Origin of the sequence: Paenibacillus caui (assembly GCF_019904135.1) — a bacterium.
GTDB classification, from domain to species: Bacteria; Bacillota; Bacilli; order Paenibacillales; family Paenibacillaceae; genus Fontibacillus; species Fontibacillus caui.
The window spans coordinates 57,672-115,342 of the sequence record NZ_JAIOGQ010000010.1 but is presented as its reverse complement, the minus strand read 5'-3'; the positions used below and the strand labels follow the sequence as shown (position 1 = coordinate 115,342).

The 57,671-nt window shown below is 49.7% G+C and carries 55 protein-coding genes, 2 pseudogenes and 2 riboswitches (2 of these 59 cut by a window edge); of the genes and pseudogenes, 45 read left to right on the top strand and 12 right to left on the bottom strand.

Annotation, left to right across the window (positions count from 1 at the left end; all coding sequences use genetic code 11):
* Window positions 1–5 carry the 3' portion of a hypothetical protein gene (locus tag K7397_RS08230; protein WP_223067460.1) on the top strand. 490 nt of this gene lie to the left of the window's left edge, so the window shows 5 of its 495 coding nt (coding positions 491–495); the start codon falls outside the window, past its left edge; its stop codon occupies window positions 3–5.
* A 124-nt stretch (window positions 6–129) separates the two neighbouring features.
* Here the strand turns inward: K7397_RS08230 and K7397_RS08225 are convergent, their stop codons facing one another.
* Window positions 130–639 (bottom strand): MogA/MoaB family molybdenum cofactor biosynthesis protein, encoded by a 510-nt coding sequence (locus K7397_RS08225; protein ID WP_223067480.1) that lies wholly within the window; start codon window positions 637–639, stop codon window positions 130–132.
* 159 nt (window positions 640–798) lie between these two features.
* Here K7397_RS08225 and K7397_RS08220 point away from each other — a divergent pair, with 159 nt between their 5' ends.
* From K7397_RS08220 to K7397_RS08210, 4 genes are all read left to right on the top strand, one after another.
* A complete protein-coding gene (locus K7397_RS08220) occupies window positions 799–1,902 on the top strand; it encodes a CobW family GTP-binding protein (RefSeq protein WP_237690767.1) in 1,104 nt (367 codons plus the stop codon).
* Window positions 1,903–2,045: 143 nt separating this feature from the next.
* Window positions 2,046–2,378 (top strand): four-helix bundle copper-binding protein, encoded by a 333-nt coding sequence (locus tag K7397_RS08215; protein WP_223067459.1) that lies wholly within the window; start codon window positions 2,046–2,048, stop codon window positions 2,376–2,378.
* A gap of 27 nt (window positions 2,379–2,405) precedes the next feature.
* The gene (locus K7397_RS21825) at window positions 2,406–2,540 is read left to right on the top strand and encodes a hypothetical protein (RefSeq protein ID WP_273545587.1); all 135 of its coding nucleotides are present in this window, start codon (window positions 2,406–2,408) and stop codon (window positions 2,538–2,540) included.
* Between the two features lie 10 nt (window positions 2,541–2,550).
* A complete protein-coding gene (locus tag K7397_RS08210; protein WP_223067458.1) occupies window positions 2,551–2,928 on the top strand; it encodes a hypothetical protein in 378 nt (125 codons plus the stop codon).
* A gap of 82 nt (window positions 2,929–3,010) precedes the next feature.
* Here the strand turns inward: K7397_RS08210 and K7397_RS08205 are convergent, their stop codons facing one another.
* Window positions 3,011–5,065 (bottom strand): ABC transporter ATP-binding protein, encoded by a 2,055-nt coding sequence (locus K7397_RS08205; RefSeq protein WP_223067457.1) that lies wholly within the window; start codon window positions 5,063–5,065, stop codon window positions 3,011–3,013.
* A gap of 23 nt (window positions 5,066–5,088) precedes the next feature.
* Complete coding sequence (locus tag K7397_RS08200; protein ID WP_223067456.1) at window positions 5,089–6,834, bottom strand: ABC transporter ATP-binding protein; 1,746 nt, start codon at window positions 6,832–6,834, stop codon at window positions 5,089–5,091.
* A 153-nt stretch (window positions 6,835–6,987) separates the two neighbouring features.
* On the opposite strand from K7397_RS08200, the gene K7397_RS08195 reads away from it, so the two are divergent.
* Together K7397_RS08195 and K7397_RS08190 are read left to right on the top strand one after the other, a co-directional pair.
* Window positions 6,988–7,134, top strand: a complete 147-nt coding sequence (locus tag K7397_RS08195; RefSeq protein WP_223067455.1) for a hypothetical protein — start codon at window positions 6,988–6,990, stop codon at window positions 7,132–7,134.
* A gap of 234 nt (window positions 7,135–7,368) precedes the next feature.
* Window positions 7,369–7,656 (top strand): HesB/YadR/YfhF family protein, encoded by a 288-nt coding sequence (locus K7397_RS08190; RefSeq protein ID WP_237690766.1) that lies wholly within the window; start codon window positions 7,369–7,371, stop codon window positions 7,654–7,656.
* A 105-nt stretch (window positions 7,657–7,761) separates the two neighbouring features.
* On the opposite strand, the gene K7397_RS08185 is transcribed toward K7397_RS08190, so the two are convergent.
* Complete coding sequence (locus K7397_RS08185) at window positions 7,762–8,268, bottom strand: ADP-heptose synthase (protein WP_223067454.1); 507 nt, start codon at window positions 8,266–8,268, stop codon at window positions 7,762–7,764.
* Between the two features lie 103 nt (window positions 8,269–8,371).
* Here K7397_RS08185 and K7397_RS08180 point away from each other — a divergent pair, with 103 nt between their 5' ends.
* The gene (locus K7397_RS08180; RefSeq protein WP_223067453.1) at window positions 8,372–10,171 is read left to right on the top strand and encodes an ABC transporter ATP-binding protein; all 1,800 of its coding nucleotides are present in this window, start codon (window positions 8,372–8,374) and stop codon (window positions 10,169–10,171) included.
* A gap of 101 nt (window positions 10,172–10,272) precedes the next feature.
* On the opposite strand, the gene K7397_RS08175 is transcribed toward K7397_RS08180, so the two are convergent.
* Window positions 10,273–10,725, bottom strand: coding sequence for a DUF441 domain-containing protein (locus tag K7397_RS08175; RefSeq protein WP_223067452.1), 453 nt, complete (start codon window positions 10,723–10,725; stop codon window positions 10,273–10,275).
* Window positions 10,712–11,743 (bottom strand): YpdA family putative bacillithiol disulfide reductase, encoded by a 1,032-nt coding sequence (locus tag K7397_RS08170; RefSeq protein ID WP_223067451.1) that lies wholly within the window; start codon window positions 11,741–11,743, stop codon window positions 10,712–10,714. Before K7397_RS08170 ends, K7397_RS08175 begins: the two co-directional genes overlap by 14 nt.
* Window positions 11,744–11,920: 177 nt before the next feature.
* On the opposite strand from K7397_RS08170, the gene K7397_RS08165 reads away from it, so the two are divergent.
* Window positions 11,921–12,529: a DUF2087 domain-containing protein gene (locus K7397_RS08165; RefSeq protein ID WP_223067450.1), complete on the top strand. Its 609-nt coding sequence runs from the start codon at window positions 11,921–11,923 to the stop codon at window positions 12,527–12,529.
* Window positions 12,530–12,652: 123 nt separating this feature from the next.
* Window positions 12,653–13,102, top strand: a complete 450-nt coding sequence (locus K7397_RS08160; RefSeq protein ID WP_223067449.1) for a DUF3939 domain-containing protein — start codon at window positions 12,653–12,655, stop codon at window positions 13,100–13,102.
* 247 nt (window positions 13,103–13,349) lie between these two features.
* On the opposite strand, the gene K7397_RS08155 is transcribed toward K7397_RS08160, so the two are convergent.
* Window positions 13,350–15,176, bottom strand: coding sequence for an APC family permease (locus tag K7397_RS08155; RefSeq protein ID WP_223067448.1), 1,827 nt, complete (start codon window positions 15,174–15,176; stop codon window positions 13,350–13,352).
* A 150-nt stretch (window positions 15,177–15,326) separates the two neighbouring features.
* Window positions 15,327–15,494, bottom strand: a riboswitch (cyclic di-AMP (ydaO/yuaA leader).
* Window positions 15,495–15,727: 233 nt separating this feature from the next.
* Here K7397_RS08155 and K7397_RS08150 point away from each other — a divergent pair.
* The 8 genes and pseudogenes from K7397_RS08150 to K7397_RS22180 all read left to right on the top strand — a co-directional run.
* A complete protein-coding gene (locus K7397_RS08150; protein ID WP_223067447.1) occupies window positions 15,728–16,936 on the top strand; it encodes an MFS transporter in 1,209 nt (402 codons plus the stop codon).
* Window positions 16,937–17,072: 136 nt separating this feature from the next.
* The gene (locus K7397_RS08145) at window positions 17,073–18,311 is read left to right on the top strand and encodes an aspartate aminotransferase family protein (protein WP_223067446.1); all 1,239 of its coding nucleotides are present in this window, start codon (window positions 17,073–17,075) and stop codon (window positions 18,309–18,311) included.
* A gap of 33 nt (window positions 18,312–18,344) precedes the next feature.
* Window positions 18,345–19,406 carry a zinc-dependent alcohol dehydrogenase gene (locus K7397_RS08140; protein ID WP_223067445.1) on the top strand — a complete coding sequence of 354 codons (1,062 nt, stop codon included), beginning with the start codon at window positions 18,345–18,347 and terminating at the stop codon, window positions 19,404–19,406.
* A gap of 11 nt (window positions 19,407–19,417) precedes the next feature.
* Window positions 19,418–20,173 carry an HAD family hydrolase gene (locus tag K7397_RS08135; protein WP_237690764.1) on the top strand — a complete coding sequence of 252 codons (756 nt, stop codon included), beginning with the start codon at window positions 19,418–19,420 and terminating at the stop codon, window positions 20,171–20,173.
* Window positions 20,174–20,758: 585 nt separating this feature from the next.
* Complete coding sequence (locus tag K7397_RS21405) at window positions 20,759–21,511, top strand: hypothetical protein (protein WP_237690763.1); 753 nt, start codon at window positions 20,759–20,761, stop codon at window positions 21,509–21,511.
* A gap of 695 nt (window positions 21,512–22,206) precedes the next feature.
* Window positions 22,207–22,896, top strand: coding sequence for an HAD family hydrolase (locus K7397_RS08125; RefSeq protein WP_223067444.1), 690 nt, complete (start codon window positions 22,207–22,209; stop codon window positions 22,894–22,896).
* Between the two features lie 101 nt (window positions 22,897–22,997).
* Window positions 22,998–23,789, top strand: coding sequence for a lipid II flippase Amj family protein (locus K7397_RS08120; RefSeq protein WP_223067443.1), 792 nt, complete (start codon window positions 22,998–23,000; stop codon window positions 23,787–23,789).
* A 111-nt stretch (window positions 23,790–23,900) separates the two neighbouring features.
* Window positions 23,901–24,026, top strand: a pseudogene (locus K7397_RS22180) (MFS transporter); the annotation flags it as partial.
* A 159-nt stretch (window positions 24,027–24,185) separates the two neighbouring features.
* Here K7397_RS22180 and K7397_RS08110 read toward each other — a convergent pair.
* Window positions 24,186–24,425 carry a hypothetical protein gene (locus K7397_RS08110; protein WP_223067442.1) on the bottom strand — a complete coding sequence of 80 codons (240 nt, stop codon included), beginning with the start codon at window positions 24,423–24,425 and terminating at the stop codon, window positions 24,186–24,188.
* Window positions 24,426–24,960: 535 nt separating this feature from the next.
* On the opposite strand from K7397_RS08110, the gene K7397_RS08105 reads away from it, so the two are divergent.
* From K7397_RS08105 to K7397_RS08065, 9 genes are all read left to right on the top strand, one after another.
* Window positions 24,961–25,281: a hypothetical protein gene (locus K7397_RS08105; protein ID WP_223067441.1), complete on the top strand. Its 321-nt coding sequence runs from the start codon at window positions 24,961–24,963 to the stop codon at window positions 25,279–25,281.
* A 13-nt stretch (window positions 25,282–25,294) separates the two neighbouring features.
* Window positions 25,295–29,269, top strand: a complete 3,975-nt coding sequence (essC, locus tag K7397_RS08100; RefSeq protein ID WP_223067440.1) for a type VII secretion protein EssC — start codon at window positions 25,295–25,297, stop codon at window positions 29,267–29,269.
* Window positions 29,270–29,283: 14 nt separating this feature from the next.
* Window positions 29,284–30,117: a hypothetical protein gene (locus tag K7397_RS08095; protein WP_223067439.1), complete on the top strand. Its 834-nt coding sequence runs from the start codon at window positions 29,284–29,286 to the stop codon at window positions 30,115–30,117.
* Between the two features lie 3 nt (window positions 30,118–30,120).
* On the top strand, window positions 30,121–30,753 hold the full coding sequence (locus tag K7397_RS08090; RefSeq protein WP_223067438.1) for a hypothetical protein: 633 nt from the start codon (window positions 30,121–30,123) through the stop codon (window positions 30,751–30,753).
* 118 nt (window positions 30,754–30,871) lie between these two features.
* Window positions 30,872–31,150, top strand: a complete 279-nt coding sequence (locus K7397_RS08085; RefSeq protein WP_223067437.1) for a WXG100 family type VII secretion target — start codon at window positions 30,872–30,874, stop codon at window positions 31,148–31,150.
* Between the two features lie 108 nt (window positions 31,151–31,258).
* Window positions 31,259–33,313, top strand: coding sequence for a protein kinase family protein (locus K7397_RS08080; protein WP_223067436.1), 2,055 nt, complete (start codon window positions 31,259–31,261; stop codon window positions 33,311–33,313).
* A 56-nt stretch (window positions 33,314–33,369) separates the two neighbouring features.
* Window positions 33,370–34,122: a vWA domain-containing protein gene (locus K7397_RS08075; protein ID WP_223067435.1), complete on the top strand. Its 753-nt coding sequence runs from the start codon at window positions 33,370–33,372 to the stop codon at window positions 34,120–34,122.
* A gap of 12 nt (window positions 34,123–34,134) precedes the next feature.
* Entirely contained in the window at window positions 34,135–34,974 is an 840-nt protein-coding gene (locus K7397_RS08070; protein ID WP_223067434.1) for a hypothetical protein, read from the top strand.
* A 237-nt stretch (window positions 34,975–35,211) separates the two neighbouring features.
* Window positions 35,212–36,021: an SDR family oxidoreductase gene (locus K7397_RS08065; RefSeq protein WP_223067433.1), complete on the top strand. Its 810-nt coding sequence runs from the start codon at window positions 35,212–35,214 to the stop codon at window positions 36,019–36,021.
* 53 nt (window positions 36,022–36,074) lie between these two features.
* Here the strand turns inward: K7397_RS08065 and gluQRS are convergent, their stop codons facing one another.
* Entirely contained in the window at window positions 36,075–37,037 is a 963-nt protein-coding gene (gluQRS, locus tag K7397_RS08060) for a tRNA glutamyl-Q(34) synthetase GluQRS (protein WP_223067432.1), read from the bottom strand.
* Between the two features lie 177 nt (window positions 37,038–37,214).
* Between gluQRS and hrpB the strand changes: the two genes are divergently transcribed.
* From hrpB to K7397_RS07995, 13 genes are all read left to right on the top strand, one after another.
* A complete protein-coding gene (gene hrpB / locus K7397_RS08055; RefSeq protein WP_223067431.1) occupies window positions 37,215–39,779 on the top strand; it encodes an ATP-dependent helicase HrpB in 2,565 nt (854 codons plus the stop codon).
* Window positions 39,780–40,041: 262 nt separating this feature from the next.
* Window positions 40,042–41,496: an N-acetylglucosamine-specific PTS transporter subunit IIBC gene (gene nagE, locus K7397_RS08050; RefSeq protein WP_223067430.1), complete on the top strand. Its 1,455-nt coding sequence runs from the start codon at window positions 40,042–40,044 to the stop codon at window positions 41,494–41,496.
* A gap of 137 nt (window positions 41,497–41,633) precedes the next feature.
* Window positions 41,634–42,272, top strand: a complete 639-nt coding sequence (locus K7397_RS08045; RefSeq protein WP_223067429.1) for a response regulator — start codon at window positions 41,634–41,636, stop codon at window positions 42,270–42,272.
* 299 nt (window positions 42,273–42,571) lie between these two features.
* A complete protein-coding gene (locus K7397_RS08040; RefSeq protein ID WP_223067428.1) occupies window positions 42,572–42,934 on the top strand; it encodes a helix-turn-helix transcriptional regulator in 363 nt (120 codons plus the stop codon).
* A gap of 72 nt (window positions 42,935–43,006) precedes the next feature.
* Window positions 43,007–43,204, top strand: a riboswitch (cobalamin riboswitch).
* A 151-nt stretch (window positions 43,205–43,355) separates the two neighbouring features.
* Window positions 43,356–45,656 (top strand): 5-methyltetrahydropteroyltriglutamate--homocysteine S-methyltransferase, encoded by a 2,301-nt coding sequence (metE, locus tag K7397_RS08035; RefSeq protein ID WP_223067427.1) that lies wholly within the window; start codon window positions 43,356–43,358, stop codon window positions 45,654–45,656.
* A 177-nt stretch (window positions 45,657–45,833) separates the two neighbouring features.
* Window positions 45,834–46,460, top strand: coding sequence for an FMN-dependent NADH-azoreductase (locus K7397_RS08030; RefSeq protein ID WP_223067426.1), 627 nt, complete (start codon window positions 45,834–45,836; stop codon window positions 46,458–46,460).
* Between the two features lie 878 nt (window positions 46,461–47,338).
* Complete coding sequence (locus tag K7397_RS08025) at window positions 47,339–47,512, top strand: tyrosine-type recombinase/integrase (RefSeq protein WP_223067425.1); 174 nt, start codon at window positions 47,339–47,341, stop codon at window positions 47,510–47,512.
* A 682-nt stretch (window positions 47,513–48,194) separates the two neighbouring features.
* A complete protein-coding gene (locus K7397_RS08020) occupies window positions 48,195–49,016 on the top strand; it encodes an aminoglycoside phosphotransferase family protein (RefSeq protein ID WP_237690762.1) in 822 nt (273 codons plus the stop codon).
* A gap of 214 nt (window positions 49,017–49,230) precedes the next feature.
* The gene (locus K7397_RS08015; RefSeq protein ID WP_223067424.1) at window positions 49,231–49,731 is read left to right on the top strand and encodes a hypothetical protein; all 501 of its coding nucleotides are present in this window, start codon (window positions 49,231–49,233) and stop codon (window positions 49,729–49,731) included.
* Between the two features lie 321 nt (window positions 49,732–50,052).
* Window positions 50,053–50,148: a putative holin-like toxin gene (locus K7397_RS08010; protein ID WP_223067423.1), complete on the top strand. Its 96-nt coding sequence runs from the start codon at window positions 50,053–50,055 to the stop codon at window positions 50,146–50,148.
* Window positions 50,149–50,609: 461 nt separating this feature from the next.
* On the top strand, window positions 50,610–51,062 hold the full coding sequence (locus K7397_RS08005; protein ID WP_223067422.1) for a hypothetical protein: 453 nt from the start codon (window positions 50,610–50,612) through the stop codon (window positions 51,060–51,062).
* Window positions 51,063–51,536: 474 nt separating this feature from the next.
* Window positions 51,537–51,851 (top strand): DUF5071 domain-containing protein, encoded by a 315-nt coding sequence (locus tag K7397_RS08000; protein WP_237690761.1) that lies wholly within the window; start codon window positions 51,537–51,539, stop codon window positions 51,849–51,851.
* Between the two features lie 356 nt (window positions 51,852–52,207).
* A complete protein-coding gene (locus K7397_RS07995; protein WP_223067476.1) occupies window positions 52,208–52,768 on the top strand; it encodes a DJ-1/PfpI family protein in 561 nt (186 codons plus the stop codon).
* Window positions 52,769–53,167: 399 nt separating this feature from the next.
* Here the strand turns inward: K7397_RS07995 and K7397_RS21820 are convergent, their stop codons facing one another.
* Window positions 53,168–53,251 (bottom strand): putative holin-like toxin, encoded by an 84-nt coding sequence (locus K7397_RS21820; protein ID WP_223067475.1) that lies wholly within the window; start codon window positions 53,249–53,251, stop codon window positions 53,168–53,170.
* Window positions 53,252–53,407: 156 nt separating this feature from the next.
* Here K7397_RS21820 and K7397_RS07985 point away from each other — a divergent pair, with 156 nt between their 5' ends.
* The 5 genes and pseudogenes from K7397_RS07985 to K7397_RS21390 all read left to right on the top strand — a co-directional run bounded on the left by K7397_RS07985 (window position 53,408) and on the right by K7397_RS21390 (window position 56,006).
* Window positions 53,408–53,935, top strand: a complete 528-nt coding sequence (locus K7397_RS07985) for a nucleotidyltransferase family protein (protein ID WP_223067421.1) — start codon at window positions 53,408–53,410, stop codon at window positions 53,933–53,935.
* A 39-nt stretch (window positions 53,936–53,974) separates the two neighbouring features.
* A complete protein-coding gene (locus K7397_RS07980) occupies window positions 53,975–54,499 on the top strand; it encodes an NUDIX domain-containing protein (RefSeq protein WP_223067420.1) in 525 nt (174 codons plus the stop codon).
* Window positions 54,500–54,564: 65 nt separating this feature from the next.
* On the top strand, window positions 54,565–55,272 hold the full coding sequence (locus tag K7397_RS07975; RefSeq protein ID WP_223067419.1) for an MgtC/SapB family protein: 708 nt from the start codon (window positions 54,565–54,567) through the stop codon (window positions 55,270–55,272).
* 229 nt (window positions 55,273–55,501) lie between these two features.
* A pseudogene (locus K7397_RS21395) lies at window positions 55,502–55,819 on the top strand (DODA-type extradiol aromatic ring-opening family dioxygenase); the annotation flags it as partial.
* Complete coding sequence (locus K7397_RS21390; protein ID WP_237690760.1) at window positions 55,809–56,006, top strand: hypothetical protein; 198 nt, start codon at window positions 55,809–55,811, stop codon at window positions 56,004–56,006. The pseudogene K7397_RS21395 and the gene K7397_RS21390, both read left to right, overlap by 11 nt.
* A 179-nt stretch (window positions 56,007–56,185) precedes the next feature.
* Here K7397_RS21390 and K7397_RS07965 read toward each other — a convergent pair whose 3' ends face one another.
* Window positions 56,186–57,487 carry a glycoside hydrolase family 26 protein gene (locus K7397_RS07965; protein WP_223067418.1) on the bottom strand — a complete coding sequence of 434 codons (1,302 nt, stop codon included), beginning with the start codon at window positions 57,485–57,487 and terminating at the stop codon, window positions 56,186–56,188.
* An 11-nt stretch (window positions 57,488–57,498) separates the two neighbouring features.
* Window positions 57,499–57,671, bottom strand: the final stretch of a protein-coding gene (locus K7397_RS07960; protein WP_223067417.1) for a DUF5693 family protein. Its footprint extends 1,765 nt past the window's final position; 173 of the gene's 1,938 nt are visible here — the last part of the coding sequence; the start codon falls outside the window, past its right edge; the stop codon is at window positions 57,499–57,501.

Genomic DNA, 57,671 nt, shown 5'->3' with positions numbered 1-57,671 from the left:
AATAGCGGTCCAGCGGTCCGGTAAAAGTAAACAAATCAAGCGAACGAAAAAGCGCCCGGGAACTGATTTTCCTAAAAGGCGCTTTTTGTTTTGGTTGGGAAGGCCGCGGGAACGGCCGCTGCGGAATCATCACTTGTAAATTTCGCGCATCACATGTCTGAGCTCCGGAAGAATGATGCGTTCCATGGCGAGCTTGACCGCACCGGTGGAGCCGGGCATGGAGAAGACGGCCGTTCTACCGATCACCCCGGCAACGGCTCTGCTGAGTATAGCTGCGGAACCGATATCTTCCGTAAAGCTCAAAAAGCGAAAAATTTCGCCAAAGCCGGGAAGCTCCTTGCTGAGCAAGCTAATGACGGCTTCATAGGTAGTGTCGCGCTGGGCAATTCCGGTGCCCCCGTTCAGGAGAACGGCTTCAATCCGGCTGTTCTCGGCCGATTCATGCAGCAAGTTGCGAAGCTCGTCATATTCGTCTTTTACGATACGGTAATCAATGACTTCATATCCGTGCGCTTTCAGCAGGCTTTCCATGAGCTTTCCACTTGTGTCATTATCGGCAGTCCGGGTATCCGAAACGGTAATGATCTGACAGGCTACGGACTTGGGAGCCTCGCTTTTGTGCTGATCTACGGATCTCATTGTTCTCATCCCCACTTCTTTCTTTTTGACAAAAGAATCATCTGAAAACCATTTTACCATACCGCAAAGGGATTGCCATTTGTTGCACATCATCCATCGTTATAGTACACTCGCTGTCATAATGGTGTTTTTGCTTTTTTTGAAAAGGGGGAACGATTCTTGCTTAATGCTGAGGAAAAGGCGATACCGGTCTACATATTGTCCGGATTTTTAGGCAGCGGGAAAACGACGCTATTAGGCCGAATGCTGAATTACTGGAAAAATAGAGGCGCGCGCCCTGCTGTCATTATGAATGAGCTTGGAGAGATCAATCTGGAAGGGCTGCTGATCCGGCAGGAAGTGCCGATGGCTGAAATGCTGGGCGGGTGCATTTGCTGCTCAATTCGGGGCGATCTGAGCACTCAGCTTGCCAACCTGATCACGAACGAGCACCCTGATGTTATCGTAATTGAAGCTACCGGGGCCGCCAATCCGTTGGAAATTTTGGATTCGGTGACCGAAGCGGCATTATATATGAAACTGGATATCAAACCTGTGATCACGGTTGTGGACTCCCCGTACCTGCTCGAACTGCTTAAGTCCCAGCAGGGGAAGACATTCCGGCTTATGCAGGAGCAAATCCGCTGCGCTTCGATCCTGATTATGAACAAGGTTGACCGCCTGGAAGGCGGAAAGGTTGAAGAACTGGTGCAGCTTCTCGAAAGATCCAATCCCTATGCCTTAAAGATTCCTGCCGTAAAATGTGATGTGAGCCTGGAAGTCATCCTATCTGCGGAAGGCGCAGACGCAGTGCCTGGTCCGGCTGGGGAAGACCAGCAGGGGCATCATGGCCGCGACGGGCAGAATCACGAGCATGAGCATGATCACGAACACGAGCATGGTCATTGCCACGGCCATAACCACGACCATGATCACGGCCCTCATTGCAGCTGCAACCACGAGCATTCCGGGCATATGCATGATTCGCATGAGCATGTGATGGCCTACACCCATTACTTGCAGGCCCCTGTTGACAGCGTCCAATTTGAACAATTGATTGCGGAGCTGCCGCGCGATGTCTACAGGGCCAAAGGGATACTTACCTTTTCCGATACCCGCAGCCGCTATCTGTTTCAATATGCTTTTAGGCAGCCTGATTTTATGAAAATAACGCCGCAGGGCGAAGTGCCGGACGTCGTTGTATTCATCGGCGAGCATTTTGACAAGCAGGCGCTTAAAGAGAAACTGCGCGTTTTGGAGACGCGCAGAAGCGGGGCGCTATAAGTTATAAGCTCAACTGGCCTGTACCGTTTGTAAAGGCTGTACTTTCATTTTGATTCAACGGGCCAAATGCATGGTAATTACATAATGCTGGATACCAGCGGTTCAATCACTACTGATATCGAGGCTTGTAGGAGGTAAACACCATGAATCAGAATCCATATCGGGAATGTATAGAAACTTGTCTGGAATGTATGAATGCCTGCAACTATTGTTATATATCCAGCCTGAAAGAATACGATTTGGCCATGCTAAGGGAATGCATTCGGTATGATCGCGAATGTGCGCAAATCTGCATGTTCACCGCTGAAGCGTTGTCGCGAGATACCCGGCTGGCCAGGGAAATTTGCGAGCTTTGCGCCAAAGCATGCGATAGGTGCGCCGAGGAATGCGTAAAGCATGAGCATAATCATTGCAAGCAATGCGCCGAAGCATGCCGCCATTGCGCCGAAGTATGCAGGCACATGTCTGCCGCATAAATATTTAAGAGAGATGGAGAGTGCGTAATGGTTCGTATTGACGATTTGTGGGACTATGATCATCCGGGTGAAACCGAACGAAAAATCGTAAAGCTGCTTGAAGAATACGAGCCTGCCGGAGATACGGGATACATAGCGGAATTATTGACACTACGCCGTTGATGCAGCGCATATGCTGGGGATTGCTGAATCCAAGCCGGACAAGCGGATGGAATGGAATCTGAAAGCACTTGCTTATGCCGAGGAAAAGCCTAAAGCCAAGCGGTGGTTGGGATCGCTATTTAATAACATCGGTTGGGCACAGGTTGAAGCCGGAAATCTGGAGGAGGCATTCGCGATTCAGCAGAAACTGCTGGCCGAAACGAAAGCAGACGGGGAGCCGAGCGGATATGTGTATGAGGAGCTGGCCGAATGCTTGCTGCAGCTGGACAGAAACGAGGAGGCGCGGCATTTTTTCTCCCGCTGTTATGATCGTTTTACGGAGGATACTTGGCTTATGTCCAACGAGCCGGAGCGAATGGCACGAATTAAGGATTTGGCGGGAAGGTAAGCGGATGAAGTGAAAGCAAAGAGCCGCCTCACCGGATCAATCCGGGAGGGCGGCTTTTTGTGTAAGAAGATCAAGATAGATTCTAAATGCCAGAGGCTTGCACCGGAGCGGCTGAAGACGGCGATTCGGCGGCTCCGCCCTGCAGACGGTACATTTGATAGTACCTTCCTCCCAAAGCCAACAGTTCATCGTGCGTACCGCGTTCTACGATTTCGCCGCGGTGCAGAACGAGAATCTGGTCGGCGCTGCGGATGGTAGAAAGGCGGTGCGCAATGATAAAAGTCGTGCGTCCTTTCTTCAGCACCTCGAGGGCGGATTGGATCAGCGCCTCGGTTTCCGTATCAATGTTCGCCGTTGCTTCGTCAAGAATCAGAATCGCCGGGTCAAAAGCCAGAGCTCGGGCGAATGAGATCAGCTGGCGTTCTCCGGCCGAAAGCGTGCTGCCCTTTTCGACGACGGGCTCGTCGAGACCGCCGGGCAAATGGGCGAGAATGCGGTCGGCGCCAACGTCTTTGAGCGCCTGTTCCACCTTCTCGCGGGAAATCCGTTCGTCGCCAAGACTGACATTGCTGGCGATCGTACCGGTGAACAGATACGGGTCCTGCAGCACGATGCCCATATGCTGGCGAATCCACTGTTTCGGCAAGTCCTTTACTTGCTGGCCATCAATGCTGATGGTGCCCTTTTGCGGGTCGTAGAAACGGAACAGCAGGTTGATGATCGAGCTTTTTCCGGAGCCGGTGTGACCGACAAGGGCCACGGTCTCGCCCTGCTTGGCTGAGAAGCTGATGTTTTTCAGCACATAATCTTTTTTGTACGCAAAGGATACGTCCTTGAACTCGACATTCCCTTTATAGCGGGGCATAGAGCCGTCAGTAACGGGTTCTCCCGGTTCATCCATCAGGTGGAATACGCGGCCGGCCGATACCATGGACGAATCCAGGGCAGCGAGCTGGTTGACCATGCCTGTCAGCGGCTGGAACAAACGGCTCAGCACGTCGACGAAGGCATAGAGCACACCGAGCGAGATAATGCCTGTTCCCGACAGATAGCTTCCTCCGAAGTACCACAGCACAATGGCAAAAGACAGGCTCCGCAGCACATTGACCAGATTGTGCGAGGTGAGCGCGTTCAGATTGAGCATTTTGTTCTGGTGCTTCATGTAGTCGTCGTTCAAGGCTTCAAATTCCGCGCTGGTCTGCTCCTGGCGGCGGAAGATCCGGATGATGGACATCCCCTGGATCGATTCATTGATCATCGCGTTGATCTCGCTCAGCCGGGACCGGATGACGGTATTGTATTTTGTTGCAAACTTCCGGTACAGCACCACCCACAAGAAAATGACCGGTATGATGAACAAACAGATCAGTCCTAGCCGGAAGTCAAGCAGGAAGAGGGCGACGAAGACGCCCAGCATATTGATGATCCCCGAGAAAAAATTGGAAAGTACTGCGATAAACAGGTCTTTTACCGCTTCCGTGTCATTGGTTACCCGGGAGACGACCTTGCCTGCCGGCAAATTGTCGAAGAAATTGACCGGTAGTCTCTGGATATGCGCATAGACATCGATGCGCAGCTTTTGGATAACTTTGTTGGCGGAGGACTGCAGCCAGTACGTCTTGCCGAATTCCATGACGATCGCTATGACCAGGAAGGCGAAGTACATCAAGATCAGCTTGGAAAGACCGGGAATTTCCGGTTTGTAAAAGGCGAATAGTTCTCCTGCCGACAGCTTCTCGGCAGGATATTGCATCGTTTGGCTGCCGCGTGTAATGGTAAGAATACCGTTCTCTATGCTGCGGGCGCCGGACGTATCCTGGACTGCAGCATTGACGAAATAAAACGGGCGGCCCACCTGAATAACGCGGACTTCGCTGCCCTTGGCTTCACCGGGAGCAAACCGGTCCTCCCGCTTGTAATAATGGCCGTTATAGCTGACGGCGTCTTTGGATGCCCGCGTGGTTTCAAAGAAAGGCCTTTCGATGGCGAGCATATGATTGTCGATCATGCTGCGCGCAATGAACGGGCCGGCCAAATCGGCGGCAACGCCGATCGCCAGCATGACTAGCGCCAAAATGAATGTGCTTTTGGCGGTTAAAGCATATTTGAACAGCGCTTTGCCTGTTTGGGTTTTCATGATTGGTACACCTCTTTATCTCTTTAGTCCGTCAGGTTGGATTCGACCTGCTGGCGTTCGTACTGCTCGCGGTACCAGCCCCCCTGCGCCAGCAGACTTTCGTGCGTTCCCTCTTCGATAATCCGCCCTTTCTCCAGCACGACGATATGATCGGCGTGCTGGATGGCGGAAAGGCGGTGCGTTGCGATGAGAGTCGTTTTGCCGGAGCGCTTGCTTCGGATATTCTCGATAATGCGCGCTTCGGTTCTTGCGTCGACGGCTGACAGCGCGTCGTCCAAGATCAAAATTTCCGGATCCGCGATAAAGGCTCTTGCCAGCGATACGCGCTGTTTTTGTCCGCCGGACAAGGCGACGCCTTTTTCGCCGACCAGCGTATCCAGCCCGTCAGACAGCGTGTGCAAGTCGTTCTCGAAGGCGGCTGTGCGGATGGCTTCCATAATGAGCGTATCATCTGCATTAGGACGTCCATACTGGATATTTTGCCGGACGGTTTTGGAGAACAGAATTTGTTCCTGCGGCACATAGCCCATCCAGGAGTGAAGCTCGTTCTTGGCGATCTCCCCGGCTGGAACGCCGGAGATGAGCAGCTCTCCTGTGCCGAATGGATATTCATGAAGCAGCTGCTTCAGCAGCGTGGACTTGCCAGCCCCGGTTCTTCCGACAACCCCCAGGGTTTCGCCGCGCGCCAGTCTCAAGCGGATATGCTCCAGATTGTTCATATTGGAGGTCGGATAGCGGAAGGTAACATCCTTGAATTCAATGCTGTCCGGCAAGCCGACTTTCACCGGCATGGCCGAATCCTGCACATCCGGCTCAACATTCAGCGTCTCGTTGACACGATCCAGAGAAGCGCCGCCACGCTGCATAATATTGATCAGTTCGCCGATGGCGAACATCGGCCAGATCATCATCCCGAGGTACATATTGAACGATACGAGACTTCCCAGGGTGAGCTCATTGTGAAACACCAGATACATGCCGTAAGTTAGGCTGATGACATAACTAAGCCCAACGCAAAGCCGGATGGTCGGCTCGAAGAAGGCATCCACTTTGGCTACGGCCAAATTTTTCTTGTACACATCGTTAGTAATTTGCTCGAACCGGCGCTCATCGTTCCGTTCCTGCACATAAGCGCGAATGACTCTGATTCCGGCTACCGATTCAAGCACCTGATCGTTCATGTCCCCGAACGCATCCTGGGCTACCGTATACCGCTCATGAATAATTTTGCCGTAAACTTTCATTGCCAGCGCGATGAACGGAAGCGGTATGATCGCGGCGAGGGTAAGCTTCCAGCTGATCAGCGAGGCCATCGCCACAAAAATCACCGCTAAAAAGACGGTAGAGTCGGTCAAGGTCAGCATGCCGAAGCCGACGGTCATCGCCACAGACCGCAAATCGTTTGTGGCCCGGGCCATCAGGTCCCCTGTACGGCTCCGTTCGAAGAAGGGAGGAGTCATGCGCAGGAGATGGTTCATAAAACGCGTACGCAGCAGACGCTCCACCAGATTGGAGCCTCCAAACAATTTGTGCATCCATACGTAGGTGATCAGATAGATCAGCACGAGCAGACCCGTGATGGACAGAATGTACATGGACAGCGAGCTCCACGTGATGGAACCAACCACAATTTCATCAATCGCGCTGCCAAGCAGCCTGGGTGGGGCCAATTCAAGGAAGCCCGCAGCGATCAGAACAATCAATCCGATCGCGTATCGCTGCTTCTCCCTTCTGAAGAACCAGCCTAAATTTTTGAGAACCGAGAACATATTTCGTTCCCTCCTTTGTGTCTTTTTCCGTTTCATGGAATTTTTGTGCATTACGTCATGGCAGAAGAAGCAGGTTAACGGCAAAAAGGACATATCGCCCGAAAACGATATGCCCTTAGGTATCATCAAAGGAATATGCCGGATAACGATTCAATGAAGCAATCCGCATCCGCGTATGAAACCGCCGATCTTCTGCCCGTTCCCGGGGAAATCAGCGGACAGTTTCTGTGCTTGCTGAAGGGATTGCTTCGATATTCGATTGGGCTGAACTTGCCGGATCGTATGCATAACCGGTCATAAACTTAAACATTGCGAACATCGTGCGCACCCTTTCTCATTGGGAATTTTTGAAAATATTTCGTAACACAGAGAATTCTATCACCGTTTTTTCCAGATTGTCAAACGCAAATTTGATTATAATTAAAATTGCCTGTTTGTCATTTCGCATTCACTTCGGCTAAAATAGGATACATGAAACTAGGAACTGCCTGCAGTTCTGATTCGTTAAGCCTCGAAAAGAAGGAGTTGAACATCATGATTCATGTTGCCGAAGATGCGGCTGAATGGTATAAGAAAGAATTGAATCTTGCGGAAGGCGAGGCGGTCCGCTTCTATGCGCGTTACAGCGCGGGCGGACATATTCACCCCGGATTTTCGCTTGGCATAGACGTTCAGGAGCCGAAAACGCCCGGAGTTTCAACAGTCGTAAAAGGAATTACCTTCTACATGGAAGAACAGGACTTATGGTATCTTGAAGGATATGATCTGAAAGTCGTGTATGACCAAGAAACCGACGATATTCGTTATGAATACGTTCAGTAGGCGAACAAGAACTCTTGAACGGTTAAGCATTGGATAAAGGAAAAAGCCCGCAGGGAGGCGGGCTTTTGTCTTGAACGAAAGTGCGCTAGGGCAAAGGATCGGAAGCTAGCTGAATACATTGTATTCCATAGCAAAATCGAAGTCCTGGATATCAAACACCTGAACGGGAACCTCGGCTTCAATGATGCGCCGAATCAGCTCGAACTGGTCGGTGAGAATCGGGGCATTCTCTTTCTGGGCGGTCAGTACGATTTCCGTTTCAATCGGGTCCAGGTATTCTCCGTACTGCTCATTGTCGACCGCATTGACGACCGTCCACGTAATATGATCGTCCAGCAGGATGGAGGCGGTTTTTCCCCAGGGCATGATCAGGGTTTTCCCAAGCCGTTTTCGGTTCAGCGGCTCCTCCATATAAGCGATAAGTTCGTTAATCTTATTCTTGACGTGATGGTCGTCATCCGGATCGTTCATCAAAGGTTCAGAACTGCTTCTGAATTCATAGAGCTCCATAATCGTGTTGTAAGGCACAATATATTCTACAGGGCCGGAAGGCGCCAAAAGTTCACCGTATATCGCGACCATTACAGCTTCAATGACAAATCGGCGTGTCATGGTTACCCTCCTAAAGCGATTGCAATTTTAACCGGATCTTTCCCGAAGACGAAAAACTGGAACATTATTAAGGAGTATAACATACAAGGGATGTGCGCCTCAATTGAAACCATTTAAAGCTTATCTTGTCTTTGTCAAACCTTACTGGAAATGGATTGGAGTTACGCTGGCGATCGGACTGCTTAAATTCGGCATTCCGTCTTTGCTGCCGCTCCTCCTCAAATACGTGGTCGACGATCTGCTGATGAACGGCCAGCTCACCGTATCCGAGAAGATTCAGGGGCTTAGCCTCGCGCTGGGAGCGGCGATGTTGCTGTTTGTAATTATTAGAGGACCGGTTGAATATTTCCGGCAGTTTTTTGCCCAGTTTATTACCGCAAAAATATTATTCGATCTCCGCAGCAAGCTTTATGATCACCTGCAGCGGCTGTCGCTTCGCTATTACCAGAACACGAAGGTCGGAGAAATTATCTCCCGTTTCATCAACGATTCCGAACAGACGAAGAACATCGTGGAAGTCGGGCTGATGAACGTTTGGCTTGATCTGTTCACACTTGTCTTTGTGCTCGGATTTATGTTTTATCTGGACCCGGTTCTAACGCTTGTTTCGATCTCGATCATGCCGCTATACGCGCTCTCGGTCAATCTGCTATACAAGCGGTTGAAGAAGCTGACCAAGGATCGTTCGGCAGCGCTGGCCGGCATTCAGGCCTATTTGCATGAACGGATGCAGGGCATCTCGATTATCCGCAGCTTTGCGCTTGAGCGGCACGAAGAAGAACGTTTCAAGGAGATCAACGGTAAGTACCTGAACAGGGCGCTGGCCCAAAGCCGGTGGAATGCCTGGACTTTTGCCATTATTAACACGCTTACGGATATCGCCCCGCTGCTTGTCATCGGATACGGGGGCTATCATGTCATTCAAGGAAATTTGACACTGGGCACTTTTGTCGCCTTTTTCGGTTATTTGGACCGGCTCTATGCGCCGCTCAAGCGGCTGATCAACTCTTCCACGATTTTGACCCAGGCGTCGGCCTCCTGGGAGCGGGTGCTTGAGCTGCTGCAGCAGCCGTACGATATGAAGGACGCTCCTGAAGCTGCCGAGCTTAAAGGTGGACCTACCGCCATTTCTTTTGAGGAAGTTTGGTTCAGATATCAGGAAAATCGGGATTGGGTGCTTAAAAATATATCCATGGAGATTGAATCGGGACAGACGGTTGCTTTCGTCGGCATGAGCGGCGGCGGCAAGTCTTCTCTGGTCGGCTTGATCCCCAGGTTTTACGATATTCAGAAGGGCAAGGTTTCCGTTGGAGGGACCGATGTGCGAAAGCTGACGATGCACAGCCTTCGCAGCGGCATCGGCATGGTGTTGCAGGAGAATTTCCTGTTCAGCGGCAGCGTGCGCGACAATATTTTGTTTGGAAGGCCGGGAGCAAGCGATGAAGAGGTGATCGCGGCGGCGAAGGAAGCTAACGCGCACGATTTCATCATGCAGCTCGCAAACGGATATGATACCGAAGTTGGGGAGCGGGGCGTGAAGCTCTCGGGCGGACAGAAGCAGCGTATCGCTATCGCCCGCGTGTTTCTGAAAAATCCGCCGGTGCTCATTTTGGATGAGGCGACGTCTGCGCTGGATCTGGAGTCGGAAAGCTTGATCCAGCAGTCGTTGCAAAGGCTGTCGCAGAGCCGTACCACGCTTATAGTGGCCCACCGGTTATCGACGATTACGCATGCCGACCGGATCTACGTCATGGATCATGGGATCATTGCGGAAGCGGGCACCCATGAGGAGCTGATGGAGCGGCAGGGGATTTATGCGCGGCTGTATAACATCCAAAACCTCAGTCCCGCCAAAGAAGAAGATCACGAGGCGGAACTGTCTCTGACAGAAGTGGCAGACTAAAAGCCGCTGTACATCCTATGAGGGTATGACAGCAGCTTACAGTATAAAAGGCCGCCGGGCAGCAAAAGCAAATGGATGCTTGCCCCGCGGCCTTATTCATTTCAGCCCCGTCCGAGAAACAGCGACAGTATTCCTGCAGCGATCAGCGGACCGACGGGGACGCCTTTGAAGAACGCGACGCCGATGATCGTGCCGATAAGCAAGCCGGCCACTACGGTAGGCTGGCCCGTCATCAGAGTGGCGCCGCGCCCTCCGAGATAAGCGACGAGAATACCGACGGCGATGGCAAGCAGCGACTTCCAGTTGAGGAAGGACTGCCATAACGTCTCGACAGGTATTTTGCCGCTTGCCAAAGGGGTCATTACGCCGACGGTTAGAATGAGGATGCCGAGCGTAAGGCCGTATTTTTCCAGAAAGGGAAACGCCGCTTGCAAACGGGTCACTCTGAGCAGAAGCAGAAGCAGAACCGCTACGGTAACCGGCATGTTGCTGCTGAAAATGCCGAGCGCCACCAGCAGGAGCAGCAGAAGAGACGTGACGTCAACTTGAGCCATGGGGAACCTCGCGAATGGTTGCAGGCTCTTCTTGGCCGCCGTCTTTAGACTTGATATGATTGGCGATAAGAAGACCATGTCCCCGGCCAGTCTCGATGAATACTTCATTGGCATTACGTCCGGAAGCCACCACACCCGCTACATACAGGCCGGGCACATTCGTTTCCATCGTCTCCGGATTGAACACAGGCTTATCCATATCCTCGGACATGGCGATTCCGGCTGCGGACAACAGTCCACGGTCAGGACGGAAACCGGTCATGGCAACGACAAAATCGTTGGGCAGCAGACTTAAGCTGCCGTTATCCAGCGATTCCACAACTATATGGTCGGGCTTAATCTCAACGATGCGGGAGCGGGTACGGGTTGTAATCCGCCCTTTCGTAACGAGGCTGTCGAACAGCGGCCTCACCCAAGGCTTAATGTTGCCGGACAAGTCATCCCCCCGGTACACGACCGTAATCTTCGCGCCTACCCGCTCCAGCTCCATGGCTGCATCCACCGCAGAGTTGCTGCCGCCGATAACGGCAACCTGCATGCCGGCGTAAGGATGGGCCTCGCGGAAATAATGGGTAACCTTATCCGATTCCTCGCCGGGAATGCCCAGCATGTTGGGGTGATCGAAATAACCGGACGAAACCACGACGTTCCGGGCTTTATGTTCCCGTTCCTCGCCGTGCCTGCGCCGGGTTTTGATCCGGAACGTTCCGTCTTCCTCTTTCTGAATGGATACCGCTTCTTCGTATGTATCGATGCGCAGCCCATAGTGCTCCGCGACTTTGCGGTAATAAACGAGGGCTTCGTGCCGGAATGGCTTATCGTTCGGAGAGGCGAAAGGAATATCGCCAATCTGAAGCAGCTCGGCCGTACTGAAGAACTGCATATTGACCGGATAAAGATAGATGGAATGAACAATGTTGTGCTTCTCAATAATCAATGCCGACAATCCGTATTTCTGGCATTCAATCGCAGCGGACAGTCCGCACGGCCCTGCCCCGATAATAATAACGTCTTCCATGTTAAGAATCCTCCTTGTACTAAACCTGACTGCAAACAATCATTCATGAAAAAGATCGTGTAATTATTCTATCGTATTGCAGAACATTTTCAAACAGCACGAGCAGAAGTTGACATGGAAATTCGATTTGAATATAATCTAATTAGATAATAATCTAATTTAGTGCGGAGGTAAAACATGCAGCTAGATAAGATGGTTGCTTACCATAAGGCAATGGGAGATCCCACGCGGCTCAGAATGCTGATGCTGCTCTCGAAGCAGGAGAGAAGCGGCCAGGAGCTGGCCGAACTGCTTCATCTGTCCCAGCCGACGATTACCCACCATGCGGCAAAGCTTCGCGAGGCCGCCCTGATCAAGGAGCGGCGCGAGAAGAACACGGTGTATTTTTCCCTGGATCGTTATTTTATCGAAAATGGAGCTTTAGCTTCAGTCAATGCTATTTTAAATCGAAAGGAAGGGGATCCTATGGAGGATTCGGCAGTGCTTACTAAGAACGAGACGATGAGAAAATCGGTACTGTCCAACTTTTTTGCCAAGGATGGCCGCCTGAAGCAAATCCCGTCCCAGCTCAAGAAGAAGGTGATCGTGCTGGAATATTTCGCACAGCAGCTGGAACCGGGCCGTAAATATGAGGAGAAGGAAATCAACGAATTTATTAAACGTTATCACGAGGATTACGCCACCTTAAGAAGAGAGCTTATCATGCATCAGTTTATGTATAGGGAGAACGGGATATACGAATTGAATCCGCAGACGATGTGGACTTCATGGCAGAATCTTCGGTAAAAACTCGCAAAATGTGAAAATTATATGAAGCTTTATCAGAGGCAGGATCCATATCAAGCAAATCGGCTATAATAATAGTGTAAGCGTTTTCGATTACAGTTTGGCGAAGGAGGTTTGGCAGTCATGCTGTTTTGGAACAAGAAACACAACATGAATGAACCCGTCGATGTTAGCCTTGAGCAAGTGCGGAAAGCCGTTTTGCAATACGAAGATGATATGCCGGGGGCGATTAACCGGTTGACGCTTGTCAGATCCGATGGAAGCCTTGATACGAGCAGACTGAAGCGGTATTTGGGCGGGAAGAGCAAGAAGAAATTTTATTTATCCAGAGAAACGTTTGAAATATTTGAAGAAGCCGACAAGGACATTCCTTATTATCTGGATCTTGTCCAGCTCGCGGTTGACGATTACGTGAATGAAACCGGCAAGGTTCCAATCCTGCCCGGATCGGTAGAGCAGGAAGTCGATTACAGAATACTGATGCAGGACCGGTATTTGAAGGAATTGCCTCCGCTTCCGCTGTACATGACCACCCAGGAGCTGATGCTTAGTCATCGTCCGCAGAACAGATAACGTGAAGTCACTGGAATTGAAAGCGGTTCCCAATCGTCTGGGAATTTATCGGAATCTTTTACAGGCGAAGCGGGATGCATTTTTGCATTTCGTGCTGTGAACGGATAAGCGAAGGAAGCTCTCTTTATGTATAAGCCTTAGAAAAGACAGAGTTCTGAAACATGACCCGCAGGATGGACACTTTGAAAAAAAGTGGCCGCCTTGCGGGTCATGTGTGTTTTTATCTAAGCGATTGGCTTTAGGTGACCTATTTCTTTAAGTGGAACGGTACCGTAGAGATTATCACATTCTTTCGATACAGCAAATGTGCGCGAATCAGTAAACTTGATTGGTTATGAAGGAAGTTATGCCAGCTCTTCTTGGGAATAAACTGCGGAATAACTACCGTAACCCGATAATTTGATTCGCTTGCCTTGCGCTCAACGGTGTCAATAAATTTACTCAGCGGCTGAATGATGCTTCTATAAGGAGAGTATAAAGTCACCAGTCTGACGTCAGGCTGCCATTTCGTCCATTTTTCTTCAAACGCCGCTTCATCTTCTCTTTCAAATGGAACATAAACGGCGATGATTTGATGTGGAGAAAGCGATTTGGCGTACTTTAATGAGTTCTCAACCACATGGGTGATACCGGCTACAGGAAGAATAATCACATTTCCTTCAATAGGTACATCCGGCATACTGGATGCCAGCCTGAGCTGGTCAGCAATCGCTTCGTAATGCTTTTTAATTCGATGAAACAGCAGGACAATAAGCGGCAGGAAGATCAATACGGACCAAACCTGTGTGAATTTGGTTAAAAAGAACATGATCGCCACAATAAAGCTTATCAGTGCGCCAGTAGTGTTAATAATTAACTTTGTGATCCATCCTTTGGGCTTTTCCCGAAGCCATTTCACTATCATTCCTGTCTGAGAGAGAGTAAAGGGAATAAACACCCCTACAGCATATAGGGGGATGAGATGCTCGGTTTGGCCTTTAAAAACAATGATCAAGAGGATCGACAAAAGCCCAAGAATGATAATACCATTGGAATAGCCTAACCGGTCTCCTCTGACTGTAAACATTCTAGGGATATATTTATCCTTGGCAAGATTTACTGCAAGCAAAGGGAAAGCGGAGTACCCGGTATTAGCAGCAAGGATTAATATCAAGGCTGTAGTTCCTTGTATGAAATAGTACATAAAGTTTCGTCCGAATGTCTGTTCAGCAATTTGCGAAACGACAGTGACATCTGCCTGAGGACTAATTCCATAATAATAGGCCAAAAATACGATCCCGGAAAATAAAAGAGCAAGTAGAGCTCCCATGGACATTAACGTTTTTGCAGCATTTTTAGGAGCAGGGTCTTTAAAGTTCGGAATGGCGTTCGAGATGGCTTCAACCCCGGTTAAAGCAGAACTCCCGGAGGCAAACGCTCTAAGAAGCAGAAATAAACTGATTCCCGCCACTGGCGTTCCTATAGGTGAATGCAGCTCAGGTGATACTTTTCCAGTTAATGTATTGTAAATTCCGACGCCAATTAATATAAATAACGCTAAAACGAATAAATAAACCGGGTACGCTAAGATGGAAGCCGACTCGGTTACACCTCTCAAGTTCAAGATCGTAATGAGTATGACAAATGCAACCGCAATGATTACCGTATAGGCATGTAAACTTGGAAAAGCCGACGTGATGGCATCCGTCCCCGCAGAGACACTGACCGCTACCGTTAAAATATAATCCACCAACAGCGAGCCTCCGGCGATTAATCCAGGAAACTTGCCCAGATTTTCCTTGGAGACGACATAAGCTCCCCCGCCTTGAGGGTAGGCGTAGATAATCTGCCTGTAAGATAAAATAAGCGCCGCTAACAAAATCAATACTCCGATTGCGATCGGAATAGAATACCAAAACGCCGCAGCACTAATTGTGATCAAGACCAATAAAATCTGTTCAGGACCGTATGCCACTGAAGATAATGCATCTGAAGAAAGAATGGCAAGCGCTTTGGTTTTATTTAGTTTCTGCTCACCTAATTCCGTGGATTTTAATGGCCTTCCGATCAAAAATCTTTTCAATAAAGCAAACACTGTAGTCACCGCCAATTTTTATTTGTAGATTACCCTGTAAATGACCTAATTATTGAACCGAAAAGAATCTTTCCTAAGTTGTTTAGTCATTACAGGCAAAACAAAAAAACACAGGGCTCGGGACCTGTGTTATTATCACCAGTTCACAACCCTCCCTCGAAATCAACGCTTACGAGGTTAGCTGCCGGATTCGGACGGTGAGAGTCGCCCTACCTGATCAGTCATCAGGATTCACCCCATTGACATATGCTGACCCTAAGCATACATCAATAATTGGTTCCCCCGCTTTCCTTGACGGAAATTAAGCGAATAAGAATTAAAGATCAATATTTTATATATTACGCTTACTGCTTCGAATTGTAAAACTTGCCACCAAGTGATATTGGTCATTCCAATATAAATTTTATCTGTATCCAAGAAGGACAACAGAATAATATACGGACGAATTTTTACATTTTTTATAAAATTATATATATATTTCCATAAAAATGGTATATTATAGTAAAAAAACAGCATTCATAAAAAAATACAACCTCATGGAGGGACAAGCCTTGAAGAGACTATTCGCTTTAAGTTGTGCTTTCTATCTGTTAATCGGTGTTACCAGTGTGATTCTTGGAGCATTACTACCCGTTCTGCTGTCTCACTATGGACGTGGCTACAGTGATGGTGGATTACTCTTGTTCCTGCAGTTTTTGGGGTTTCTTGCCGGCGTTCTGCTCTCCCCTTTTATGACTCTGCATATCGGCCGCAAGTCGATGCTAACCATTGCCTTGGGCAGTATCGCGGCAGCATGTATCGTCCTGGGCTTAATGCCTTCATGGACCTGGGTCGTCGTGATGGCCATCTGGATTGGCTTCGGTTCAGGAATCATTGAATCGTCCATCGGAGCGTTCACGATTGAGTTCACCGAGGAGCAGAAAGCCGTAGCCATGTCCAAGCTGGATGTCTATTTTGCACTTGGTGCGCTGCTCATTCCGGCGCTAGTAAGCCTTTATATCTGGCTTGGAATGTGGCATATAACCTTCTACTCCATTTCCCTTCTGACGTTTATCCTCGCGCTGTTCTGGCTTGCCATGCCTGCTTCCTCCTCTTCACATCTTACCCAGGCAGATATCCGAACCTCTGAGCGTTCTGTCGAACAAGCCCGGTACTCGGGAAAACAGCGTTTGTTGCTCAGGATCTTCATTGTATTCTTCTTTGTTTATATGGGACTTGAACTGGGGCTCATGAACTTCCTGCCTTCAATTTTGATAGAGACAGCGCAGCTTCGGGAATCCGTGGCGTCGCTCGGTGTCAGCATACTATGGATTGCAATGATCATCGGCCGCATGTTCTCAGGAAAGCTTGCTGAGTCATCAGGATATATTCCTTATCTGTTATGGAGCGCAATCGGAACCTTCTGCTTTCTGGCTGCCATGGCGTTTGTATCCAGCGAGTGGGCTACATACCTTCTGATTTTCGGTACAGGGCTATTCATGTCCGGGCTCTTCTGTATCGCCCTCGTTTATGCGAACGAACTGATTCCGGGAATGACCGAGCGCACCACCAGTATTTTGATCGCTTCGGGAGGCATTGGCGGTTCCGTGCTTCAATATGTAATCGGTTGCAGTATGAGCGAATGGCCAGTAACGGCTACCCTCTGGATTTTGGGGAGTTTTAATCTGATTTTGTTATTGTCGGTTATTCTCTCGCATCTGTGGAACGGCAATAGTAGCCGGATTGCTGGCTCTCTTGAGCATCAGGGCAAGGAAGGATGAGAGATGACTTTATTGTTAGGGGAGGTGAGGCCTGCGCATCATACTGCAACAGGACTGTACTTTATAAGGCGAACTTAGAGTTTAGAGAGAACTGTGCTTAGAGTGAAATGTAAATTCTGAAATGGAGGGAAAGTTTGTGCATACCTTAACCAAAGAACGTTTCAGATACGGAAAAGGCATTACTCTGATTGACGATTCAGGCAAGGAGTATTTGGATGGTGTATCCGGCACCTTTAATCTGTCGCTCGGTTATAATCACCCTCATGTCGTTACCAAAGTACAGGAACAAGTAGCCAATCTTGCACACATGTCCTCAACTTTTACCGAGCCTTACGTGGAGGAAGTCCTCGATCATCTGATCCAGTATACGCCGAATGGCATTGACGCCGGATGGATGAGAGATATTACCGGCTCCACAGCGAACGAATGTGCTGTAAAACTGGCCCAGAAGTATACCGGAGCAACCGATATCATTAGCCTGTATCTATCTCATCATGGACAGACCCAGTTCGCAACAGGCATATCCGGCAACGCCTTCCGGCGGAGGAAATTTCCCAACTCGGCTGCGCCAAACTCCCTTCATGTGCCCGCTCCCTATTGTTATCGCTGTCCGTTTAATTCTTCGCCTGACAAGTGTGGCTGTCAATGCGTTGAAGCCATATCGGATGCCATCGAATATGCAAGCTCGGGCTCTGTGGCCTGCATGATTATTGAACCTGTCCTGGGCAACGGCGGCAATATCATCCCGCCAGCAAAATATTTCAAGCAGCTCCGTCAGCTGTGCAATGAGTACGGGCTGATTCTGATCGCTGATGAAGTGCAGACCGGGATTGGACGGACAGGCTACATGTTTGCAAGCGAGCTCTTTGATATCCAGCCGGATATCATTACCCTTGCCAAGGGACTGGGCGGTATCGGTATTCCGGTTGCAGCGGTATTGATGCAGTCCAGGCTTAATGTTCTGGAAAAACACGAACACTCATTCACCTCGGGCAGCAATCTGATCTCGGTCACGGCTGCCAAATCCACCCTAGAGGTTGTGTCCGAGCCCGGTTTTTTGGAGGATGTAAGGTTCAAAGGAAAACTGCTTGGCACCCTGTTGACCGAACTGGCTGATAAGCACGATTGCATCGGGGAGGCTCGCGGTGTCGGACTGATGTGGGGACTGGAAATTGTCGGCGAGGGCGATGCCCCGGACACAGTCAAGTGCAATGGGATTATCGATCGTGCTTTTGCCGAACAGCAGCTGATCCTCAGAGGTTCCCGTTATGGTTACGGCAATGTGGTCAAAGTGAGACCTTCTCTTACGGCTACGGAAGAAGAGATTGTCGAAATTGTCAAACGGCTTGACGCCGTTCTGGCCACCTTTCACTAAACAATATGCCAAATAGCAAAAGGAGGACTATTTATGCTTGCACTGGTATACAAATCAGCTTGGGATGTAGTTCTTGAGGAAAGACCTGTTCCGGAGATTAGTAAAGATAACCATGTTCTCGTCCGGATTCGGGCTACAGGTGTATGCGGTACGGATCTAGGCATCATCAGCGGCAAATATCATGCCGTGCCGTCCACAATTCTAGGACACGAATCTGCTGGGGAAGTTATCGCTGTAGGATCAGCCGTTAGTGCTTTGAAGCCCGGGGACCGGGTGGTGATTGATCCGACATACTATTGCGGTCAATGTGATATGTGCCGGACGGGAAGACAGAACCATTGCACACATAAAGCCGTAACAGAGACAGGCGTCAGTGCTGACGGCACGTTCACCGATTACTATGTGACCGAGGACCGGTTTTTGTACAAGCTCAAGGACCATATCAGCTATGAGGAAGCAACACTGACCGAGCCGCTGAGCTGCATGCTGACCGGTATCAACCAGGTTCACCTGCTGCCGAACTTCACAACTGTCATTTTGGGCGCAGGCCCGATCGGGATTCTGTACAGTTATGCCCTTGCTTCCAAAGGCGTAACCGGATGTTTGGTCGACATCTCGGAGGAACGGCTCGCCATAGCTCATTCCGTTGCTCCCGAGCGATGGTCCGTGCACGCCACACTGGATTCGGCTATTCATGAGCTGGCACCCTTAAAAAATCAGGTAGACATGATTGTAGATACTACAGGCGTGGTCGGGACCAAGGTACTATCCCGGCTTACAAGTGGCGGATATCTGATGCTGGTAGGACTGAGAGACGGGACAAGCTCGTTCAATCCGAAGGAGGTCGTTGACCGCAGCCTCAAAATCATCGGCTCGATCGATTCCCTGGGTACGTTCTCCACGGCGCATTACCTGATTGAGCAGCAGATCGTTCCTGCCAAAAAAATCATTACCCACTCCTATCCGCTGGAAGACTATCATGAGGCCTTTCTGGCCCTCGGATGCAATATCAACGAGCGGACACTTCAGCCATCTTCACGGGCGATCAAGGTTGTGCTGCAATCGAGTGGCTCAAGAACTAAATCCAGATACTGACAAGGGGGAGAATGGACATTACAACCATTCAGGATGCACAGCCGAATAATGAATGCACACAAGGTCACTCCACTCCCGTACCGATCAAGGCAGTTATCTTCGATATGGACGGGGTGCTGGTAGACAGCGAACCGATTTATTTTGAGATCGAGCGCAACTCCTTTGCCCATTTCGGTGCGTCTGTGACGGAAGAAGAGCACCACACCTATGTCGGAGTGACCCTTGAATCCATGTGGCGCCAGGTGCTGGACAAACATCGGCTCCCCGATTCGTTGGAAGAGACGCTGGTCTATCACAAGGAAAATGTAATGAAGTCGATGAGCATACACGAAGGTCTTGTGGCGATTGCCGGACTGAAGCGTTGGCTGGACTGGCTGCTGGAGAAAGGGATTCCGGTTGCGGTGGCCTCCTCCTCTCCACGGGCGCTCATTGAGCTCATCATGGAAAAAACGGGGCTGGCCCGTTACTTCGACATTCGAATTACGGGAGAAGAAGTTTCGCAGGGTAAACCGGCCCCGGACATCTTCCTGTACGCCGCCGAGCAGCTTGGCATAGCCCCGGCCCATTGCGTCGTTATTGAGGATTCACGAAATGGTGTCCAGGCAGCCAAAAGCGCGGGGATGCGCTGTATTGGCTTTCACAACCCCGGCTCTGGCCGGCAGGACCTCTCCAGAGCCGATCACCGCATTTTCAGCTATGATGATCTGTGGGCGGTTAAAGAGAGCCTGCCGTTCGAAGCGCAGCTGCCTGCCAAAAGTAAGATATAAAATTAAAATGTACCGGAAGGCTCAGTCCTTCTATAGCCGTATTCATCTGATCCGACTTGAATTGGGATAGAAGACATTTGATAATGCCCCTTAATATATATACGAGAGAATTTTATTTATTATACTCTCTGTGTACTCTAAGGGGTATGCTTTGCATTGAGTATATATTTTATGTAGAGCTCATTTTATCCTCAATTCATAGATGCTGGACAGTGAAAAGTTCAACATAGAAAAATAACCCAATCAGGCGAAGATATGATATCCTAAGGTTTCCACACCAGAAAGGAGATCAATCGCTGAAGGGTTACGTCCATTAGTTTACCTCATTCCTTTGCGATTCTCCATACCATGCTAAAATATATCGATTCTATCTTGCATCACTTTCGTCCTTGCTTCTCCAGAGGAGCCGCTTACCATTGGTTTATTGTTGTCATCATCGGTCTCATGTTGCGTTCGGATCATTTGGGTGTGACTTCCATCATCCGGGATTAGTCTTTGCATTCCCGTTGTTACGAGAACTTGATCCATTTTTTTCGTTCATCCGCGTGGTCGCTTGAATCTCTACGGCTTACGTGGCTTCAGATCGTGAAACGAACGGCCCCACTGTCTTACGTCAACGGGATGGCCGTGCTTATAGGCGATGGGATGAAGCAGACCAAGGAAGCTCGCCGGATGCCCGGCGTCAAGAAACTTCATCAGGAGTCCGAGAATTCTTCCAAGGCGGAGCACATCTTCGGGCATCTTTTTGGCGCCATCGGCATTCTCATGAGAACGCCGCAGAAGTGGTTTTGCCTTCCGTTGTTCATGAACTTGCAGGATGGTGTGAAAACCATTTTCGGCTGGAGAGACCCATCTGAGAGGCAAGATTCTCATGTGGTGCAGATGATTGATCAAGGCTTTGCGGCTGCCAAAACATTCGGGAAAGCCTTGCTCCTGCTGGATCGTTATTTTCTGTCCGTTCCTGCACTGAAGCGCTTGAGCGAGTGGAACGCATCAGGAACGGCTCGGATGCACATCGTTACGAAGGCCAAGTCTAACGCTGTGGCGTATGAGCCTCCTTTCGTGACGAAGAAGGGACGGGGTCGTCCACGAAAAAAGGGAGCTGAAGTCAAACTGAAATCCCTGTTTCAAAGCCGTGCTGATGCATTTCAGACGGCCCAGGTGACGATTTACGGCAAGGAAGAAACCGTCCATTACCTGTGCCTGGATTTGCTATGGGGACAGGGGCTGTACCAGGAGTTGCGTTTTGTTCTGGTTCGGTTTGGCGACCAGCTGTCCATTCTGGTGAGCACCGACCTGACACTGGAAGCAACGGACATCATCCGCTGGAGCACGTGACGGATATGAGAAGGACAAGGAAAATATCCGGCTAACAGTCAAGGCCATTGAAGGCTGCGTCATGTACAGCTACATCGCGATGGGTCTGTTGCAACTGATCGCGGTCCGGTATTCGTCCTTGTTCCCAGTCTATTCTTCCGCTGCCTGAGAACGCCTTCAAAGACAATTGTTTCCGAAGCAACGGTCATGGTTTATTTACGTAAATCTATTTTTTGTTTGCTCACAACTCGCTTATCCATAACCCAAATAATTCAAGCCAAGCAGAAATTCGCTGATTGCCACGCTGATTCGCTGGCTTCTTAATGCTTAGAACTTTTCACTGTCCAGAATATAAATATCACGTTTAAAAACGTTTACATATCTATTATGCTTTTGAAAGCTTCAGTTTTCTATTAAATAGAATGTACAAAAGATTTTCACTTGCTTCTGACTCCCAATGATGGATAAAGTATAATAATGAAATCTATAGTTGAACTAAAGAACAGCATAGAGAACGGAGGAGATGGATAGATTCTGAAGAAGCGAAGAGTTCGCCTTTGTCCACGGATTTCTCCCTAGTTAAGGCCAATTCAAAGAAAATCCGGGGACAACAGCGATCGTAAGAACTATCCATCTTCGTAGTGACATATGATTCAATCATTTGTTCAACTTATATTGTAAGTTAATTAATAAATCAATTTTAAGGGGAAATAGAAATGCTTCTGAAAGGAATACTGTTTGACCTGGATAACACATTGATGGATCGTGACCATACATTCCGCAGCTTTGCCGAACAGCTGGTGCGCGAGCATTTGGGGCATTTATCCCCTGAGCAGCAGCGCGAGACGGTTCTCTATATGATCGAATCCGACGCCGACGGATACCGGCCGAAGGACGGATTTTTTCAGGAACTGCTGGACCGGCTTCCTTGGAGGCAGCCGATGGATATGGATAAACTGAAGGCGTACTATGAAGCCAATTACATGACTCATGCACAGGTCATGCGGCACGGGGTGGAATGCTTGCGGCATGTCCGGTCGCTTGGACTGAAGACAGGCCTTATTACAAATGGCGTTACCCGATTGCAGAACGGAAAAATCGATTTACTCGGGCTGCGCGAGCTTTTTGATGCGGTTGTCATTTCCGAAGAAGCAGGGATCCGCAAACCGGATGAGCGGATTTACAAATTAGCTTTGGAGAAGCTGGGAACGGCAGCGGAGGAGACGATTATCGTAGGCGATCATCCCGTCAACGATATTTGGGGGGCCGCACGCATAGGTCTTAAAGGCATTTGGCTTCGGCGCAACCACAAGTGGTCGGACGATCTGGACGGGGAGCCGTGGGCTTTTATAGACGAACTGGATGAAGTTGCGGACATTGTGGAACGCGAAATAGGAGCAAAATGATTCCCGTGAATCCTTTACATATATAGAGGATCAAGGAATGGGAATTGTTTCCTCCTGAAAATCGCCACAGGCAGGCGATTTCCCTGAAAGGATGAGAGAAAATGCTCAGCAAGCTGATCATTGTGTATGTGCTGACCATGATTATACATACGGCAGAGACGTTATCCTATTCGGTCCGGTTTGCCGGTGTCAAAGTAAATAAAATTGCCGTCGCACTGTCATTGACAGGGATTATTGTGCTTGTCTCCAGGACCGCAAATTTGATCCAGGCGCCGATTGCGGCAAAGTTTGTTGATTTTGCGAAACATCATCCGGACTTCTCGTTGATTACTTATTTGCGGGTGATTCTTCTGGCCGGCTCTGCCGGAACGCTGCTTGCGATGCTGCTGTTTCCTACCGCCGTAAATCTGTTCGGCAGGGTCATTGCCAAACTGGAGATTGCAGGCTCGCTTCCGAGGCTGGCGGCAAGCGTGACGATCGAACAGCTGAAGAATACAAGGCATTATGTCAGACGGCCTTCGTTTCATCCGAGCCAGTTCAGGGTGCTGGGTATTCCGAAGAGATTCATTGTGCTCAATGTGTTCGTCACCGCATTTTATACGGTTGGCGTACTTTCTTCGCTATACGCTGCGCACCTGCTGCCTGAGCTCAGTACGGCCGCATCGCAGTCATCGGGGATCATTAATGGAGCGGCTACCATCTTGCTGACGATTTTCATCGATCCGCAGCTCGGGTTAATTACGGACAAGGCGTTAAACAGCGAGGCGTATCGAAATGAGCTGGGGAAAATATATATGCTGCTTATGGGCTCACGCTTCCTCGGGACCCTTTTGGCCCAGGCGCTCATCGTTCCCGCAGCTTATTTGATCGGTGAGGTGGTCAAGCTGATTTAATAATGGGGGTGACACCATGAACTTCCAATGGAAAAGAAACCTCTTCGTACTAGGGTGTGGCGTATTTTGCGGAGTAACCTTTCTGTCCAGCGCCTGCATTGCTCCCTTCTGGGGTTGCTCACGGGATATGTGCCTTCAGCGATTGCCCTGGTCGGCACCAATACGCCGGAGAAGCATGTCGGGTATGCGCTCGGCATCATGGCTACGGCCAGCGCAGCCGGAAATATTGTCGGTCCGAGCTTGGCGGAATTAGGCTGCGCGAAGCGGCTAAGGAGAAAGAAGCTTAAACGTATCTGTAAGCTGCAGGAGAAAGAGGCCCACAGCACGGTATTTGATTACCGGTAACTGTGGGCCTCTAACTTCATTATGGCAGATGGATAATGGAATGATGCCTGATTAATAAAGGGACAACGCTAGGGAATCGAATTCGCTTTTGCTGTGAAGTATTGCTTCCGAGCCTTCAATTTCAATACTGATCAGAGAATTCAAACATTTTTGCAAAGCTTGCTTGCCGTTGCGGATCTTGTTATCCAGAGCGCTTGTCAAAAGCTTAAGTGTGCGCTGTACAGGTTGTTTGTTCTCGGTGTTGAAATAGACGGGAACGAGTTTGTTTTGAAAATTAATGACGATTTTCACTCTAATCACCTCTATATTTTTGAGATTCATAGGATCATTGTAAAGCTTCTTTCTTAAAACTAGCTTAAGAAAAAATAACAAATTGATTAATTCAGTAGGAAGCGGCAAACAGTCTCCTTTTTTGCTGTTCTTTACCCTTTCCCAAGAGAATTGAAGCGATTTCTCTTTTACAATTTATTAACGAATCTGACATGGTTATGGTTTCATTTTTTTTAAAAAATATAGAAAAATATTTAGGCCGCCGTTTTGCTTGTCCCCCGATTTCTCCTTAACTTAAGACCAATTAAAGAAATCCGGCGGGAGCACCGGCCTTAAAGAAAGATCCATATTCGCAGTGACACATGATTCAATCATTTGCGCAACTTATATGGATAGAGATTGATTTAGGTCAAAGCGGAAATTCTTACCTTGCGGGTTAAGCCAAACAGCCTATTTTTGTGGGACGTTTGTAATGGATTTACAAATTTGACTGCACGTTAGCAGGAAGATCAATGCTATTATAGGAGTGAAAGATTTGGTAAAGGACGTATGGAGCATGATCTTAACTTTGATGAACGGGCGCAGGAACGTGGAAGAATGTGATATTGAAGTTCCTGACCACATGACGGCAGGCATGTTTAAAGAGCGCTGGATCCGCGAATTCGCTGGTCGTGACGGGGCCGGGGGACCGCAAGCCTATTTATTGGAAGGTAAAGAAACCGGCGGAGGATGGTTTCCGATTCCGGATGAAATAGCCATACGCGACAGCGGATTGCAGGACGGGTCTTTTGTACGAATTAAAAATATATACAGCACAGTACAAGTTCCGGCACAGGAAGAGGCAAGCGTGCCATTGTTCCAAAGCCGGAACGATTAAAGGAGGGCAAGTTATGGGCTTTCTCTATCAAAGATCTCCCCGCATCATGCCCGAATTAAATTACAGCGAGCGCAGTTTGCCGGCGCCTCCGGCGAAACCGGCGGCTCGTTCTGTGGCAGGTTCCTGGTTTGCCTTGCCTATATTAGTGACGCTGGCTGGCACGGGGGCACTGGTTTATATGGGGGCAAGCAGCAGGCTGGCAGGCGGAAGCGATGTAGTGCTGCAGGTCCTGATTTCCTTCTGCATGCTGGTTTCTTATCTGATCCCTGTATGGATCTATGTTCATAACAAAAAAATGTACGAGAGAACAAACCGGCTGAGGGAATCGGCATATTTGGAGCTGCTGAAGCAGGTAGAGCAGGAACTGGCCGAAGAAGGAGCCAAACAGAGGGGAATTTTGCTGCAAGTACATAGCGATTTTGAGCGCTGTGAAAGCGTGGTGCGCCGACGCTCCCCTTCCCTTTGGGAACGATCTCCGCAGGACAACGATTTTCTGTCGCTGCGGATCGGCACCGGCGAGGCGTCTTCTGCTATCACCCTGCGTCTTCCGGACGTCCGGCCCCAGGAAGCGGATGAATTGCTGGAACAGGCGCGGGTCGTTGCGAACAAGGCGGCTTTCGTGCCGGATTGTCCCATTGCCCTGCCGCTGCTGGAATCCGGCGTGATCGGGATTGTCGCAGGGAAGGGGAGCGGAGTCAAAGCGCTTCGGGCCCTTATCATACAGTTAACTGCCCGTCATTCGCCGGACGAAGTGCTGCTCTCTTCGTTTTTTAAAGAGGAAGAGAAGGAGGAATGGCGGTGGATGCGCTGGTTTCCGCATTTTTGGGATGAGCATCATTCTTTCCGCCGCATGGCTTGCTCCGATGGAGACAGGCAGCAGCTCTCCGAATATTTATATAGTGAGCTGACGCTGCGTTTGAATCGTTCCTCCGGGGAATGGAAGCCTGCAAGTTCGGACCGTGCAAGACATGTGGTTCTGCTCTCGGATGCCGGAGTGCTGGAGAATGATCCTCTGTACGGTGTATTGACGGAATATGCGGAGCAAATCTCATTACATACGATTATATTGGCGGGTTCTGTGGACAAGCTGCCAAGACAATGCCGGCTGATCATTGAGTGTGAAGAAGATCAAGGGACCTACACGCTGAAAAAGAAAGACGGGGGCCTTATGCGCAGGGCGTTCCAACTGGACCAAATTTCGCTGGAACAATGCGATCATTTTGCCCGTTTGATGGCCAAAATCAAGCTGAAGCATAGCCAGGGGGCGGCTTTGCCGGAGCGCATTTCCCTGCTTGAGCTGCTTGGACAGGAGCGTGTCGAAGAGTTGGATGCTGTCACACGTTGGAATGAAAGCCGTCTCCCGCTGGAACTGCCGGTCACGATCGGGATACGGGCGGGAGAGAAGCCGTTTGTGCTGAATTTGCATGACCGCCTTGACCTTGGGGCACACGGTCCCCACGGCTTGATTGCAGGAACAACGGGGTCTGGTAAAAGCGCCCTGCTCCAGTCACTCGTCGTTTCGATCGGGGTGAATTATCATCCGCATGATGCTGCATTCCTTATGATCGATTACAAAGGCGGCGGCATGTCGGGAGCCTTCCGCAGTCTGCCTCATGTGGTCGGTTCGCTGACGAATCTTGACGGAAAGCTGGTCGAGCGCGCCAAATCGGCGCTGCGCGCAGAGCTTGTCACCCGCCAAAAGCGGCTGAAGCAAGCCGGCGGGCTGGAACATATCGATGAATATTACCGGCTTGGCGCTCCGGGTGGGCCACTGCCGCATTTGTTCGTTATTGTCGATGAATTCGCGGAGCTGAAAAGCGATTATCCCGATTTTATTGAAGAATTGATCAGCATAGCGGCTATCGGCAGAACGCTTGGACTGCATTTGATACTGGCAACGCAGAAACCGGCGGGTGTAGTTGACGATAAAATATGGAGCAATGCGCGGTTCCGTATCTGCCTGAGGGTAGAGTCGGAAAGCGACAGTCGTGAAATGATCAAAATTCCGGATGCGGCCTGGATTTTGGCGGCCGGCAGAGGATTTGTGCAAGCGGGACCCGAGCTTCTGGAAGAGGTTCAGTTTGCCTGGACCGGCGCGGAGTACAATCCGGAGCGTTCTTCTGCTGGCGTCGAGCAGTCCATTTTCCGCGTATTGCTAAACGGAAACAGGGAAGCGGTATTGCAGCAGACCAGCGCAGTTTACAAGAAGGGGCTGAGGAACAAACTCGCGCCAAAAGAACTGGAAGTGTTAACCGTATATTTGAGAAAAGCCGCCGAAGAACAGGGGATCGCCAAGCTGAACGGGCCATGGCTTCCGCCTCTGTCTGAATCGCTGAGCTTGTCCGAACTGCCCAAAGCCGAGGTGGGCGATCAGCTGACGGCCTATGTCGGTTTGGCGGATGATATTCAGGGGCAGAGGCAATTTGCGGTTCCTGTCCGCCTTAAGGACGGTCATTTTGCGCTGTATGGCATGCCGGGTTCGGGCAAAACGACTTTTCTGCAAACTTTTTTGATGTCGCTTGCCGGAGGCCCGGGGCTTTCCTGGCATGGTTACATCATTGACATGGGACGAATGATGCAGGGGTTCGCCGAGCTTCCCCAGGTCGGGGCCGTCATAACGGCGGATGAAAGCGACCGGATCGGCCGATTGTTCCGCTTTTTAAAGAAAGCAACCGCAGAGCGCAGGGAACTGCTCGCTGCGGCGGGAATCAAAAACGCGGAAGATTACCGGAATCCGTTTGGCCGCAAGCTTCCCGACATTATTGTGCTGATTGACGATTATCACGCTTTTAGAAACAGGTATCCTTACGAAAGCGAACAGCTGGACGAGCTGCTGCGCGAGGGAGGAGCGGCAGGCATTCGATTCCTGATTACGGCTGGAAGATACGGGGACATCCCGGAGAAAACCCGCAGCTCCATTTCCCAGACTGCCGCGCTTGAGTTGGGTGATTACGGAGATTATTTTTATGCGGTTGGCAGGGTCTCGGCTCCGGCCGGCCAAATGGTACGCGGCAGGGGTTATATGAAGGGCCATCCTCCGGTTGAATTCCAGACCGCCTTGCCTGTTGGCGGAAGCAGTGAATACGAACGTGCCGAGAGGCTAAGGGCTGAAATTGCCGGAATGGACCGGAACCGGAAGGGGGACAAGCCTGCGCGGATTCAGGCTATGCCGGCCAAGGTCAACCTGAGGGAGCTGCTTCCGGTCGGCAGGCTGCAGGTCCAGAAGGCCGCTGCCGTGCCGGTGCCTGTCGGCATTGCGGTGGAGGACCTTGGGCCGATACAGGTTCGGCTGGACAGCGGGCCGCATTTTATTGTCGGTGCTCCGATGGGCGGGGGAAAAACCTCGTTTCTCGAGTCCTGGATATTGTCGCTTGCGTGGCATATTCCTCCGGCAAGACTTGGCGTGTATATGATTGAAGCCCGCGCGCCGCAATCTGGAGCAAGCAGTCTTACGCAGCTCTCTTCGCTGCCCCATGTACGGGGTCTCGGAACTGGAGAAAGCGGGGCAGCGGAAATCATCAGTCTGCTGGACGAGGACATTCGTGAGGCGGGAGCCGGAAGCGATCAGATGACGAGATTGCTCGCTATTGACGATGCCGATCTGCTGTCAAAGCGGCTGACGGATTTTGCCGTCAAAGACAAATTAACTGAGCTGGTCAGAAGAAGCAGGGAATGCGGGCTTCATATTGTGCTTTCAGGGATACCCGCAGATTTCCCGGGCTTTGGCTCCGACTGGTTTGCGGAAGTGAAAGCTTGCCAGGCAGGATTTGTACTGGGTACAAAGGACCCTTCCGATCTGGCTGCTTTCCGGATCCCGCTTAAGGAATCCGCGAGTGAACCGGGAGAACTGCCCGTACTTCCTACCGGAGAAGGATTTTATGTGAACAGGAGATATGAAAGAATGAAAGCAGCGGTTCCTTTTGACACCGTATGGACACCTGATGTCTGGATCGCACGAGTGTGCGACCAATGGGAAGTGAGTGTATGAAGGGAGGTAACCGAATGCTGACAACAAAGGATTTGCGAGGGACATCGGTCAATCTGGAGACGAAGGAGCTCTTTTTTCTGGCCGGGATACTGGGCTCGGACCGTTTGCTTGGCGTTGAAGATCCCTTTCTTGGTTATTTATCGGATGAGATTGCAGACGAATGGGAATTGGTCAGGGAGTCGCTGCTGAACAAAGGCTATTTGACCAACGAAAAAAATAGTAACGAGCTTTCCATGACACCCGAGGTATTTGCAAGAGTAGCTATCGCCGGCTTTGCCGAGCGGGCCTGCTGGGTTCGATATGAGCATGATTCGGAAGCTTTTGAAGGTTATCTCCACATTACGAATGAAAAGGTGGTGGAGGTGGTTAGGGAAGCGGGTTCTGAATCCGTCTATTGCCTGAAGGAGCTGGGCAACGTCAAAGAGGCGTCCGGCCTGCTGGTTGAACGAATGAAATGGAGAGCTGACTCTCCTTCCGATCTTCCCGCACTGCTGTTGTCCAGAAAGAAATTCAATGAGCTGTACGAAGCGAGCCAAAGTATGGATCTTGAGCAATTAAGCACTGAACTTTCGCAGTCTACCGGGGACGTTGAAGCCTCCTGGGCGCTCGCCAAATGCTTGAAGGAACGTACCAGCGAGGGAGAACTTCAGCTGTCGATCTGGAACGAGGAAGGCTGGGAGAGCCAGGGAGCCGCTTTCATTGTCGGACAATCGATGAATTGGTTAATCCGGATGAGCATCAGGGATGAAGAAGATTGGCTGGTTGCCGCTCCAGCTACAAGAAAACAGTTTCAGGATATGCTTTTGCTGTGGCTTGAACAGCCACCCGAGACAGATGAAAGGGGATAATTCATGCGTATTAGTGTTGAACCCGAGCAGCTGCGGACGGCGGGCAGCGGCCTGCAGCGTTCCGCGGAACAGCTCCAAGATATTGCCGAGCATCTAAATCGGCTGCTTACTTCTTTCAGTCAGGATAATGAAGCTGCTTGGGGAGCCGTTCAGGTAAAGTGGGAACAGGCTCGCCGATTGTCGGAACAGATCGGCAAAGAGCTGTATCGTTTGGGGGAAGGCCTCAAAATACGTTCGGCTTCTTTTGACGAGAGCGATCGCGGCTTTGGAGCTTCCATTTCCAAAGGATCGGTTTCATACGGGCCTTCCTCCATGATGTACCGGACGCTTCATCTGGGCACGGATTCCCTGATTCTTCCGGCTACCCGCTTCTCGCCGGGGGTTATTTCCAATCCAAGATCTGCTGTAGACGCGGTTCGCCGCGAAAGACGACTGGCCGAGCAGGATCATGAAATCTCCTTCACCTCAGCCGGCAAGGAGCAAGCTGAGGGGGATCCGGTTTTGTCCGGTGCGGATAGCAAAATGCTGCCATTTCCGGGATTGTCGAGAAAAAGAGCCGCCGGGCGGATGATTCTCAGGGAAGCGGCTATGAATCCAAAGGCCTGGATCTTTACCAATCCGGCAGCAGGTCTTTAGTCGCTAAAACTCCAAATGATCTTCGGCGGACTACTGATTCAGCGGCAATCATTTTGGGTAATTTTTCATGATACTCTCCATTTCGTTCGCTTTGTAACTTTATGAAGGGAGCAAGTCTATGGCTGGAAGAATCACGGTTAGTCCGGAACAAATCGAGGAGATGGCGCGGCAGTTTTTGCAAGGCGGAGAGCAAAGCCGTCAAATTATTGCCGGATTGACCCGTATTGTACAAACGATGGAGCAGGATTGGGAAGGCTTGTCGAAGCAGCGCTTCTTTCATGAATTTCAGGAAGCGGACAAGCAGATGCAGGCTTTCGTTTATATGCTGGAATCCATTGGTCAGGAACTGGCGGCCATGTCAAATAAATTTCGCAGTATTGATCAAGGTCGTTATTAAACGGCTGATGGAAGCAAGAACCGGGCGGTCATGTCCGGGTACATAATGAATAGCATTGGAGAGCGGACCAGGTGATGTCCGCGCCAAGAATAGAAAGAGGGACAAGGAATGGCTTTTAACCCCAATCCGGGAGACGAAATTCAGATTAACGGAACAGTTTACAGAATAGGAACGCATCCTGCAGCTCCGGGACTGGCTTATGCCCAGGCCGGGCGTCAGGGCGTAGTCTATCAGCTTGTTCCGGCCACCGGAGAAGCGGCGCAGTCCATGGCCCTCAAGATTTTTTTGCCAAAATTCCGTATCCCGTCACATGTGCATTTGTCGCAAACGATGGAAGGATACAGCACGATCAGCGGTCTTAGGGTGTGCAAGCGCGAAGTGCTCACGCCTGAACGAAACGGCGAGCTCATCGCAAAGTATCCGGATTTGTTGTATGCCGTCATCATGCCCTGGATTCATGGAAGTACGTGGCTAGATCTCCTGGCCGGCGGTGTGGCCATGAGGCCGAAGGACAGTCTGGGCGCTGCCCGTTCCCTGGCATTGGTAGGTTCGGCAATGGAGCAGAGAGGAATTGCCCACTGCGATTTGTCGGCGCCGAATGTGATGTTTTTGACGGAAAGCGGCGGCTATGCGGTGGAGCTTGTAGATGTCGAGCAAATGTTCAGTCCGCGGCTCGATCCTCCGGATTTCTATTTGACGGGCTCTCCGGGGTATGCATCCTATCAGTCGGTTCAAGGGGGGGCCTCCCCATGGAACGCTTATGCGGACCGGTTCCCGGGTTCCGTTATGATTGCCGAGATGCTGGGCTGGTGTGATGAAGAAGTACGCAAGGCAGCATGGGGCGAAAGCTATTTCGATCCTCAGGAAATTCAAGGCACAGGTTCGAGATACCGGGTGTTGACCGAGCGAATCGAGCAGATATGGGGAAAAGAGCCTGCCGAGCTGTTCTCCCGGGCCTGGAACAGCCAGGATGCCAGATCATGTCCTACATTCGGGGAATGGGTCATGGCGCTGTCGAAAGCGGGCGATTCTTTAGCGGCGCAGGAAGCCGCGGCCGCAGGTGAACACCCGGATCAGGCGGAGGCGGATTTTGCCGGCAGGTTGCCAAGCATGTCTGCAGCGGGACTTGCAGCGGATTTGGAAGACAGCGACAATGCTGCGGCAGCTGTGGATACATCGCAATACGGCAATGAAGCGGAAGCAGCCTCAATCATGGAGAAAGCCAGACGGATTGAAAAGGGCGATAGGGCCAAGGCGCTCGAAACTTACCGCGCTGCCCTGCAGAAGACGGAAGAAGGAAGCGTGCTCCACATGGAGATCGCGGCGGCTGTTTTTGAGCTGGAACGGCAGATGGTCCCCGTTTCCCCGCCGAATACAGAATCTGCAGCGACAGCGACTCGGTCGTTCGCCCGAAAATCCCGAGTATGGGTAGGGGGAGCGGTGATCTTGGGTGTGCTGCTTATTGCGGCAGCCGTCTTTTTGCTTGCGGATAGCGGGGCGAAGCATACCGAGGCGACGGGAAGCAGCCAGACCGACGAGACCGCGGCACCTGCAGAAAGCTTCGCTTTGGCGAGTGAGGAAGATCGGCAGCAGGCGCTTGCCGAACAAAAGAAGCATGAAGAGGCTGGAAAGGCAGAAGAAGCAAGAAAGGCGGAAGAAGCAAGGCTCGCGAGAGAAGCCGAAGCGAAGAAGCAGGCCGCCGAGCAAGCTGCTAAGGACAAGCAGACTGCCGAGAAAGCAGCGCTGCAGAAGAAATATGAGCAGCAGGCGGCGTATAACCGCTATTTAGTCTGGAAGCAGGACAGGGATACCCAGCTTGCTCAGGAGAAAGCCGCACAAGAAGAGGCTGCCCGCAAGGAAGCTCTCGAGCGAGAGCGCCAGGAAGCAGAGCGAGAGCACCAAGAAGCAGAGCGAAAACGCAAGGAGAAGCAGCTGCAGAAGGTTCGCGACCAGAAGATCGTCAAGATGATTGCTTATTATAATTCCGCTTATAATGCCCAGAAAGCCGGCAAGATTGACAAGGCAAAAACCTATGCGATGGATTTCCTGAACATATACAATACAGATGCCCAATATTTTGTGAAGACCGGGTCCATAGGCAAGCGGGTTGGCCATATCTACCGCTTCGTAAAGGACACGTCGTATGAGCTCCCGGACATTTAGGATGAGTTTAGACAGGGGTCTTGACACCATAGGTTTCAGATAAGAAGGAGACAGGAATGACTTACACGGTTCAAGCATCACAGCGCACACCAGCGCTGATTATTTATCTGATTGATATCAGCGCTTCAATGAATATGGTGATGGAAGGCAGACGGCGAATGGATATTGTCTATGACGCCCTGTCGATGGCGATTCGTCAAATGGTGTTCCGTTCCACCAAAGGCAACCGGCTGACGCCAAGATATCGCGTGGCTATTTTGGCATACAGTGATGAAGTCTACGACCTCCTTGGCGGGGTCAAAGGAATTGACGAAATAGCCGCCCTCGGAATGCTTCCTCAGTTGTCGCCAAAGCGGTTCTCGGACAGTGCGAAAGCTTTTCTACAGGCCGAGAAAATTTTGCAGGATGAGCTGCCGGATATGCAGGACTGCCCGTCGCCGCTGGTTTGTCATATGACAGACGGCGTATACACGGGAGAGGACCCGCTCCCGGTTGCGCAGCGGATCATGGAAATGGGGGTTCCCGATGGAAAAGTGCTCATTGAGAACATTTTTATATCCGATCATGTGCTGGAGAGTCCGATTCCCGAACCAAGACGCTGGGGCGGCATAACACGGCAAACCCGGCTTTACGATGCCCACGGAGAGAAGCTGCGCCAAATGTCTTCTCCTCTTCCGGCAACCTACCGTGAAATGCTGCTGGAAGCCGATTATCAGCTTTCCCCGGATGCATTGATGATGCTGCCTGGAAACTGTGCGGAGCTCGTATCGGTCGGATTCCAGATGTCTGCGGCGACTCCGGTAAGGTAGGGGGACCTTGCGATGAAAATGTCTTCTTGGCGGACCAGTCATGAATCCTACGATTCTGAGCCTTTGGTTTGGAGGAGCAGACAGGATCGCATTCAGCCTGTCACTTCATGGAGGAACCGGAATCTGACCTGTCGGTACGCTTATAGTCCGTCGGCGGACAGTTGTTCGCTGGGTGAGCCCGGTCAGGATTACGGGGCCGTTGCAGCTGATGAGCAAACGGTTCGTTTTGTGCTTTGTGACGGCGTTTCGCTCAGCTACCGTGGTGATTTTGGGGCGCGGATTCTTGGGGAGCAGTTGTTACGCTGGCTTCAAGAGCCGCCGGGAACAGATTTGAATCAAATTCAGGAACTGCTGGTAAGAGTATCTCAAGAAGCGGCAAAGGGCTTGAAACGTCTCCATTTGCCGGACGATTTGCCTCCGCTTGTTCGCGAGGTGCTCTTGGAGAAACGGAAACAGGGAACGGAAGCCATGTTTGTGTGCGGCCACATTAGCCGCCCCAGGCAGGGCAGAGCCGGAAGACTTTGGCTGCTGTGGCAGGGCGATATAAGAATACGTTTGTGGAACGAGGACGGAGAAAGCCGCCTGATTCCCGCAAACAAATTCCAAACCTCGGAAAGATGGTCAAGCCGGCCTGAAAACTCCGGCATGCTGCCCCATCTGTATACCGGTCGTCTGGACCGTTTGGGCAGCGGAGGGCTTATCGTATATAGCGACGGACTGCAAACGCTGGATATGAAGGAGCTTCCGCTGAGCGGGCGGGATTTGGAGCAAGCGCTGCAGGCGGAGCAGAGCGGAGGGCTTCAGGACGATGCTTCCGTGCTTGAACTAAGCTGGAGCGGCGCTGCTCCGTAAACCTGGGAATCTAAGAATAAACAATGATGAAACTTTCAAAGATGAACCTTTTGGCAGATTCGGAGCATATCCGGTCTGTCTTTTTTATTCGCCATAACAGGTTCAAATTTCCATTTCACTCCCCGAAGGGTTAAGCAAATACACTTTTTGGGTAATACTGAGTTAGCGGGTGTACGATTAAGGTTAAAACCGCATGGTCTTGAATAGAAATGTAAATCTAAAGAAGGAGCGTGGCGTATGTCGGATATTCAAGCCAAACAGCGTCTTCGTTTTCAGGGAAAGACGGCAATTGTAACGGGCGCAGGTTCCGGAATTGGAAAAGCTACGGCGATCAAGCTCGCAAGAGAAGGCGCCAAGGTTGCGCTCTTTGACTTGAACGATGAACGGATTCGTTCTACCGAGCATGAAATTAATGAAATCTTCCGCGGTGAATCAAAAGCTTTTGATGTGGATGTGTCCGATGCGGCCAGGGTGGAGAAGGCGGTAAACGACGCTGCCCAATTTTTCGGGAGTCTCGATATTTTGTTTGCAAACGCCGGCATAAACGGCACGTGGGCGCCCATCGAAGACATGCAGTTGGAGGATTGGGAACGGACGCTGCGCATCAACCTGAATGGAACTTTTTTGTCCCTAAAATATGCGATCCCGCACCTGAAAAAAAAGGGAGCCGGCAGCATTATTATCACGAGCTCAATCAACGGACTCGATCGCTTTGCTGGATGGGGAGCATCCGCATACAGCACGACCAAAGCCGGGCAGGTCGCGTTTGCCAAAATGGCCGCCCTGGAGCTGGCCAAGTTCAAGATTCGCGTCAATGTCATCAGCCCGGGAGCGATCGCGACCAACATCGATGAAAGTACAGAATTGAGCGATGAGCTTAAAGAGATTGTCATTCCGGTCGAATATCCGGAGGGCAGCCAGCCGCTGGCGGACGGACCCGGACAGCCCGAGGACGTGGCCGACCTGGTCTGCTTCCTGGCGTCGGATGAAGCAAAGCATATTACGGGCGCCCGGATCCGGATAGACGGAGCGGAAGCCCTGCTGTAAGCAGGCGGATTAAAGCCGCCCGTTTCATGGAGATCATGAGGCGGGCGGTTTTTTTACGATTCAAGCAGTTCCCGGTTCATTTGCTGCGTAAGCGTAAACGGCGTTTTGGAAATGGAATGAAGCTCAAAGCCGCTTGTTAAGTCAGACGGCTGGAGCGGCTCGGGCCGGTCCGTCAGTCCGCTGATAAAGGCCAGCCAGCCGATCACTTTTTGCGGCTGTACGCCTGTAGAACGCAGGAAGGAGAGGCTGAGATCGCCATGGCGTTTCGCAAGACGGTGACCGTCTTCGCCCATAATTAGCGGAGCGTGTGCAAACCGGGGCGGGGCCAGATTCAACGCTTCGTATAAAGCCAGCTGCCTTGGCGTAGAATCAAGCAGGTCATCGCCGCGCAGCACATGGGTAATGCGCATGGCCGCGTCGTCAATGGTAACGGCAAGCTGGTAGGAGTACATGCCGTCCGCCCGCTTGACGATAAAGTCCCCTCCGCTGCCTTTAGGGAACGAATGCGGACCGGCGATTCCGTCTTGAACGGTATACTGCTCGTCCTTCAGGGCGAAGCGGATGGCCGGCTTTTTGCGCCGCTCCCTGACTGCCCGTTCCTCCTGCGTCAGCGCCCTGCAAGTGCCGGGATAGGGGGCGCCTTCGGAGGCAAGGCCGTGCGGAGCTCCGGCAACCGACAGCAGCTCGGCGCGGCTGCAGTAGCAGGGGTACAGTCGCCCCTTTTGCTGCAATTTTTGTAAGGCATCCTCATAGCGTTCCAAGCGCTCGCTTTGGGTATAAGGGCCGTAAGGACCGCCTTTGCCGGGGCCCTCGTCCCAATCCAGTCCCAGCCACTTCATATCGTCAATAATGGACTGGATAAGGTGAGGCCTGGAACGCTGCACATCTATATCTTCAATCCGCAGGACAAAAACGCCGCCGGCGGACCGCACTTGCAGCCAGGAGAGGAGCGCGATTTTGGCGTTGCCCAGATGCATAGCGCCGGAAGGCGTGGGCGCAAACCGTCCTCTTAACAAATCTATCACTTCCTAATAATCTGTAATTACTCAGGGTACGCTGGTTGGTTGTCTATGAGATATGATAGCAAACAAGACGTAAAAATGCACTGCCAGAGCGCTGCGAATCCTTTTTGACAGAGGTTTGGCCGCCGCTATATGATTAACTGTATAACAAGAGTGACAGGGAGAGTTGGAATGAAGTTACCCGTTGATGAATGTCTGCCGGAGCTTAAAAAAGCGCTGCAGGAAGGCCAAAATGCTGTACTGATTGCGGAGCCCGGTGCCGGGAAAACAACGAGAACCCCGCTGGCGCTGCTGAGCGAGCCTTGGCTGCAAGGGCAGGGAATCATCATGCTGGAGCCCCGGCGCCTGGCCGCCCGATCGGCTGCGGCGTTTATGGCGCGCGAGCTGGCAGAGCAGGCAGGCGAAACGGTAGGCTACAGGATTCGGGGCGAGAGCCGGACGGGCCCGCGAACACGAATAACGGTCGTTACCGAAGGCATATTGACGCTGATGCTGCAGAACGACCCGGCTTTGCTCGGCACAGGATTAATTATATTTGACGAGTTTCATGAAAGAAGCCTGCAGGCCGATCTGGGGCTGGCTTTAAGCAGGCAGAGCCAGCAGCTTTTGAGAGAGGATCTGCGCCTTCTTGTCATGTCCGCTACCCTGAAGGAGGGGCCGGTGGCGGGAATGCTCGGGAATGCACCAGTTATCCGCAGCACAGGGCGGGTTTACCCGGTTGAAACCCGCTATTTGAAGGAGCGCAGCACAGCTCCGCTGGAAACGTTGGCGAAGCTAACGGTTCTAACGGCGCTGAAGGAGCATGAGGGCGATATTCTCGTATTTCTGCCGGGGATCCGGGAAATTCGGAACACACAGAAACTGCTGGAGGGAAGGCTGCCGGATAGGGTTATGGCAGTTCCTCTTTACGGCAGCCTTCCCCAGGAAGCCCAGCAGGAGGCGATCCGCGCACTGCCCGGCGGCAGGCGGAAGGTTGTGCTGGCGACGTCCATTGCCGAATCGAGCCTGACAGTAGAGGGCGTCACGGTTGTCATTGACGGCGGCTTGCGCCGGACCGAGCTGTTCTCGCCGCGCACCGGCATGGGGCGCCTGACGACTGTCCGGGCGGCCCGCGATTCGGCCGACCAGCGCCGGGGCCGCGCGGGACGGACAGCGCCGGGCGTCTGCTATCGGCTGTGGAGCGAGGCGGAGGACCGCCTGCTGCCGGAGGAGACGCCGCCGGAGATTCTGGAGGCCGATCTTGCGCCGCTGGCGCTTGCACTGGCCGCCTGGGGGGCGCAGTCCCCGGCCGAGCTGGACTGGCTGAACGCGCCGCCGCAGGGCGCGTACCTCAGCGCCGTCCTGCTGCTCCGCGAGCTCGGCGCCCTTGACGAGGGCGGGCGCCTGACCGGGCCCGGCCGGGAAATGGCCGGGCTGGGCATGCATCCGCGCCTGGGCCGGATGCTGCTTGAAGGCAGGCGCCTTGGGCACGGGCGCCTGGCCTGCCTCCTCGCCGCGATGCTGGAGGATTCCCGCGCGCTGCGCGCGGGCGGGAATGACGCCGACGCGCGGCGTGCCCTCGCCGGGCTGCTGCGCGCTGCCCGCGGCGAGGAGCGGGGCCGCGCCGCAGCGGGCGCGGCCGCTCCTTCAGCGGCGGACGGCGGCGGCCTGGTGGCGCCGCCGTCCCCGGCTTTGCCGTCGCTGCAGCCGCTGCTGCGGCAGAGCCGCCGCTGGGCGGAGCAGCTTGGCGCAGGGCACGAGCCCCTGCCCGGCCAGGAGGAAGCTGAAGCGCTGTGCGGGCTTCTGCTGGCTTTTGCCTTTCCTGACCGGATCGGACAGCGGCGCCCGGATGGGCGCTACCTGCTCGCCAGCGGAAGGGGCGCGGCATTTGCTTCTCCGCTTTCCCCGGCCGGAAGTGAATATATAGTTGCGGCGGAGGTGGATGATGAGGGAACGGAGGGGCGGATTTTGTGGGCCGCTCCGCTTGATCCGGAGCAAATCCGGGCCCATTTGCGGCCAGAGATGAAGGAGATCAAGCGGGTGGTTTGGGATGAAGCCACCGAATCGGTCCGGGCCTGGGATACGGTTATGCTCGGTGCGATTGTGTACAGGGAAACGCCGGACTCCAGCCCGTCGCCGGAGGATGTGCTTAGAGCGCTCTTGGGCAGGGTAGCCGCGGACGGTATCGGCCTTCTGCCCTGGAATGCGAGATCGTGCCAGCTTCAGGCCAGAATCCTGTTTCTGCGAAACGTCGATGAGTCCTGGCCGGATGTATCCGATTCGGCGCTGCAGCAGCAAGCCGAGGCATGGATCGGACCTTATGCGGCCGGCTTCAGGCGCAAATCCGATTTGCAGAAGCTGAACCTGGTGAAGATGCTGGAAAACCAGCTCTCGTGGGAGCAGCGAAGAAAGCTCGATGCCGAGGCTCCGGCCTTTATCAAGGTTCCCAGCGGTTCAAAAATCGCCGTAGCTTACGACGGTCCCCAAGCTCCCTATATCGCCGTCCGTCTGCAGGAAATGTTCGGCATGATGGAGACGCCAAGACTGGCCTTTGGCCGGGTCCCGCTGACCATCCATCTCCTGTCGCCGGCCGGGCGTCCTGTCCAGGTCACCTCGGACCTTCGAAATTTCTGGGAGAACACTTATTTTGAAGTGAAAAAGGATTTGAAAGGCCGGTATCCCAAGCACTATTGGCCGGACAATCCGCTCGAAGCAGAGGCGACGCGCCGGGTAAGACCGGGCGGCAGGCAGACGTAGGCCGTTTCATTTAACGCCGCCGAGGAAAAGCTGTTGACCGTATCTGGAGGCAACTTTCAATGGACCCGGGAGCAGCCTTAACCGGACTGTAGTATTGACGAACCGAATAGGCTGCTTTATCATGTTATTCAGCAAAGCAACATGAGCCAAGGAAAACAACCTTCTTTTGACAACAAAAGCGGATGTTCTCCTTGGCTCTTTTTTGTATCCTTCAATAGCGGTTTTACGGAAATAACAAATATATGGAAAGGGTGTTGATCACATGCTGGCTTTCTTACAAAGAATCGGGAAATCCCTCATGCTTCCGGTTGCCACGCTTCCAGCGGCAGCCATCCTCATGCGTTTCGGCAACATTGACTACGTCAAGGACTTTCATCTGGGGAGTGTGGGCGAATTTCTGAATCATTATATCGCCCCGTTCCTTGATGCTGGCGGATCCACCATTTTTGACAATCTTCCGCTGATTTTTGCTATTGGTGTAGCCATTGGACTGGCTGGAGATGCGGTTGCGGCTCTTTCCGCGGCCATCGGGCATTTGATCCTGCTTCGTGTGCTTTCCAAGGTACCGGCCGTCTTCACCGATCTGATGAGCAAGGATGCCAAGCTTGATATGGGCGTTCTTGGCGGCATCATTGTAGGCTGCGTAGCGGCTTATCTGTACAATAGATACCATAATATCAAGCTGCCGGACTGGCTCGGCTTCTTCGGCGGCAAGCGGTTTGTTCCGATGGTCACCGCATTTGTGATGGTTGTTCTCGGCCTTATTTTCGGTCTGATCTGGGGTCCCGTACAGCAGGCGCTCGATACTTTCGGCAACTGGATCGTCGGGCTTGGCGGCATTGGCAGCGCCGTTCATATGATTACCAACCGGCTGCTTGTTCCTTTTGGCCTGCATCATATTATCAACTCCATTGTGTGGTTCCAAATCGGAGATTTTACAGACGCCACAGGCAAGGTCATTCACGGCGACCTGCATCGTTTCTTCGCCGGGGATAAGACGGCGGGCATGTTCATGACCGGCTTCTTCCCGATCATGATGTTTGCCCTTCCTGCCGCGGCTATTGCTATCATTCACACCGCACAGCCGGAAAGAAGAAAGGCTGTTGGCTCCATTTTTATCGGGGCTGCACTTGCCTCTTTCCTGACAGGGATTACAGAACCGCTTGAATTTGCGTTTATGTTTGTCGCTCCGGTGCTGTATATTCTCCACGCGATTTTGTCCGGGGTTGCCGGCTATATCATTTACTCCCTCGGCGTCAAGCTGGGCTTTGGTTTCTCGGCCGGATTCATTGACTATGCGATCAACTATCCGCTTGCAACGAAGCCGCTGCTGCTTATTCCGGTAGGCCTAGCTTTCGCTGTCGTCTATTACGTGCTGTTCCGCGTACTGATCGTCAAACTGAATCTCAAAACGCCGGGACGTGAAGACGATTTCGAAGCCGAAAGCGAAGAAGAGTCCTCAGGAGAACCGTCTGCCGCATCAGGCAGCCAGGCCGCCAAAATTTTGGCGGGTCTCGGCGGAGCAGACAACATCGAGGCCGTCGATGCATGCATCACCCGTCTTCGTCTTGTCGTGAAGGATGATAAAATCGTAGACGATCAGACGCTAAAAGGTCTGGGCGCATCCGGCGTTATGCGTCTCGGCAAAGGGGCCGTTCAGGTTGTATTCGGACCTAAATCCGAAAGCATCAAGGATGAAATCAAAAAGCTTTTATAAAGCAAGTGATGTGAGAACAATAGCCGGGACTCCTTCGGGGGTTCCGGCTATTGTCGCTTTCGCCTTTGCTTTGGCTGCGGAAGTTGTCGTATATTCAGAAGAAACGCTTTAGCGAATGCGGGGGGAGCAGCGAAAGTATGAAGACAAGGGTACTGGTGGTAGATGACCACGCTCATGCGAGAGAGAGCATATGCAGGATATTGGCGGAGGATAATTCCTTTGAAGTGATCGCAACCGCCTCCGGTGGCCGCGAAGCCATAGCGCTCACTGAACAGTGGATGCCTGATCTCATCATCATGGACATCGTCATGCCCGAAATGGACGGTTTGGAGGCAACCCGGACGATCAAGCTCAGATTTCCTTATATTAAAATTGTGCTGGTCTCCGCATCGGATGACGCGGCTTATTTGTTTGAAGCGCTGAAGCAGGGAGCGCAGGGCTTTTTGCTGAAAAAATTAACCCCGTCGATCTGGATGGAGTATCTGCGTGCCATGATGGACGATGAGGCCCTGTTTTCCACGGAGCTGGCTTTGCAAATATTGCGGGAAATCCCTCCCGCCTCTAAGAAGGAGAAGGAAGACAAGTCTCCGCTTACCGCCCGGGAAAGGGAAATTTTACAGTGGGTAGCCCAGGGCCTGACAAACCGGGCAATCGCCGAAGCTCTGGAAATTTCCGATCAAACGGTCAAAAACCATCTGAAAAATATCATGCACAAGCTGCAATTGGAGAACAGGGTGCAGCTGACGCGTTACGCCTTGGAACGGGGATGGATCTAGGCAGAGCGCGAACCCCAAGAAGTTCGCCTTGGTTCCGAACGTTAGTTCGCATACAAGAACGACGAAATACGGATTATTTTGCTGAACAAGAGATGTTCAAACGCTTCTTTTTCCAACATTACACTATATGAAAAATTCACAATAAAAAAGCAAAAATCTCCCTTTCTACTTTTCACATCAACCATCCATTTACTCCTCCCTACAACATATCACTCAGGAAAAAGCGCAAATTGACCCTATTCTGAATTTTTCATATAATTGAGTGGAGCGACGAAATAAAACGGGTGGTGACAGCTAATATGGCTTTTATGATTGCACAGCGGGCTTACCTGAAATTATACCTTTTGAAGCTGGTTGAAGAGCACAGAGGCTACGGCTATCAAATGCTGGAAGAGCTAAAGACGGAATTTACGCCCTATGGCTATGTCCCCCCTCAGAGCGAGATTTACCGGGCGCTGCATGAACTGGTTCAGGAAGGCATTCTGTATCGGACCAAAAAGCTCAAAGGCGGGGATCCGAGCGTAGATTTTCAGGAGATCGTGCTTTATCATTTCACAGATGACGGAATGGAAAAGGCGAAATTGTACCGCAAGCAGGTCAAAACGGATTTGGACCGCTGTCTGGGCATTTTGAACAAAGCAGTAGGGGATCACTTTGCCTGATGTTAATGAAATTTAAAAAATATAATTGTATTCTTTAACGAGTTGAAGTATGATAAAACCCTAGTATTCAAATTAAATAAAGTGGGAATAGGTGCTGCTGCCTGGAAGGCTGCAGCTTAATAGGGAAGTCCGGTGCTATGCCGGCGCGGTCCCGCCACTGTAACAGGGGAGTGTGAAGCTACCGATGCCACTGGCTTATCCGAAGCCGGGAAGGCAAGCTTCTAATGTTGATCCTGAAGCCAGGAGACCTGCCTGTTCCGACAACACTGCTGTACCTACGGTAGATAGGGAGGTGTTAAAGATGGTAACCGGTGATACGTGTTGACCCTGGGCTTCTTTAACCTTTTTTCAGGTAAAGAAGCCTTTTTTTATACGGACGATGTTGTCAATCACGTCTTATGATCATTCAGGAGGTTAAGAGATGACAAAAGTATTCAGCGGAAACCTGGGATATCCAAGAATCGGAGAAAACCGGGAATGGAAAAAAGCTATTGAAGGATTTTGGGCAGGGAAAATACAGGAGGAGGAGCTTCACAGGGCGCTTAAATCCATCCGGCTCGGAAATTTGCGTGTTCAGCGTGACCGGGGGATCGACATCATTCCGGTGGGCGATTTCACTTATTATGACCATGTGCTGGACATGTCGACCATGTTTGGCATAGTCCCCCCGCGATTCCGCTATGATGGCGGCGCGGTTCCGCTGCAAACCTACTATGACATTGCGCGGGGCAACAAGGAAGCGGCAGCGAGTGAAATGACCAAATGGTTTAACACGAATTATCATTATATCGTACCGGAACTAAGCGATGTGACGCCTCGATTGACAAAGAACCGCCCGCTCCTGGCTTATCGTGAAGCGAAGGAGGAACTCGGCATTGAAGGCCGGCCTGTGCTGCTTGGGCTTTACACGTTCCTCAAATTGTCCAAAGGCTACGAGGCTGCAAAACGGCAGGAAATTGTGGACAAACTCCTGCCGCTGTATGTTCAGGTGCTCCGGGAGCTGGCGGATGAAGGCGTGAAATGGGTACAGATTGACGAGCCCTCTATCGTAACTTCGCTGACGGAAGAGGATATCCGCCTGCTTCATTCGATTTATGGGGCCATTACCGAGCAGGTATCCGGCATTCGAATCATGCTTCAAACTTACTTCGAGGCTATTGAACCATACGAAGCCATAATCGCGCTGCCTGTTCAGGGCATTGGTCTTGATTTTATTCATGACCGGGGAGCCAATCTGGAAGCGCTGCGGAAAATCGGTTTTCCGAAGGGCAAAACGCTTGGCGCTGGCGTTATCGACGGCCGGAATATATGGCGAGCCGACCTGCCGAAACAAGGGGAGCTGCTTGCGCAAATTATAAAACTTGCGGAAGGGAGCGATATCGTCGTTCAGCCTTCCGCAAGCTTGCTTCATGTTCCGGTGACAGTACGGAACGAGAGCGCTCTGGAGCCTGTGCTTAAAGAAGGGCTCTCCTTCGCCGAAGAGAAGCTGCAGGAGGTGGCTCTGCTTGCCAAGGCGACTTCAGGGGCGAATGGAGAAGAAGTAGCCCGCCAGTTTGAAGATAGCAGACGAGCGGTTCGGAACCTTCAGGATTCACCGGCTCGCAACGTTGAGAAGGTAAGAGAAGCGATGAAGCAGCTGAGCGTATATCCGTCTGAACGTCAAAGCTCTTTCGAGGAGCGCAGAGCCAAGCAGAAAGCGAAATGGCAGCTTCCGCTTCTGCCAACAACGACTATCGGCAGCTTTCCGCAAACGGCTGAAGTCAGAGCGGCCCGCCGGAAGTGGCGCAAAGGCGAGTGGGACAAAGAGCGTTACGATGCGTTTGTCCGGGAGCAGATCGCCGAGTGGATTGCGATTCAGAAGGAAATCGGACTGGACGTACTCGTTCACGGTGAGTTTGAGCGCACCGATATGGTCGAATTTTTCGGGGAAAAGCTGGCTGGATTTGCCTTTACTGAGGGGGGATGGGTTCAATCTTATGGTTCCCGCTGCGTAAAACCGCCTGTGATCTATGGGGATGTTGATTTTACTGAATCGATGACCGTTTCAGAAAGCGTGTACGCTCAGTCCCTGACAAGCAAACCCGTAAAAGGGATGCTGACAGGACCGGTTACGATTCTCAATTGGTCTTTTGTTAGGAGTGATCTGTCCAGAGAGTCTGTCTGCTATCAGATTGCGCTTGCTCTCCGCCAGGAGGTTGAGGCGCTTGAGAAGGCGGGCATCGAGATGATTCAGGTGGATGAACCGGCGCTCAGGGAAGGGCTGCCGCTGAAGCATAGCGAGCGGGACGGATATTTGGACTGGGCGGTCAGGGCCTTCCGTCTGTCCGCTTCCACGGTCAAGGATACGACGCAAATTCATACTCATATGTGCTACTGCGAGTTTCATGACATTATTGATTCCATCCGGGCAATGGATGCCGATGTGATTTCGATTGAAACGTCGCGCAGCCATGGAGAGCTCATTCAAAGCTTTGAGGAGTTTACGTATCCGCTCGGGATCGGGCTGGGTATCTATGATATTCACAGTCCGCGAGTTCCGGAAGTGCCGGAAATGGTGGAGATGATCGAGCGTGCGCTTAAGGTGCTGGATCCCGAGCTGTTCTGGATTAACCCGGACTGCGGACTGAAAACACGCCGAAAAGAAGAGACGGTAGCCGCCCTGCGGAATATGGTGAAAGCGGCGAAGGCGTACCGCGAGAGAACACAGACTTTGAACGTCTAATTCTGATTATTATACATTCTTGGAGGAAAAAGGGTGGCAGTCTGACTGCTGCCCTTGTTTTTCTTTGTTTGGCAATAAAATATTTTAATTTAAAGAGGGTTGACAAGTGATTATTTATCATTTACTATACAAACTATAGTAAGATTAATTAATATAGTTATTATGAGGAGGACCACCATGTCAAATGTATTATTTGTTAAAGCCAATAACCGTCCAGTCGAGCAAGCGGTTACTGTAAAGCTTTATGAAAGTTTTCTAAAAAGCTATAAAGAATCCCATCCGGAAGATCTGGTTACCGAGCTGAACCTGTTTGAAGCCGACCTTCCCTATTACGATAACGACATGATGACCGGTCTGTTCAAGCTTTCCAAAGGCATCGAAACGACGCCTGCCGAACAAAAAGCGGCTGATCTGGCCAACACCTACCTGGATCAGTTCCTGGGAGCAGACAAAGTTGTATTTGCCTTCCCGCTCTGGAACTTCACGATCCCCGCACAATTTCTGACATATCTGTTCTATCTGACCCAGGCCGGCAAAACGTTCAGTTACACGGAGCAAGGTCCTGTGGGTCTTGTAGGCGACAAAAAGGTCGCTCTGCTGCAAGCGCGCGGCGGCGTATATTCCGCAGCCCCAATGGATGCGCTGGAAATGTCCCTGAACTACGTCAAGAATATTCTGGGATTCTGGGGCATCCAAAATCCCGAGGTTGTTGTTGTAGAAGGCCATAACCAATTCCCGGACCGCGCTGAAGCCATCATTCAGGAAGGCATTCAGAAAGCCGCTGAACTGGCCGCAAAATTTTAAACGAACTTACTCATCAAGGGGGCTGTCCCCTAACTAACATGGCCTGAAGGTCTCCATCATCAATAAAAATGTACTTAGCCTGTGAATCTGCGTGTTCCATACTGGAACTGTAGGTCACAGGCCATTACTTTTTTGGTAGTACATACTCTGAGTTCCAAACCGGTCATCTGAAGCTCAAAGACAGCATAGCCCGTCGATAACTTCTACTACCTTCCGTGCTGTGGCCGTCACAGCCCCAAAGACGGAGAACAACGGCTTATGGATACAGGCCGGTTCTACCCTTCTTACCGTACGCCCGGGCTTCGATCCGAATCCGTTCCGGTTTCTCATGTACCTGTTCGAGCAGCTGCCCCAACTTACGGATCCGCAGAATTCAGGCATTGGAACCCTTTATGCCGTGATCCTGGTTGTTTCCGGACTCTTGAAGCCGTGCTTAATCTATATCCATCATACACTCGCCCCTTTCTGACTGTTAGGTGGGGGCTATTTGAAGCACACATTATGACAGGCAGATTATTCTGTTCATCGATGACGAAGAGAGAAATTTAATACCTGCACAAAGTTTTAGGTTGGCAGACCTTGTTAGCTGATTCGGAAGGTAGATGGATGGAGCGGGTTGCAGGCTTTTACCGGGTTTTGTCAGACAAGTAGGTGAATTCCAACTTGAACCGATGAAATTGTATTCTAATGGACTGATAACTTGCTCCGAAAGCATCGTGAGGTTAGTTGTTCTTTTTGCGAGATACAGCTAAACTCTTTTAACAGGTTTCCAAAAAATTGAATTACATATATACTCTAGGAAGGAAAAGGTTAAAATGGAGCTTTCCATCGAGAAATGATGATCAGTATGTAGCGGCCCGCCTGTTTTCGCGACCCGTTTGTTAGAGGACACAATCGACCTCAGATATATCCAGGAGCTTCTCGGTCACCAAAGCAGCACAAAGACTGAGCGCTACACGCATGTCAGCGTGAGAGATGTGCGAAAAATCCGGAGTCCTTTGGATCGGATGATGTTGGAAGGAGAGGAGAAGGTGGGGCGTGAGGACGGATGAACGTTACGGAAACATGTAGTGAACGGCCATATTGCCGAAAGATATTTGCGAAGTTCGGGAATATGTAGTTAGGCAACATTAAGTCTGAAGTGCAATCACTCAACGACTTTTGTTTTAGCGAAGATCCTGCCTAAAAAATGATAACACCCTCAAAAAACAAAAAGAGCTTTTTCAAAAGAAAGACAAAGCATCACTTTACTATTAGGGTCGTGAGGAGGAAAACCGCGTTTTTTGGATCACGACCCTAATAGTAAAGTAATTCAAAACGGATCATGATGTCAAAGTCTATTTTGAAAGAATAGGAACTTATGTTCTTGTTTTTTTAAAAGATATCTTTATGTATCTTCAATTCTTTTAGGCAGGATCAATATTTCATAGGGAAAGAAAACAAATATGAAATTGGCATGAAACAAACCGAACGGCACGTGATTGCAGGAAATTTCAGGATGTGTATGGAATTATATAGGGATAAGGAACAGACTTAACGTCGCCTAACATCGCATTTCCGCTGCGGGTCGTCGCTTTGCGCCGTCCCTTGGTCCGCCAGATGTATTTTCGAGGAAGATATTTCTGCGGACACATCCATTCCCCTAAGATAAGAGTTATCTAAGGGGAATGGACGTCGGAAATACTGAGACGTTATACGCAATATTGCCAAACCATAAATTTTGTAGGAGTTTCGATGATGTTAAATTTAAAAATTATTGGTCAAGGTAGGACAGCTGACATTTTTGAATACGAAGAAGGCAAGATAATTAAACTTTTCAAACAGGAGTTTCCAGAGGATGCAATTAATCAAGAATTTCTAGTTAGTAAATTTGTACATTCTCTTGGTATTAAGATACCCCAGCCATTTGAATTAACTCAATTAGATAGTAGATTTGGAATAGTGTTCGAGCGGATGTCTGGAACAACATTACTTCATGAAATGACTTCTAAGCCTTGGTTAATTAACAAACAATCAAGGAAGTTAGCAAGATTACAATACGAACTCCATTGTCATCCTGCGCATGATGCGGTTGAAGAACTAAGATATCAGAAGAGTGTGCTGGTTGACAATATTCAGTTAGCTCCTTTACTCACAGAGGATGAGAAGGAACAAATAAAAAGTTACTTAAAAGGACTACCTGATGATAACAAGCTCTGTCACGGAGATTTTCACCCAGATAATGTATTGATCGGTAGCAATAGTTGCATTATTGATTGGATGACAGGAATGATTGGTAACCCTGCGGGTGATGTTGCTCGAACAGTGATACTATTGAGTTTTGGAACACTACCCAATGAGACTTGTCGAACAGTAAAATTACTTATTAGTTATTTGCGGAACAGAATAAAGACAGCATACTTAAAGCAATATTTAAAACTAACGGGAAGAGAATTTAAGGAAATTGATAGATGGATATTGCCAGTTGCTGCTGCAAGGTTAATAGAGTGTATACCTGACGAAGAGAAGAGAAAATTAATAGTAATTATAAGAAAACGATTGCAGGCGATTTCATAGAAGCGGCAATACTGCGTATAACACAGTATTCACGCTGCGGGGCTGACGCCCCTTGGTTCACCCGAAGTATTCGACAGAGAAGAAATTCAGGTGAACAACCCTGCACCACCAAACCGCATCGCGGCCGGCCCTAACGTGCCTTAAGGTGGTGAGGGTTCGTGAATACCACAACGTTATGTGAAACCCCGAAAAATGAAAAAGAGAGGAATCCCAAATGAGTTATGATGTCCATATTACGAAAGCAGATCATTGGACAAGAAGTGAATTGTCCTCAATAACAGAGAAAGATATAAAAGAATTGAAATATATATTTGATTATTTTCCACTTTTATTTCTAAAAGGGCGGTTAACTCTTTGCGGAGCAGATAATGCTGCAATTGGTTTGTTAGTTGAAGCTGCAAATAAAATCGGTGCTCGGGTTCAAGGCGATGAAGGTGAATTTTATGGCAACGAATATTTAGATTTTATTAATTATATTTATAAGACACAGACACTTACTTTAGGAGATAAGGTAGAAGATAACCAAGAGATAAATCATTTTATGAAGAACTTGTCTGCGGGGACAAAAATTATGCATGGCAAATTTGGTGAAGGTACCATCAAAGAAATATTTGGGGAAGGAAATGACAAAGAACTAATTGTAGATTTTTCAAGCATTAATAAGTCTAAGAGGATATTGGCGTACTATTCGCCCATCAAAATATTAAATAACTAGCACGCAAACCCTATGATGCCCGGGACATCACATAACACTGCATTCCCGCGGCGGTCATTGACGCTCCCTTGGTCGCCTGAGGCATTTCGAGGGAGTGAATCAGGCGACACACCTGCACCAGCTAAGTCGTCGGACCCGGCGCTGACGCGCCTTAAGCCTCTCGGGTTCGTGAATACTGAGACGTTAACCAAATCAAAATCTATTTAAAGACACGAAATTAACGAACAATTGTTCTTCATCTTAATGGGAGATGATGGTACAATAGGTAAAGACAATTGAATCTTGGGTGGGCATGGTATCCCTTCGAAAGGAGGTGATGCCATGAAAGTAGAAGCAGCGATTACAATCATGATTCTTTTCGGCTCCTTTGTCCTTGCACTACTATCGTACATCTCTAATAACTATAAGAGAAAGTAAGAACTCACCCTATGGTTGACCGCCGAAGGTGGGTTCTTATCCATATCTGACTATTAGAAGGGATAACCCATCCAAGCCAATTGTTCAGCCGAGTGTTTGCCGCACTCGTCCTCTTTAAATGTATGATAGCACAAGTGGAAAAAGAAGTGAACTGTAACAAGACTTAAAATTATAAAGAACCTATTCAATACGGCGTAGGGACTATAAACATTAGTACAAAACTAAGGGGATTATTTAGAGTATTCGAAGAAGCCATTAACTTCGTCTAATACTGTATTCCCGCTGCGTCGCTGACGCTCCTTGGTCTGCTCGAAGATAAGTCGGTGAAGCTGGATCAGGCAGACGATCCTGCGAGGCTAAGTCTGGCGACCCGTTCGCTCTGCTCACTTAAGCCTCTCGGGTTCGGGAATACAAGAACGTTATATGAAAGATGTGCAAAGCATTGAATCGGAGTGAATTCTATGAAGAGAAGCGGATACCTTCTGTTACTATTTTTAATAATGAGTTTAGTAAGCTTAGCGATCGTAAGCTCCAAATACATTGAAGCTCAAAACAAAAATAATGAATTACAGAGATCAATTGACAATACATTCAAGTATCAATTAAGTAATACTCTAAGTAGTTTTAGTATGATAGTTAATGATTACACGTATAGGTCTATGTTGTCTAGTGTCGCTACAGTAGCTTCTTTATCAGAATTAACTTCATATGCTGATATAAATGATGATCTTGATATTAGTTTGCATAATTTGTTTATTTCTTTGAGGGAGGACAAGTCCAAGGACAAGGTGTTGTTACGAGTAGATGAAATTAGAGAAATTTTCTTTATGTTAGTCCAGGAACCAACAAGTAAAGAAGCTACAGATAGACTGTCCCAAATTGCTAATGAAACTTTTTTTAGCATAAAAGATTAGACGATGAAGGTTATTCAAAGTAGGGAGGGGGCGGGTTTGGTAGGCTGTTGCCCGGCGCGTGAGTGGCCCTTGGCCTCTTCGCCTGTCGCGCGTGCACCGGACCCGCCAGAGGCTCCAGGTCAAGCTGTGGCTCGACAGTTGCTTGATTCTGGTTTCAAAGGTTACACTTTTTAATTGACAGTCTCTCATTAAACACCGTATTCACGCTGCGGCGCGTTCGCGCCTTGGTCCGCCAGCAGTATAAGCAGGGGAGCTGAAGCAGGCGGACACATCGATTCCCCTTAAGATAGGAACTATCTAAGGGGGATCGACGTCGCGAATACATGATACGTTATCAGAAATGATTGCAAAACGTTAATAAAGAATGTTAAAAACAGAAGTGAGGGCAGTATGGAAGACTTTAAAGATGCATTGCCAAGGAATAAACATGATTTTGAAAGAGTTAATCAATAGCGAAACTTGACTCATAATAAATTGGTAACATTGATACCACAGCTTCTAGAATGGCTTCAAGATATCAATTGGCCGATCGCCGAAGAAATCGCAAAATTATTACTTGAAGTTCCCAAAGAAACAATTCCTCATATTAAAGATGTCTTAAAGACTAATGATAATATTTGGAAAGAATGGTGTCTTAGATACTTGGTCAGTAAGTTTCCTCAACATTTAATAATTGAATTTGAACCAGAATTAATAAGAATTGCATATAACCCTACTAAAGGCGAGGAACTTGAGGAAGTAAACGAAACCGCTAAAATGATCTTAGAATTAATAGACAAGAAGAAATAATATATCGATAGTATTTTCAAAGAAGGCAATCACTTCTGATAACACCGTATCTACGCTGCGGGACTTTCGTCCCTTCGTCTGCCCGAAGAAAAGTCGGAGAAGTAAGATCAGGCAGACAACCCTGCGAGCTAAGTGGCGGAGCCACCCGGCAGCAAGCTGCCTTAAGCCTCTCGGGTTCGTGAATACAAGAACGTTATCGGAAAGCCCCGCAGATCTTTTAAAAAAGTCAAACATTATATTTTTACTTCGTTGCAGGAGGACTAAATGTGGAAACAGTATAGAGTTGGAATATTATTATATGACTTTGTTGATATATTGGATTTTTCAGGACCTTCTGAGGTGCTTTCTTTAACTGCATATTCAAATCTACAGCAAAAAATAATGTTGTACAAAAGAGTGCTGCCCAAAAGGAGACCTTTGAAGTTACAACATTTTCGGAATCAGGAAATTCGATTAAAACTCATGCAGGAATTGTAATTAAACCGGATTTTTCTTTAGATAATGCACCTGAATTCGACATTTTAATTGTCCCAGGAGGACCATTACGAGCGGTAAACAAAGTACTAAAAAATAGAAAAATAATAGAGTACATAGTTATGTCAAAAAACATTGAAATGATTTGTTCTGTTTGTTCAGGCTCGTTGATTTTAGCAGAAGCTGGCTTATTAAATGGTAAGACAGCTACAACTCATCATTTGGCCCTATCAATACTGAAAAATAAATGGCCAAGAATTCAAGTTGAGAATAATAAAAAAGTAGTTAAAGATGGAAATATTATCACATCAGGTGGTGTATCATCGGGAATAAATATGGCATTGTACCTTGTAGAAAAGCTGTTCAATAACGAGATAGCAAAGAGGACGGCTAAAGTTATAGAATTTGATAGTTATACAGACGGAGATACAATGGAAAAGTAATATTGCAGGCAATTTCAAGAGGGCGGGCCATCCGATAACAACGTGTTCCAGCTTCGCGGCTGTCGCCGCTCGGTCTGCCCGAGGGATTATCGAAGAAGCAGATTCAGGCAGACACATCGATTCCCCTAAGATAAGAGCTATCTAAGGGGAATGCACGTCGTAAATGTCTGAACGTTAAGTGAAATTACTGCGTAATAACAATAATAAGAACAATGAAAGAACTAAAACAATATCTAAAAGAAATAACCCCCTATAAAAGCGTTATAAAATGAGCTATACTGAGGTAAGAATAAGAAAGGAGCCGTGCGGCAACACGACTCCTCCGTACAATAACTGCATAAAGAGCAGTCGGCCTCGTAAGATGGGTCGGAAATAGACCGTTATCCTAGCCAGGGCGGTCTATTTCTTTTTCATGTAGGAAAGAAGTGCCAAAATGAACATGCCGAACATGAGCATTAAGGTGAGAGCATCCTTGACCTCCATGGGCATCATCTCCCTTCTCGGGAGATTAGCCGAACGCCCTTTTAAGCCGTATATTGTACTCAAAAATTATTACATAATAGAAACGAATGAAGACGAAAGCTTAAATCTCATGGAAGATAAAGAAAGACTAATAAAAATCATCAAAAAAAAAATGATATGCTGATGCAAGTATTTAATAACGTTAGAAGTTTTGATTTTGAATCTTATTATATTGGTGCTGGATGTATTACACAAACAATTTGGAACTACTTGACGAACCGGCCTCTCAATTATGGTATCACTGATATCGACATCATTTATTTTGATGACCACGATCTAAGCTATGAAGCTGAAGATAAAGTAATCAGGAAAGGGATTCAGTTATTCTCTGACATACCTATTAAGATTGATATAAAGAATCAAGCAAGGGTACATTTGTGGTACAAAGATAGATTTGGGATCGAGCTGAACCCGTTTCAAACAATTGAAGAAGCCATTGATACTTGGCCAAGTACAGCAACAGCATTTGGGGTAAGAAATGATAATAACGAGAAATGGCAAGTGTATGCCCCTTTTGGTTTTAATGATTTATTTGACCTAACAGTAAGAGCTAATAAGAGATTAATAACTAAAGAAATATATATGAACAAAGCAAACCAATGGAAAGAAAAGTGGCCAGAATTAAAAATAGTCATGTGGGAATAGAGTGAAGAAATTTGTACACTCATTCATCGGGAGGAAGCCATGAGTTGTCATATTAGAACAAGACCTACTGCTCTAATTATTAGTGAAGGAAAGGTACTTTTAATAGAATACCAAGATAAAGAACAACTTCATTATAACTTGCCCGGTGGGGGAGCGGAGCCAGGCGAAGCCATTACAGAAAGTTTAAGGCGAGAGTTACTTGAAGAAGCGAGTATAGAAATTAATATTGGTCCGGTTGCTTTCGTATATGAGTATTTTCCTAACAAGCAATCGGGAGATTACGAATCTAGCGTACATGGTTTACATATCATATTTGACTGCGAAATTAAGGAAGGTTTTACACCAAAACTACCAGATCATCCTGATTCCTGTCAGGTCGGGGTGAAGTGGATAGCCATTGAGGAATTAGAATCCGTTATTTTATACCCAAACATCAAGAAACATATAAAGGAATACTCAAAAAGCAGACGGAATATAGACCTCATTGAAGATCATCAATTAGAAAGCTATAAACAAATTGACTATGAATTAACGAAAGAGGAATTTTCCCCGGAAAAAGAATAACAAGTTGCATCCATTTGGTGAATACACTTATACTCACCTTATATCCAGAAGGAGATGCAATCATCATGAATTGGGAAATTATCATCAAAATGGGTGTAGCTTTAGTATGCGGTCTGTTAATCGGGATCGACCGGCAGTTAAAGCAGAAGCCGCTGGGTATCAAAACGAGTATGGTTATTTCGATTGCCAGCTGTCTGATCACAATTGTTTCTATCGAATCGTTTCACAAATTTGCGGGGCCTGAGCATCCGAATATGGACCCCATGCGGCTGGCCGCGCAAATTGTAAGCGGAATCGGCTTCCTCGGAGCCGGCGTCATCCTGCGCAGGAACAACGACGCCATATCGGGCCTCACATCCGCAGCCCTGATCTGGGCGGCCTCGGGACTTGGAATCGCCGTAGGCGCCGGATTCTATGAAGAAGCGGCAGTTGCGGTTTTGCTGCTGATCATATCCGTAAATCTCGTTCCATATCTGATTAAATCGATCGGACCTACCAAGCTGAACCAGCGTGATGTAAATCTGAAAATTGTAATGGAATCCAACGATACGTTGACCGATCTCATCCGTAAAATTGAAAATACTCATTTTGTCAGCATGGAGGATAAGACGCTGGAACATCGGATCCGCAGTTTGAAAATCAAGGATATCGATGGAAGCAGGCAGCAGGTCAGCATGGTGCTGTCGGCCCAGCGCAAGGAATTTGCGACGGAAATCTATTATTTTATCCGCAAGCTGGATCATGTGATCAGTGTGGAAGTGGAGCAGTTGTAATGACTGACTTGAAATAGGCATTAAGAAAAACAGCGGGAACCGGACTTTGCAGAGCCGGCCCCGCTGTTTTTTGTTGTGTTTTTTAAATTGACAAAAATGGCGATGATTTCTCCGTTATTCCTTGCCCACGGTTTCATCCCATGATCATGTATACGAAACGATTTACGATTTTTACGGCTTTCCGGATGAGCTGTATGCTGTGAAATAACCAGCCAGCGGGAGCACCTCTTTTGCTGGAGAAGTGACGGCTCTGTTCTCGGAGCATGGCATTGCCTGGGCAACCGATGCTGAAAGAGGCTTGGATCATGGCTCGCGGACGATGCTTCGCCATTTGTTCCCGAAAGCCGATGTGCCCATCGTTCAAGTTTCGGTCAACCCGTTTCTAAATCCCGCGACCCAGTACAATATTGGGAGGGTGCTCCGCACCTTGGCCGAGCTGGACATTCTGATCATCGGCAGCGGCGTAACGGTTCATAATTTGAGAGCCGTAGACTGGGAGGCACGGAAGCAGATTCGTGGGCGGTCGCATTTGACGATTGGCTTATAGAAAAAATAGAGGCGGGAGATTTGCAGTCCCTGTTCCGTTATTTGACGGCCGCGCCCAACCCGGATTTGGCCGTTCCCCGGCCGTTCCCCTTGACATTGCGATGGGTGCCGGTGAAATGTCCCGTGCCAAAGTGATCTATCGGGACTATGAATTCGGCAATTTAAGTTATATGTGCGTGCAATTTTGAGATAAAGAAAAGCGGCGGGTCCGAAATCAGTATCGGTGACCTGCCGCTTTTTCAATGAATAGGTTAAAATAATGCCTATTTAATGATCATTTCCTGCCGGTCAGTATCCGTTGAAACCTTGAAACCAAGAGCTTCCAGCGTGGATTTGACCGGGATTCCATCGATCGTGCGGTATTTGTTCAGGAATATTTTCGTCTTAAAGCCGGCCCATACCGTTTGGATACGGTTTTGACCTGAATGCTCTTCCCGCCGTAAGAAACCGTCGTGCTGCTGCCGCTTCCGGTCACCTGGGCCTTTATATAATCCGTAAAAAATGAGCGGTCCGCATAGATTTCTCCGTCCCTCTGGAAAACTTCTCCCCGGAAGGAGAACTTCTGGGTGGCTGTATGGCCTTCCCGATTCTCCTTCCATTCGCTTAGATAATACGGATGGTCAATAGCCTCTGCGTAGGCTGACAGGATGTCCGGCTCCGTCGTTACGGAGTAATCGTTGATTCGCCGTGCTTCGTTATATTCCTTGATGTTGTTCACGTCGAAATAATAAATGGCTTTGACCCTGGGGTATTTGTCAGGAATCGCGCCGTAGAAACGCTGAATATTCCGGATGGCAAACGCGTTATCCTGCTTGCTGTCGGTCACCGAATAATGGGTTGCCCCGAATTCGGAAATCTGGATCGGCTTGCTGTGGCTGTACCTTGTATACACATAATTCAACAGATCGAGCGGATCTTCAAAGTCCGCTTTTTCATAGCTGTGATCGTTATGATATTTGACACTGTAAACGTTGACGCCAACCCAGTCCACATATTCATCCCCGGGATAAAACTCGTCAATATGTTCCTCAGGCATAGCCAGCACTGTCCAAACCATGGCCACGTTCGGCGCTTCCTGCTTCATCACCTCATGGACCAGCTTCCATTTCTCCTTATACTGCTCGGGATCCTCTGAATAGTTGGTCCAGGTGCCGTTCATTTCGGAGGCAAACCGCAGAAACACGGGAACTCCGGTTGCTTTGGCCGCCTTGGCAAACTCCCGTAAATATTCATTGTCCTTGACTTCATCCAGCCCGCCGTTGGGCTCCAGCGCGATGTGGGGGAAACCGCCGACGCTGATCACGTTGTTCACCCACCCGGTCGGGAATGGCTTTCCGTAACCGACATATTTGAAATAGGAGACGGACTTGCGTCCGGTTAATTCATTGAATTTCTTCATGCTGAAGTCAATTGCGCTGTTTTGAAGTACGTAGGCGCCAAGGTAGGCGCCGTTTTCCGGCTCATGCTTGGCAAGCGCATAATCATTTCGGGTGTAAAACAGCGTGTAGCCGCTTTTATCCGCTACATTCCATTTGTTGTACGTTATATAAGCAATGGAGAGCAGCACTGCTGCACCCAGTATTGTCCCAAACAGGAGGACAAGCAGGGTCTTCCATTTGCTGCGCCTTTTTTTTATGAAAGATGGCATTTTGAAATCAGTTGTTTTCATGTTACTCTCCTTTATTTATGGACTGTCTTTCTTATCCAGCCTTGTATCAGAAGCGTAAGCAGTCCCCCTAATAGAAGGCCGACCGCCAGTCCCCACATGGTGCGTTCCAATGAAACGGCAAGCGGGGAATGCAGATGGGTAAAAGTGTTCAGCATTGACAACTGCCCGATTACCGCGGCCGCCA

Coding starts and splice junctions, on each gene's coding strand:
- K7397_RS08225 (WP_223067480.1), bottom strand. CDS start 639: ATGAGATCCGTAGATCAGCACAAAAGCGAGGCTCCCAAGTCCGTAGCC.
- K7397_RS08215 (WP_223067459.1), top strand. CDS start 2,046: ATGAATCAGAATCCATATCGGGAATGTATAGAAACTTGTCTGGAATGT.
- K7397_RS21825 (WP_273545587.1), top strand. CDS start 2,406: ATGGTTCGTATTGACGATTTGTGGGACTATGATCATCCGGGTGAAACC.
- K7397_RS08210 (WP_223067458.1), top strand. CDS start 2,551: ATGCTGGGGATTGCTGAATCCAAGCCGGACAAGCGGATGGAATGGAAT.
- K7397_RS08205 (WP_223067457.1), bottom strand. CDS start 5,065: ATGAAAACCCAAACAGGCAAAGCGCTGTTCAAATATGCTTTAACCGCC.
- K7397_RS08200 (WP_223067456.1), bottom strand. CDS start 6,834: ATGTTCTCGGTTCTCAAAAATTTAGGCTGGTTCTTCAGAAGGGAGAAG.
- K7397_RS08195 (WP_223067455.1), top strand. CDS start 6,988: ATGAAGCAATCCGCATCCGCGTATGAAACCGCCGATCTTCTGCCCGTT.
- K7397_RS08190 (WP_237690766.1), top strand. CDS start 7,369: ATGATTCATGTTGCCGAAGATGCGGCTGAATGGTATAAGAAAGAATTG.
- K7397_RS08185 (WP_223067454.1), bottom strand. CDS start 8,268: ATGACACGCCGATTTGTCATTGAAGCTGTAATGGTCGCGATATACGGT.
- K7397_RS08175 (WP_223067452.1), bottom strand. CDS start 10,725: ATGGCTCAAGTTGACGTCACGTCTCTTCTGCTGCTCCTGCTGGTGGCG.
- K7397_RS08170 (WP_223067451.1), bottom strand. CDS start 11,743: ATGGAAGACGTTATTATTATCGGGGCAGGGCCGTGCGGACTGTCCGCT.
- K7397_RS08165 (WP_223067450.1), top strand. CDS start 11,921: ATGCAGCTAGATAAGATGGTTGCTTACCATAAGGCAATGGGAGATCCC.
- K7397_RS08160 (WP_223067449.1), top strand. CDS start 12,653: ATGCTGTTTTGGAACAAGAAACACAACATGAATGAACCCGTCGATGTT.
- K7397_RS08140 (WP_223067445.1), top strand. CDS start 18,345: ATGCTTGCACTGGTATACAAATCAGCTTGGGATGTAGTTCTTGAGGAA.
- K7397_RS08135 (WP_237690764.1), top strand. CDS start 19,418: ATGGACATTACAACCATTCAGGATGCACAGCCGAATAATGAATGCACA.
- K7397_RS08125 (WP_223067444.1), top strand. CDS start 22,207: ATGCTTCTGAAAGGAATACTGTTTGACCTGGATAACACATTGATGGAT.
- K7397_RS08120 (WP_223067443.1), top strand. CDS start 22,998: ATGCTCAGCAAGCTGATCATTGTGTATGTGCTGACCATGATTATACAT.
- K7397_RS08105 (WP_223067441.1), top strand. CDS start 24,961: ATGATCTTAACTTTGATGAACGGGCGCAGGAACGTGGAAGAATGTGAT.
- essC (WP_223067440.1), top strand. CDS start 25,295: ATGGGCTTTCTCTATCAAAGATCTCCCCGCATCATGCCCGAATTAAAT.
- K7397_RS08095 (WP_223067439.1), top strand. CDS start 29,284: ATGCTGACAACAAAGGATTTGCGAGGGACATCGGTCAATCTGGAGACG.
- K7397_RS08090 (WP_223067438.1), top strand. CDS start 30,121: ATGCGTATTAGTGTTGAACCCGAGCAGCTGCGGACGGCGGGCAGCGGC.
- K7397_RS08085 (WP_223067437.1), top strand. CDS start 30,872: ATGGCTGGAAGAATCACGGTTAGTCCGGAACAAATCGAGGAGATGGCG.
- K7397_RS08080 (WP_223067436.1), top strand. CDS start 31,259: ATGGCTTTTAACCCCAATCCGGGAGACGAAATTCAGATTAACGGAACA.
- K7397_RS08075 (WP_223067435.1), top strand. CDS start 33,370: ATGACTTACACGGTTCAAGCATCACAGCGCACACCAGCGCTGATTATT.
- K7397_RS08070 (WP_223067434.1), top strand. CDS start 34,135: ATGAAAATGTCTTCTTGGCGGACCAGTCATGAATCCTACGATTCTGAG.
- K7397_RS08065 (WP_223067433.1), top strand. CDS start 35,212: ATGTCGGATATTCAAGCCAAACAGCGTCTTCGTTTTCAGGGAAAGACG.
- hrpB (WP_223067431.1), top strand. CDS start 37,215: ATGAAGTTACCCGTTGATGAATGTCTGCCGGAGCTTAAAAAAGCGCTG.
- nagE (WP_223067430.1), top strand. CDS start 40,042: ATGCTGGCTTTCTTACAAAGAATCGGGAAATCCCTCATGCTTCCGGTT.
- K7397_RS08045 (WP_223067429.1), top strand. CDS start 41,634: ATGAAGACAAGGGTACTGGTGGTAGATGACCACGCTCATGCGAGAGAG.
- K7397_RS08040 (WP_223067428.1), top strand. CDS start 42,572: ATGGCTTTTATGATTGCACAGCGGGCTTACCTGAAATTATACCTTTTG.
- metE (WP_223067427.1), top strand. CDS start 43,356: ATGACAAAAGTATTCAGCGGAAACCTGGGATATCCAAGAATCGGAGAA.
- K7397_RS08030 (WP_223067426.1), top strand. CDS start 45,834: ATGTCAAATGTATTATTTGTTAAAGCCAATAACCGTCCAGTCGAGCAA.
- K7397_RS08020 (WP_237690762.1), top strand. CDS start 48,195: ATGATGTTAAATTTAAAAATTATTGGTCAAGGTAGGACAGCTGACATT.
- K7397_RS08015 (WP_223067424.1), top strand. CDS start 49,231: ATGAGTTATGATGTCCATATTACGAAAGCAGATCATTGGACAAGAAGT.
- K7397_RS08010 (WP_223067423.1), top strand. CDS start 50,053: ATGAAAGTAGAAGCAGCGATTACAATCATGATTCTTTTCGGCTCCTTT.
- K7397_RS08005 (WP_223067422.1), top strand. CDS start 50,610: ATGAAGAGAAGCGGATACCTTCTGTTACTATTTTTAATAATGAGTTTA.
- K7397_RS21820 (WP_223067475.1), bottom strand. CDS start 53,251: ATGGAGGTCAAGGATGCTCTCACCTTAATGCTCATGTTCGGCATGTTC.
- K7397_RS07985 (WP_223067421.1), top strand. CDS start 53,408: ATGCTGATGCAAGTATTTAATAACGTTAGAAGTTTTGATTTTGAATCT.
- K7397_RS07980 (WP_223067420.1), top strand. CDS start 53,975: ATGAGTTGTCATATTAGAACAAGACCTACTGCTCTAATTATTAGTGAA.
- K7397_RS07975 (WP_223067419.1), top strand. CDS start 54,565: ATGAATTGGGAAATTATCATCAAAATGGGTGTAGCTTTAGTATGCGGT.
- K7397_RS07965 (WP_223067418.1), bottom strand. CDS start 57,487: ATGAAAACAACTGATTTCAAAATGCCATCTTTCATAAAAAAAAGGCGC.